The organism is Sphingomonas sp. LaA6.9 (assembly GCF_022601895.1).
GTDB lineage: Bacteria > Pseudomonadota > Alphaproteobacteria > Sphingomonadales > Sphingomonadaceae > Sphingobium_A.
In genome coordinates, this window is sequence record NZ_JAKVIO010000017.1 from 1 (window position 1) to 53,782 (window position 53,782).

Sequence of the window (53,782 nt, forward strand, 5' to 3'; positions counted from 1 at the left end):
GCGCAGGATCATCACGCGCCGGACGATCTCGGCTCGACTGTAAGGCGTGGTTCGGGCATTCTTGTGAATGTTCATCCGGTCGTTCCTTCAGACCTGAAGTGTCGCAACCTCAGTCTGATCCGGTCACGCCGGATGAACAACCTCCTGAAAGCTCACATCTAGGCCGGCGCCGTGTCGCCGCGGATGATCTCGACGATCATGTCGCCCGTGCGAAGCGCCTGCGCCTCGGCTTCCCAGAAGCCGAACGGGCGGTCGTCGCGGTAAAGGCGCACGGCAAGGCCTGTTTCGACCGCGGATAGCGGCTTGCCCACCTCGTCGGGCTCCACCGCGCGCTCGGCGAGCTTGACGCGGCCGTGCGTGCCCGCAAGATCCGCGAGATAATCGGCAAGGTGCGGCCCATGCGTCGACCCCGCGAGCAGCAACCCCGAGAAGCTGACGGGATTGATGACGGTGGTCGCGCCCGCCTGACGCGCGAGCACTTCATTGTCCTCGGCGCGGACGAGCACGCTGATCGGCACCTCGGCCGCCAGATGGCGGACGGTGAGCACGATCAGGATCGAGGTATCGTCGCGGCCTGCCGAGACGATGACCGATCGCGCGCGGCGGATCTGCACCTCTTCGAGCGTCTGGTCGCGCGTGGCATCGGCCTCCATCACCGCGCAGCCGACCGCTTCGGCGCGTTCAAGCGCGACGGGCGATGAATCGATCACGACGATTTCCTGCGGCCGCGTGCCACGCGCCACAAGCTCGTCGACGGCCTCCGACCCGCTGGTGCCGAAGCCGCAGACGACGATGTGATCGTGCAAATTCCTCTGGATCACTTTCATGCGCCACCTGTCCCATGTCCGCTTGAAGACGAAGTTATAGGCTGTGCCAAGGAAGATCAGCACGACGAAGATGCGGATCGGTGTCACGATCAGCGCGTCGAACAGTCGCGCGCGTTCGGTCACCGGCGCGATATCGCCATAGCCCGTGGTCGTGATCGAGATCGCGGTGAAGTAGAGGACGTCGATGAAGCTGATCTCACCGTCGTAATTGTCGCGGAGACCCTCGCGGTCGAACCAGTGGACGCTGACCGCGAAGGCGAGCAGGCCGAGAACAAAGGCCACCCGCCAGCCGATCGAAAGCCATACGGGCATTTGCGAGCGCCGCTGCAGCGTTTCGTAGCGCAGGTCGCGCCTCGACTTGCGCCTGGGCATCAGCGGTGTGCCGTCTGAACTGTCGCCATGCGGCAGAGGTTATCGCATTTTCCGTCCAAGTATAGCCACGCGCTCCCCGCACGGAGCGAGCGACCTTTCAGCGATAGGCTGCTTCAAGCACGTCGAGTGACGGGTCGTGCGTCAGGTCGAGTTGGAGCGGCGTGACCGTGATATATCCGTCTGCCACCGCCTCGACATCGGTGGTGTGCCCTGCTGTTTCCACGCTGCCGCCAAGGCCGAACCAGTAATAGGGAAAGCCGCGCGGATCGGTGCCATTGACGATCTTGAGCCGGCCATAGTCGCGAAAGCCCTGCCGGACGACCTTCACGCCCTTCACCGCCTCGGCAGCCATTGCGGGGAAGTTGATGTTGACGAGCGTGCGATGCGGCATGTCCCGGTCGAGCAGCGGGCGCAGGACCTTTTCACCCCAGCCCTCGGCCGCGTCGAAGGGCACCTGCTCGCCCATGCCGTCGCGCGCATAGACCTGGCTGAGTGCCACCGAGCGGACGCCGGCGAGCGCGCCCTCCATCGCGGCCGAGACGGTGCCCGAATAGGTGACGTCCTCGGCCAGATTGGCCCCGCGATTGACGCCCGAGAGCACGAGGTCGGGGCGAGGCCCCTCGATGATCTGGCCCAGCGCCATCAGCACCGCGTCGGTGGGCGTGCCGCTGACCGAGAAGCGGCGTTCGTCATGGCGGCGGATGCGCAAGGGACGCGTCAGCGTCAGCGAATGACCGGCCCCCGACTGCTCCTCCATCGGCGCGACGATCCAGATATCGTCCGAAAGCGTGCGCGCGATCTTCTCCAGCACCTTGAGACCGGTGGCATTGATACCGTCGTCATTGGTGAGGAGGATGCGCATCAGGCGGGCCTCAGTTCGGTCCTGCCGCCCATATAGGGAATCAGGATCTCGGGAATGCGGACCGATCCGTCGGCCTGCTGATAATTCTCGAGCACCGCGACGAGCGTGCGGCCGACAGCCAGCCCCGAGCCGTTGAGCGTATGGACGAAACGCGTGCCCTTGGACTCGCCCGCGGGGCGATAGCGCGCGGCCATGCGGCGCGCCTGGAAATCGCCGCAATTGGATATGCTGCTGATCTCGCGATAGGTGTTCTGGCCGGGCAGCCACACTTCGAGGTCGAAGGTCTTGCGCGCCGAAAAGCCCATGTCGCCGCTGCAGAGCAGCATCTTGCGATAGGGCAGGCCAAGCGCGCGCAGAACGCCCTCGGCGGCGGCACACATCTTCTCATGCTCGGCATCGGACTGCTCGGGCGTGGCGATCGTGACGAGCTCGACCTTTTCGAACTGGTGCTGGCGGATCATGCCACGCGTATCGCGGCCCGCCGCGCCCGCCTCGAGGCGGAAACAGGGCGTGAGCGCGGTGACGCGGATCGGCAGTGTAGCCTCGTCGAGGATCGACTCGCGGACGAGGTTGGTGAGGCTGACTTCGGCGGTCGGGATCAGCCAGCGGCCATCGAGCGTACCGAACTGATCGTCGCGGAACTTGGGAAGCTGGCCGGTGCCGAACATCGCCTCGTCGCGGACGAGCAGCGGCGGCGCGGTTTCGGCATAGCCTTCGCGCCCCTGATGATCGAGCATGAACTGGCCGAGCGCGCGGTTGAGCCGTGCGATCCCGCTCCTGAGCACCGCGAAGCGCGCGCCCGAGATTTTCGCGGCGCTCTCGAAATCGAGGCCCAGCGCGGGCGCGAAATCGGCATGTTCCTGCGGGGTGAAATCGAAAACGCGCGGTTCGCCCCAGCGTGCGATCTCGACATTCTGCGCCTCGTCCTCGCCCTCGGGCACATCGGCGGCGGGCAGGTTGGGGATGGCCGCGAGCAAGCCGTCGAGCTGTTCGCCGAGCGTGCGTTCCTCGGCCTCGAGCGCGGGCAGGCGTTCCTTGAGCACCGCGACCTCGGCCATCAGCGCCGCCGCCTCGTCGTCCTTCTTCTGTGCCTTGGCGGCGCCGATCGCCTTCGACGCCTCGTTGCGGCGCGCCTGCGCGACCTGCGCCTCGGTGGTCACCGCGCGGCGCTTTTCGTCGAGTGCGAGCAGTTCGGCCGAGCGCGGTTCGATCCCGCGGCGGGCAAGGGCTGCGTCAAAGGCGTGCGGGTCGTCCCGGATCAGGCGGATATCGTGCATGGCGCGGCTATGGCGGGCGGCGGCGCGCCATGCAAGAGCGCAACCGCGAGGCGATCCGTGCGTTCCACATTCGGTTTCACTTGTCAGTTTCATCGAAAAGGAGAGCGGTATGCGGATCGCGCATGATGGTCTTGTCGTCGTGGCGGACGGCAACAAGATGATGCTGTTCAAGAACAAGGGCAGCCCCACCGATCTTAATCTCGAGCTTGTGCAGCTGCGGGAACAGGACAATCCGCCCAATCGGGAACAGAAATCTGACGCGCCCGGGCGCGCCTTTTCCAGCATGGGCAATGGCCGCAGCGCCTATGAAGAAGCCGATTTTCACGCGATCGAGGAGGCGCGCTTCGCGGTCGAGACGGCTGAGCTTCTCCGCAAGGGCGCGCTCGACAACGAATTCGACTCGCTCTGGGTCGTCGCCCCTCCCGCGACGCTCGGTGCGCTGCGCAAACATTATCACAAGGAGGTCGAAAGCCGGCTCAAGGGCGAGATCGCAAAGAACCTGACCGGGCATCCCGTGCCGCAGATCGAGAAGATCCTGATCGAGGCCTGACGCCGGGCTGAAGACGAAAAAAAAGGGCGCCGCCCGGTCGCGTGAGGCGGCGCCCTTCAATGGGCCGAGTGTTGGATCAGCCGGCCGTTTTCGCGCTCCTGCGGCGCACGGCGAGTATGGCCGCGCCCGCGCCGAAGAGCAGAATTGCGGGTGGCGCCGGAACCTCGGTCCCGCTGGACGTGCCGTGCGAGGAACTGCCGCCATTGGAGCTGCTGCTCGTCGATGAGCTGGTGCTCGACGACGTGCTCGAACTCGTGCTGGTCGAGGAACTGGTGCTCGACGATGTGCTGGTGGACGAGGCGACATTGCCGCTGCTCGAGGTCGAGGTGGACACGTTGCCCGACGAGGAGGTGCTGGTCGACGACCCACCCGTAGACGTGCTCGTGCTCGACCCGCCGGTCGATGTGCTCGTCGATGAACCGCCGCTCGACGTGCTCGTGCTTGAACCACCCGATCCGCCGGAGGAGGTGCTGGTCGATCCGCCCGAACTGGTGGACGACACCACGATGCTGCCGCCGCCGCTGCTGCCTCCGAAGAACCCGCCTCCGAAGAAGCCGCCCCCGCCAAAACCGCTGCTTCCGCCGATCACGACGGGGGTGCCGCCGCTGCCGCCCTGAACGGTGGTGCTCGCTGGCAGCGCGACTGGAACCGGAGCGATCGGGATCTGCGGAAGCGCCTCCACGGCCGGCGCGGGTTTCACGCGCTGAACGGGCTTCATCGCGTAACGCGGGGCGCGGGCTACCGGCTTTGCCGCGGATTTTTTGACGCTTTTGACGCTCTTGACCACCGCCGGTCGTGGTCGTTCTGCGACATGCACCGCGCCACCGCCGATGATCGCACCGCCACACGCACAGGCGCACAGTTTTGCCAAAGCCATCCGTACCGACATGTTGCTCTCTTTTCCGTGCCCGGCTTGCTCAACCCGATTGGACAGGTGCAGGCCCTGGCTTCGATAGACGGATCAACGGGGCGCGTAACAAGTTGATTAACCTTCTTTTCTGTCGAACGTCATACCGAGTCGGGGGCAGATGGCGAGCAACATTGGTTAATGTCCCGATTGGGGGCGCTTTTGAGGCCAATGATTAACGAAACATGCAATTGATATGGTTAACGCCAAAGCGGCGGGCACGGAGGTAAGGGCAGGCGATTCGCCGCTTTGGGCGCCTTGATATTCATCAAACCGCAACCTGGTCCGGGGCATGGCGTTAGATCGAGAGGATATACGAATACTGCAGGGTGATTCTGCGGCTTGTGTGTCTGGGCGCGAGGCGGCTATAGGCGCGCCGGGGAGCTGCGCTTGTATGGGCAATCGTCCAACAGGCCAGTCGGTAAAGTTACGGAGACGGGCAAATGGCGACAGCGTTAACCAAGAACGAGGCGCAAGCCGATCCGGCCCTGCGCGCCCCGACGCTGGACTCCGATTATCGCCCCTCGGCAGACGAGCCGTTCATGAACGAACGCCAGCTCGAATATTTCAGGGCCAAGTTGCTCGCATGGAAGGAAAATATCCTTCGCGAGTCGCGTGACACGCTCAACCAGCTGCAGAATGATTCGCTGCGCGAACCCGATGTCACCGATCGCGCCTCGAGTGAGACCGACTGGTCGATCGAGCTGAGGACGCGCGACCGCCAGCGCAAGCTGATCTCGAAAATCGACGCGGCGCTGCGCCGAATCGGCGAGGGCGAATATGGCTATTGCGAGGTCACCGGCGAACCGATCTCGCTGGCGCGGCTCGAGGCGCGTCCGATCGCCACGATGACCGTCGAGGCGCAGGAGCGCCACGAGCGCCAGGAAAAGATCTCGCGCGACGAATAGGTTGCGCCGCCGGCCCGGTTTGCGTCACGCTATCGGCTTGATGCGCCACCGCTTTTAACGCTTTTCAAACCAATGCGGCGTTAAATCCGATGCAAGCAGCGCAGCCTCCGCTGACGCGCAGATCGGGGTCCGAAGTCGTGGAGCATATCGCCAATTTCAACGCTGCTGGCTTGGCTTCGCAGGGGCGGGAAGATGTGCGCGACAGTCTGTTTCTGGCCGGACTCGTGCTTCGCGGTGGCGGGGAAGAGCACAGGGTGCGTGTCCGCAATCTGTCGGCGGGCGGCATGATGGCGGAATGCGACGCCGACTTTTCCAAGGGCGATGCCGTGGAGGTGATCCTGCGCGGCGTGGGTCGCGTGACGGGCAAGGTCGCCTGGCGGACGGCCGACCGCATCGGCGTCGCCTTCGATCTCGAGATAGATCCTCTGGCCGCGCGCAGGCCGGTGGGGCAGGGCGCAGACCTCCCCGAATTCGTCAAACCCGCGGGCGATGCCCGCCGTCCCGGCTTGCGGAACCGCTGATCCGCTGATCCAGGCGCTGGCGGACGGTTTGGTCGGCTCCGGACCCTGATCGTTTCAGGCTGTATCGGCCTGAAGCGTGAATCAAAGTCAGCTGTTTGATAGAGCCTGAATGCACGGCATCGGCGGAAGCGCGAAGCGCTTCCACCGCAACCGATCAGGCGCTAGAGCTCAGCCAGCTCTTCCTTGATCTTGAGTTTCTGCTTCTTGAGTTGTGCCAGCATGGCCGAGTCGGGAGATGGACGGCGACTCTCTTCGGCGATCCGGTGCTCGAGACCGGCGTGTTTTGCTTCCAATGCCGAGAAATGTGCCTGTTCCATCCTTCTGTCTCCTTCTGGCTGGATGTTGCGACACAGGATTGAAACATGGATTTGCGTTGCTGTCTTCCCCTGATTCGCGCCAATCGGCGGGGCGCGTCCCATGTGCGACGATTCGTTGACCGGGAACGTGCGAACGACGAATGTGCACCCTTGGTAGCCGGTTCGCGCGTGGGAGAGGATGGATGAGTACCGACGAGGTCAAGGCAAGGCTGGAACTGCTGCGGATCGAGCATCGCGATCTCGACAGCGCGATCAGTTCGCTTGCCGACCTCTCGGCCGCCGATCAGCTCCAGCTCGCGCGGCTCAAGAAGCGGAAGCTGCGTTTGCGTGACGAGATCGCGGTGCTGGAAGACCAGCTCATACCCGACATCATCGCCTGAGCCACCGTCGCGTCAATTCGGGACAGCGACGCTGCCTTCGCGCGGCTAACCAGTTTTCTGCGTTCCGTCGCGCCTCCGATTATGCCAGTTTCAGGCCATGGACATGCAAAGGGCAGAATCACGTCTGACGCCGCGGCTTGTGGACGCCTTGTACGTCGAGGCGATGCTGCTGGCTGACGAAGCGCGCGCCTATTTCGACGAGCATGGCAAGGACGATCGCGAACTGCTCGCGCCCATGCTGCGCGTGGGCTTCTCATGTGAATCGCTCAAGGTCACGACGCGCCTGATGCACGTTATCGCATGGCTGCTCACGCGGCGCGCGGTCGAGGCGGGCGAACTGAACGAGGTGCAGGGGCGCCATCCGTCGCGCCGCCTGGGCCATGCCGTCGACAGCGACACTGCGCTGGTCGCCGAGCTGCCCGAGGATGCGCAGGGGCTCATCCGTTCAAGCATCGACCTCTACGACCGGGTGAAGCGTATCGACAGTGGCATGGAGCAGGGCGAAAGCCCCGCGCACAGCCTCATGCGACGCCTGCGGGCGTCGCTCTGACCTAGCGCGCTTTCGCGGCCAGTTCGGCCCTGGCGGCCTGATATTCGGCCAGCAGCCGGTCGACGCGATCCGCCACCGTCTCGACGGCGTGCACCGCGCCGATCCCCTGACCCGAGCCCCAGATGTCGCGCCACGCCTTCTTGTTCTGGTTGCCGCCCGAGCCAAAGTTCATCGTCGCGACGTCGCCCTCGGGCAAGTCGTCGGGATTGAGCCCGGCGGCCTCGATCGAGCCGCGCAGATAGTTGCCGTGAACGCCCGTGAAGAGGCTGGAATAGACGATATCGGCGGCGCGCCCCTCGACGATCCCCTGCTTGTAGGCGGGGTCGGCATTGGCTTCAGCGGTCGCGATGAAGGGCGAGCCGATATAGGCAAGATCGGCCCCCATCGCCTGTGCGGCCAGGATCGAACGCCCATGCGCGATCGCGCCCGAAAGCGCGACGGGGCCGTCGAACCATTGCCGGATTTCCTGCATCAGCGCGAAGGGTGACAGGCGTCCTGCATGTCCGCCAGCACCCGCGGCCACGGGAATCAGGCCATCGGCGCCCTTTTCGATCGCCTTGCGCGCAAAACGATCGTCAATGACGTCGTGGAGCGTGATGCCGCCCCAGCCGTGCACCGCCGTGTTGAGATCCTCGCGCGCACCCAGCGAGGTGATGATGATCGGCACCTGCCATTTGGCGCATGTGGCAAGATCCTGCTCAAGCCGGTCGTTCGACTTGTGCACGATCTGGTTGACCGCGAACGGCGCTGCGGGCCGATCGGGATTGTCGCGATTCCACGCGGCGAGCTCCTCGGTGATGCGATGCAGCCATTCGTCGAGCAGCGTTTGCGGCCGTGCATTGAGCGCAGGGAAGGAGCCCACGATCCCCGCCTTGCACTGCGCGATCACGAGATCGGGCCCGGAGATGATGAAAAGCGGCGACCCCATCACGGGCAGGCGCAGGCGATCGAAGAGGGGGGAAGGCAGGGTCATATGCGTTTCATACCGCAACTAAAGGCCCTGTCCAGCGCCCGGCTGTGCCGCTACGGCAATGTCGCTGGAGCATGGGCGGGCGTGACATATCGGCCGCGAATCGGAGGACCGTGACGCACGGCACGCCGGTCACGGGCGCGCCGGCAAGCCTTTGGCGGTCAGGCTTTCATGGACAAAGCCGATGAACTTCTCGCCATCACCTTCCATGTTCTTCGCATAAGGCGCCGTGATGTTGCGCTTCTGGATCTCGGCAAGCGGCAGGCCCGCGTCGATCCCGGCCTGGACCCTGGCCGCGACGTCGCGCAGCATCGCGCCATAGGCGGCAAGGCCTGAACGGTCGGTCACGGGGCCGTGTGCTGGCACGATGCGCGTCTTCGCATCGGTCATCGCGAGCACCTTGTCGACGGCTGCGATCACGCCTTGCACGCTGCCGCCGCTGCCGGTGTCGATGAAGGGAAACATGCCGTTGAAGAAGATGTCGCCCATGTGCACCGTATTGGCGTTCCTGAAGAACACCACCGCATCGCCGTCGGTGTGCGCGTTTGGCATGTGGATAGCCTGGATGGTCTCGCCATTGATACGCAGCGTGATATCCGCAGCGAAGGTGATCGCCGGGAGCGCGCCCTGCGGCGCTGCCGGGATACGCGCGTTATAGGCCTTCATGAACTGCTCGGCGCCCATTCGCGCGCGAACATTGTCGTGCGCCACCAGCGTCGCGCCATTGCGGGCGAAGTAAAGATTCCCGCCGCTGTGATCGACGTGCCAGTGCGTGTTGATGACATAGCGGATCGGCGCCGTCGCCGAAATCGCCTTGGCCGCGGTCTCTATGCTGCGCGCGGTATTCGGATACTGGTCGTCGACGAGGAGCACCCCGTCGGCGCCGATCGAGGCCAGCACGTTGCCGACATCGCCCACGAGCACGTGGGTGCCTTCACTCATGGGTTCGAACTTTGGCGCGACGGCGGGCGGTTGCGTCTGCGCGCTGGCGACAACCGCGGCATTGCAGATGATGAGGGCTGCGATTCTGACGATCACGGGCATTTTCCCCTTGTTGACCATGTCATCGTCGTAGCCGTGGCGCATCGCGGCGACCACAACTCTAGCATCACGTGGATGTGAAGGCGCGCGGCGCGGGTTCGATATCTGCGATGGGTGCGGGGACAGTCAGGTGCGCGCGTGTGTGCGCCTCACTGCGGCTCTTGCGTGATAGCGATCGGCCATGTCGAGATGCGCATTGCGCGCCAGTGGATGCGTTGCACGCTCGGCGGCGATCCGCTCCTCACGCTCGCGACGGAGGAAATAGTCGCGGTCCTCCGTGCTGGCCATCGTGCACCCCCCGGTTTGAAAGGTCGTTGCGATAGCGCAATCGCCAACAAGGCGCCGTGACATCCGTCAAATCGCCGGGAGCTTACGGCATCGTCGAGGCAGTAAGGGAAGGAGGCTTTGGTGGACGCACTAGGGCTCGAACCTAGGACCCGCTGATTAAGAGTCAGCTGCTCTACCAACTGAGCTATGCGTCCACACTGTGCCTAAAACCGGCGGCCGATTGGGCTGCGCGATCAAGAGGCGTGCCCCCTAGCAAGGGATTCGCGACCTTGCAAACGCTATTTCATCCAAAACTCGATCGGCGCTGTCCCGAACGCTCGATCGACATCATGATGCCGATGCAGATCATCACCGTCATCATCGCCGAGCCGCCAAAGGAGAAGAGCGGGAGCGGGATGCCGACGACGGGGGCGAGCCCCATCACCATCATCAGGTTGATCGCGACGTAGAAGAAGATCGTCGTCGCCAGCCCCGCCGCGGTCAGGCGCGCGAAGCGCGTCTGCGCGCGCTGGCCGACGCGCAGCCCCCAGCGCACGAGCATGATGAAGCCGATGATGATCGCAAGGCCGCCCACCAGCCCCCATTCCTCGGCCATGGTGGCGAAGATGAAATCGGTATGCCCCTCGGGCAGATAGTCGAGATGGCTCTGGCTGCCATTCAGGAACCCCTTGCCGAAGATGCCGCCCGAACCGATGGCGATCTTGGACTGGCTGATATGATAGCCCGCGCCCAGCGGATCGCTTTCGGGATCGAGGAAGATCAGCACGCGCTTCTGCTGATAATCGTGGAGCATGGAGAAGGCGATCGGAACCGCGGCCGCGAGCGCCAGCCCGCCGCCGATGAAGATCCACAGCGGAAGGCCCGCGAGGAACATGATCGTGATCCCGCCGGCTGCGATCATCAGCGAAGTGCCGAGATCGGGCTGAATCATCACCAGCACGAGCGGCACGCCGATCGCGAGCGCGGGCGGCCACATCGCCGACCAGCTACGGATCTGGCCGACCGGAAGCAGGTCGTAATAGCGTGCGAGCGCAAGCACGATCGCCAGCTTCATCATTTCGGACGGCTGGATACGAATGAAGCCCAGATCCAGCCAGCGCTGGCTGCCGCCGCCGACAAAGCCCAGCATCTCGACGAGGATCAGCAGGACCAATATGCCGATATAGAGCGGAAAGGCGGCCGCTTTCCAGAAACCCTCGGGCACGCGCGCGAGCACGAGCGCCATCACGAGGAACACGCAGAAGCGCAGCCCCTGGGAAAAGGCCCAGGGCTTCAGATGGCCGCCCGCAGCCGAATAGAGCACGACGAGGCCGAAGCCGGTGATACCGATCACCAGCAGCAGCAGCTTCCAGGGCAGTCGCGAGAGCGGCGCAGGGACAAGCGAATTGCCCATCATTCGGCCTCTCCGGCAGCCGCTGCCGTATTGGTCGGCTGCGGCGCGGCGGCGTTGCTTGCATTGGTGGCATTGCTGGCGTTGGCCACCGTCGCCTCGGCATGCGCTGCGGCGACCGCGGGATTTGCCTCGGCCTCACGCGCGGCCTTGTAGCGTGCCGCGTCGGCGGCCATGCGCGTGTTGATGTCGCCGCCCCATTCCTTTTCGAAGGCCTCGAGTTTGGCCATCGCCTTGGCGGGATCGAACAGGTAGAGCAGCGTGTCGCTCGCGACCGGCGCCGCCGCGCCCGAGCCCGACATGCCATGCTCGATCACGACGGCCGCGGCGTAGCGCGGATTGTCGACCGGGGCGAAGCATACGAACAGGCCGTGATCGCGGAATTTCCAGGGGATGCCCAGGCCGCGCCGCGCACCGCCCTTGAAGTTGCGGACCTGTGCCGTCCCCGTCTTTCCGCCCATGCGGATTCCTTCGAGCGGCAGCCGGCTCCGGCCCGCGGTGCCCGCGCCGTTGACGACCTCGTCCATCCCCGAACGGACATTGGCGATAAACTCGGGTGAAAAGGGAAGAGGGGCCGCGGGCTTCACCTCGCCTGCGGTCAGCCTTGGTATCAGCATCTTTCCCGACGCGACGCGCGACGCCATCACCGCGAGTTGCAGCGGGCTCACCTGCAGATAGCCTTGCCCGATCGATGTATTGAGCGTGTCCGACACGCTCCAGTTCTGCTTGTAGCGGCGCTGCTTCCAGGCGGGATCAGGCACCGTGCCATATTTCTGCGAAGGCATGGGCAGCGTATATTCGGTTCCCAGCCCCAGCAGATGCGCCACCTCGGAAATGGCCTCGATCCCGGCGCGCCGTCCCATGGTGTAGAAATAGGTGTTGCAGCTTTTCGCGATCGCGGTGTGCATGTTCATCGGGCCGTGCCGGCTGAGGCAGGCAAAGCGGCGATTGCCGAGCTGGTAGCCGCCGCCGCAGTAGACGATCTCTTTGGGATCGACGCCCGCCTGTTGCAGCGCGAGCGCGGTGATCGGCTTGAAGGTCGATCCGGGCGGATAGAGCCCCTGCAGCGTCTTGTTCATGAGCGGGACGCGCTCGTCCTCGGACAGCATGTTCCATTCGGCGTGGCTGATGCCGTCGGAAAAGCTGTTGGGGTCATATGCGGGCATCGACGCCATCGCGAGGACGTCGCCATTTTGGCAATCTATGACGACGCACGAGCCCGACTGGGTGCCGATGCGGCGTGCGGCATAGGCCTGAAGTCCCGCGTCGATGGTGAGCTTGACGGTGTTGCCCGGCGTATCCGGGCGCGTCGCGAGTTCGCGCACGAGCTTGCCGCGCGCGGTGACTTCGGTGCGCTTGGCGCCCGGCTGGCCGCGCATGCGCTCGTCGACCATCTTCTCGATGCCGTCCTTGCCCACCTTGAAGCCAGGGGTGATGAGCAGCGGATCCCTGGACTTTTCATAGTCCTTGGCCGAGGCCGCGCCGACATAGCCGACAAGGTGGCCGACCGCGGCGCCATCGGGATAGAAGCGCGAATAGCCGCGCGCGGGGGCAGCGCCCGGCAGATCGGGCAGCCGCACGCTGATCGCGGCATATTGGTCGTAGGTGAGGCCGGCGGCAACCTGCACGGGCTGGAAGCCCGCGGCCTTGTCGAGATCCTCGAGGATGCGGTCGCGCTGATCCTGATCGAGCGCAAGCAGGTTGCCGAGTGCGGTGACGACGCGTTCGGGATCGGTGACGCGGTCGGGGATCAGGTCGACGCGGAAATCGGTGCGGTTGATCGCGATCGGCCGGCCATAGCGGTCGACGATCCATCCGCGGCGCGGCGGAATCAGCGTCAGATTGACGCGGTTGCTCTCCGACATGAGCTCGTAACGCTCATTCTCCGCGATCGAGAGCCAGCCCATGCGCGTCGCAAGCAGCACGCCGACGCCCGCCTGAACACCGCCGAGGAAGAGCGTCCGCCGGGTAAAGGAAAGCGATTGCTGGGCTTCCGACAGGATCGGGCGCTGGCGGCGTTTCATCGACCTCGTTTCATCACGACAACCGCCAGCGGTCGAGCAGCGCGCAGAGGCGCACGACCGCCGGGAAAATCAACACGGACAGTACCATTTGCGGCACGATCTGCTGCACCGTTCCATTGCCTCCGGTGGCGTTGGCGGTCACCAGCCCACCAATGAGGCACAAGATAATCGCGGCGGCCGCGATCAGCCAGTCCTGCCAGTAATCGCGCCACACCATTCGCCGGTCCGCCAGGTCGATGCCCAGCAGCGCAAGCGTCCAGAGCAGCATTGCGCTGCCGATCGGCTGACCGCTGAACAGATCGTCGATCAGTCCCAGCGGAAGGCCGATCCACACCGGCCAGAGCTCGGGGCGCAGCAACCGCCAGGCGAGCAGCATCAGCAAACCGAAGGGGGGCAGCAGCGGCGTGGAGGCGATGATCGGCAGGATCACGGTGGCCGAGCCCAGCATGGTCGTGATCGCAGGCAGCGTCGTGCCGCGCAGGCGCGCGATCCTTTCCTCTCCGTCCGAACGGATACGTGCGCTCATTCGGCGGCTTCCTCCGGCGCGGCGACGGGGGCTTCGGCGACGACGGGCACAAAGACGGGCAGCACGACGGCGTAGTCGAGCTTGGCCGGATTGGCGAGCGGTCGCGCCATCGCACCGTCGCCCGAGGCCGTGATCGCGATCGCCACGGGAATCTTGGGCGGATAGACGCCGCCCGTGCCCGACGTGACGAACACGTCGCCGGGCTTGAACACGTTGCCCGTGGCGGTCAGCGCGCGAATGTCGATCGAACCGTCGCCATTGCCCGTGGCGATCGCGGGCAGACCGTCGGTCACCCGGATGACGGGCACGACATTGCCGGTATCGGTAATCAGCTGGACGCGCGCGGTGCCGCGCCCGGTCTCGATCACACGACCGACAAGGCCATCGGGACCGCGCACGGGTTGCCCCGAGGCGACGCCATTGACGCTGCCCGCGTTCAGCATCGCGAAGCGTCGCGAACTCGACGCCGAGGAACTGGTGAGCTGGGCCGCGACCACCGCGTTCTCGTCAGCTTCTACGATGCCAAGCAATCGCTTGAGCCGACGGTTCTCATAATCGGTGGCACGCGCCTCGATCAGCTTGCGGCGCGCGACCGCAAGTTCCTTGCGCAGAGCTGCATTCTTGGAGCCGGCGTCGAAATATTCGAGCACAGCCTCGCCGCTCGCGCCCGTCGCGCGCACGCTCGAGCGCAGCGCACTTGAAATCGGGCTGGTGATGTCGCTGATCAGCGTCCGGATCGCATTATGGCCCGTCGGGTCGACCCAGGCGGTGACGACAAGCAACAGGCCTAGCAATGCCCCCAGCACCGCGACAACATAGCCCGCGAACAGGCCATATTGCGCACGGCGGGAAAAGCCGGGGCGCCGATTTTTGGGCGGCGCCATAAGCGCTTATGCCCCGATCAGGCGGTGAGCAGCACGCCGCGGAAGATCGGATCTTCCAGCGCGCGGCCCGTCCCCAAGGCGACGCAGGTCAGCGGATCGTCAGCAACCGTGACGGGCAGCCCCGTCTCGTCGCGCAGCACTTCGTCGAGCCCGTGGAGCAGCGCGCCGCCGCCGGTGAGCACGATGCCCTGGTCGACAATGTCGGCGGCCAGTTCGGGTGCGGTGTTCTCGAGCGCGATGCGCACGCCCTCGACGATCGTGCCGACGGGCTCCGAGAGCGCCTCGGCGATCTGGCCCTGGTTGATCGTGATTTCCTTGGGCACGCCGTTGACGAGGTCGCGACCCTTGATGTGGATCGTCTTGCCGACGCCGTCGAGCGGCATCTTGGCGACGCCGACTTCCTGCTTGATGCGCTCGGCGGTCGCTTCGCCAATCAGCAGGTTGTGGTTGCGGCGGACATAGGAGACGATCGATTCGTCCATCTTGTCGCCGCCGACGCGGACCGAGGTGGTGTAGGCGAGGCCGCGCAGCGAGAGCACGGCCACCTCGGTGGTGCCGCCGCCGATGTCGACGACCATCGATCCGATCGGTTCGGTCACGGGCATGTCGGCGCCGATCGCGGCCGCCATCGGCTCCTCGATCAGCCATACCTGCGACGCGCCCGCATTCGATGCGGCGTCACGGATCGCGCGGCGTTCGACCGAGGTCGAGCCCGAAGGCACGCAGATCACGATTTCGGGGAAGCGCCAGGGCCGGCTCTTGCCGCCATGCACCTTGTGGATGAAGTGCTTGATCATCTGCTCGGCGACGTCGATGTCGGCGATCACGCCGTCGCGCAACGGGCGGATCGCCTCGATGCTGCCCGGGGTCTTGCCCATCATCAGCTTGGCGTCGTCGCCGACTGCCTTGACCTTTTTGACGCCGTTGAGCGTCTCGATCGCGACCACCGAGGGCTCGTTGAGCACGATGCCACGTCCGCGCAAATAGACGACTGTGTTTGCGGTCCCCAGATCGATCGCCATGTCATGGGACATGAACTTCAAGAATTTCAAATGGCGCGATAAGAACATGTATTGCCCCGTCCAGACTGCTTCAATTGGGCTCGCGGCCGAAGCCGGGCCGATAATAGGATCCGCTGCGGCGCCTTCAGATGTCTGCAAGCACCAAATTTTTAGTCAACGCCGGGTCGCGGGATGCCGTCGCTTGGGCTAGACGAAGCCCCATGTCAATACGCCGCCTCCCCGAGCATCTTGTCAACCGAATTGCCGCAGGCGAGGTCGTTGAAAGGCCAGCAAGCGCGCTGAAAGAACTGGTTGAGAACGCGATCGACGCGGGCGCGACGCGAATCGCGGTCAAGCTGACGGGCGGGGGGATCGACCTGATCGAGGTCGGCGACGACGGATGCGGCATGGATCGCGACGAAATGCAGCTCGCGCTGGAGCGCCATGCCACCTCCAAGCTGCCCGACGACGCGATCGATGCGGTCTCGACGCTCGGATTTCGCGGCGAGGCGCTGCCCTCGATCGCCAGCGTATCGCGATTCACGCTCGAAAGCCGCGTGCGCGGTGCCGATGGCTGGCAACGCGTCGTCGACAATGGCCGGCTCGAAAGCGAGGGACCTGCAGCGCTTCCACCCGGCACGCGGATCCGCGTCGAGCGCCTGTTCGAAAAGGTGCCCGCGCGCCGCAAGTTCCTGCGCAGCGCGCGCGCCGAATATGCCGCGTGCGTCGATGCGGTGCGCCGGCTTGCCATGGCGCGGCCCGATATCGCGTTTTCGCTCGAGCATGAGGGGCGGCGTGCGCTCGGCGTGCAGGGCGGCGAAAGCGGTCCCGATCGCGTCGCCGCGCTGACCGACCGGGCGCTGTCCGAAAACAGTGTTGGCATTGATTTCACGCGCGAGGGTGTGCGCCTCGGCGGTGTGGCAGGGCTGCCGACCTTTAATCGCGGTGTCGCCGATCACCAATATCTGTTCGTCAACGGGCGCCCTGTGAAGGATCGGTTGCTCGCCGGCGCGGTGCGCGGCGCCTATGCCGATGTGCTCGCGCGCGACCGGCACCCGGTAGTCGCGCTGTTCCTCGACGTTCCCGCCGACGCGGTCGACGTCAACGTCCATCCCGCCAAGACCGAGGTGCGCTTTCGCGACCCCGCGCTGATCCGCGGCATGATCGTGAGCGGTTTGCGCCGTGCGCTCGACGAGGCGGGGCATCGCAGCGTGCAGCGCCCCGATCCCTCGTCGCTCGGCAACTGGCAGAGCGAGCCGCTCGCGCCCGCGGCCGAACTCGCGCTCGGCGCGCTTGGCGATTACGCGGCCGCGCCATCGGTAGTTTCACCCCAGTCCACGGTCTGGGACCGCAGGCCCGGCTTCACGATGCCGCCGCCAATGGCGCGCGCCGAACCTGCTTATGCCGCTCCGCCCGAGACGGTCAGCTATCCGCTCGGCGTGGCGCGGGGGCAGGTTGCCAAGACCTATATCGTCGCCGAGGCCGAGGACGGTCTCGTCATTGTCGACCAGCACGCCGCCCATGAGCGTCTCGTACTCGAACGCATGCGCCGCGCGATGGACGGGGGCGGGGTGGCGCGCCAGGCGCTGCTGCTTCCCGAGGTCGTCGACCTTGACGAAAGCGCGTGCGACCGGCTCGAGGCGCGTACCACTGAACTCGTCGAATTCGGGCTCGAGCTCGAACGATTCGGCGCCACCGCGATGCTCGTGCGCGCAACCCCCGCAATGCTGGGCAATGGCGATGTGAAGGCGCTCGTCACCGATCTCGCCGACGAGCTTGCCGCCTATGACGAGGCGCTCTCGCTCAAGGAACGGCTCGACCATGTCGCCGCCACCATGGCGTGCCACGGCTCGGTCCGCGCGGGCCGCATACTCTCGGTCGCCGAAATGAACGCGCTGCTCCGCGAAATGGAGGTCACCCCGCATTCGGGCCAGTGCAACCATGGCCGCCCGACATGGGTGAAGCTCGCGCACGGCGATATCGAAAAGCTTTTCGGCCGTAAGTGAATGAGCCAGTTGATATTGTGAATCGTGCGCCCGCAGCCGTTGTGGAGGCGGATCGACGAGGATCTGGCGATAAGCTGGATCAGGCAGGCATCGGAACTTCCCGGAGAACATTCGCTCGCGGGCGGTTTACGGCCTGCTCTTCCGCTGCTGATCAATCAGGACCGCCTGTTGCCATGGGCTCGGCGCCTTGTCGGTGCGATGAATGCAGCCTGCCCAGCAGCAGGGCCGCTTCTTGCCCTCCAGCAGCTCTTCACGGGTTCGCTCAATGCGCCGCTGCCGCGTCTTTGGCTGTTTCGCGTCATCCACCCAGCAGATGAACTCGTTTCGACCGAGCGGCGTCAGGCTTTCCCACAGCATCAGGATTTTCGGGTCCGACCGCAAGGCAGCTTCAAGGTCTTCAGCTGCCTTATGGACAGTGCCATGCGAAAAAGTCTCCACCGCGAAATCTCCAAGCAATGCAACCCGCAAGCCGGGCTCGCTAACGCCGCATAGCATGACGCCTTCTGAACCTGGCCGCCAATCGAAATCATGTCTGCGTTGGGCTGGTGCGCTTCTGGCTTGGTAGCGGGACCCGTCCGCAATGCCGGCCAACGCGCCCTTTACCCCGCGTAGCGTCCGGCGGTCTGGCGGATCAGCGCGATCATGTTGGGGATGCCCTGCGTCCGGTTGGAGCTGAGCTGGTTTTTGAGATCGAAGGGCGCAAGCGCGTCCTCGATGTCCAGCGTCACCAGCTCCTCGGGTGTCCGATCCTGAACGATCTGCAGAATGAGCGCGATGATCCCCTTGGTGATCGCGGCGTTGCTGTCGGCGAGGAAATGGAGCCGCCCGTCTTCGGTGCGCGTCGGATAGACCCACACCGCCGCCGAGCATCCGCGCACCAGCGTCGCATCGGTCTTGAGCGCGTCCGGCATGTCCTCGAGCGCGCGGCCGAGGTCGATCAGCAGGCGATAGCGATCGTCTGCGTCGAGGAACTCGTATTCTTCCTGGATCTCGGTGATTGCGTTCACGACAGTCATGTCGTGCGCGCTAGCAGGGGCCGCAAGGGGTGGTCCAGCGGGATTTTTGCTCTCGTTGTCCGTCAATCTCCGCAAGGGCCGCGCATCCGGTTGAACCGTCATCCCGGACTTGATCCGGGATCCACGAACACGGAATTCGGGGGGCTATTCGTCGGTTCCGGTGTTCATGGATCCCGGATCAAGTCCGGGATGACGGCCAAGAGGGAAGGCCAGAAGCCGTCTCTCCCGCTCAAGGTGCAAGCGCCCCGCTCAAAGCTCGACGCCTGCGGCGATCGCCTCGAGCTTGCGGATGCGTTCCTTCAGGTCCGCGATTTCGATCCGCGAGCCCGCGGTGGTCGGCTGGGCTTCGAGCCGCGCGTGTTGAAGCTCGGCGCGCTTGAGGTCGAGCCATCCGCGCCATCCGCGCAGCGCCGCTGCGGTCATCATGGCGATCGCCGCGAGCGCGGAGAGCGCGATGGTCAGGTAAAGTGTCGGGTCGGTCATGATGATGTCCCCATTCTCTCCGGGCCGGCCCTCAGGCCTGGTCCCGTTGGCGCAGTTTCTCGATCTCCCGGTCGAGTGCGCTGGTGTTGTCGGTTGCGAGCCGTTCGAGCACCGCAACGCGTTCCTTCAATGCCTTCACTTCGTCGCGCAGCCGCTGCGTGTCGGGATCGTGAAGGACCATGTCATTGCCCTTCCAGTCCCTGCCCACCTTGTACCGGGCGCGCAGAATGCCGCCGATGGTGACGATGAAGACGATCGCCACGACCATCGAAAACGGGTTGTCGAACATCTATGGTCTCCCTGAACCGTCAAATTCTCAGTTGCTCTTGACGCGCAGCGTCTCGATTTCGCGCGTCAGCGTGTGTGCTTCGTCGGTCACGATCCGCTCGACATTCGCGAGCCGATCCTTGATCGATCCGATCTCGGCGCGAAGCTGCGCGTTTTCCTGCGTCAGCAGCTTGACGCGCTCGATCGCCTCGTCATTCTTCCTTGGGTAGAGCGCCTGACCCCATGCGCCGTCGAGCGGATATCCGTGCCGGATGCGCAGCCAGGTGGTGACCACCCATCCCGCGATGCCTAGAACACCCATGATCGCGCCGAAGACGATGAAGGGCTGAATAAATTGCTGGTCCATTGTTCGTTTCCTGAATTTTATTCTGGTTTCAGCGCAGGGCGTCGATTTCGCGCGCGGTGCGGTCGGCGGGATCGGTGGCGATCCGCTCGAGCACCGCGATGCGTTCCTCAAGGCGCGTGATCTGGCCCTTCAGATGTTCGTTCTCGCTCGAAAGCAGCTCGATTTTTCGATCAGCGTCGGGATCTTTTCGATCAACGGTGCCGCCCCATTCATTTTCGATCGGGTAGCCATGCTTGGCGCGGATCCATGTCGAGAGCAACCAGCCCCCCATGCAGATCGCGACGATGGCGATAACGAAACCCGTTCCCTGAAACATCATTTTCCTCCCTGTTGACAGCGGCTTGCTTAGCGCAGGCTGTCGATCTCGTCGGCCAGGCGGGTGTTGCGGCTCGTGTAATAGAGCTCGACGTCAGCGAGGCGGCGGTCGATGTCGCGGAACTTGGCGCGGACATCGCGGGTGGTGCGAGCGGGCGACTGGCGCACGCCTTGCCAGAATTTGGCATCCTCGGCGCTTTCGTAGAGCCCCAGCGGCTTGGGATTGGCGACCCAGGCCGCGACCCAATAGGCGATCAGCGTCCAGGGGAAGCCCCCGGCCAGCGTCAGCAGCACGGTCCCGATGCGGACCCAGGTGACGTCGACGCCGGTATAGTCGGCGATCCCCGAACACACGCCCAGCCACTTGGCGTTCTGCTTGTCGAGGTAGAATTTTGTGCGGCTCGCGGACATTGTCAGTCTCTCCCTGTGCGATGCGTTTTGGCGGTGGGGCGCCGGTCAGCGGCGCTGTTCCAGCCGGGTGATCGTGGTCGGGCCTTCGATGTCGCCCGATTTCCAGTTGGGGTTGTCGGCGGTGATGATCCGTTCGACGGTGTTCAGGCGCTCCTCGAGCCGCCGTGCGGTGTCGTGGAGCTCGTCGAGCAGGTTCTCGTCCTCGCGCGTGATGCTGGCGCCTTTCTTCCACTGGGTCACATAATGGAGGATGATCCAGGGCATTCCGATGAAGAGGATGCCGACGACCATGATGGGGACAAGCACGTCTTCCATCGGATCAGCCCTCCTGGCCGGCGGCCTTGGCCTTCAGCGCGGCAAGTTCGGCCTCGACCTTTTCGGACGAGCGCAGCTCGGCGATTTCTTCCTCGAGCGTCTTCTGCGGCGCGCCGAGCTGCAGCGCATCGGCGCGGCCCTCGGCCATGTCGACGCGGCGTTCGAGCAGGTCGAAGCGCGAGAACGCCTCTTCCACCTTCTGGCCGGCATAGGCCTCGCGCACCTTGGCGCGGTTGTGCGCGCTTTCCAGCCGCGCGACGATCGAGTTCTGGCGCGCGCGGGCTTCGCGCAGCTTGGCCTGGAGCTTGGAAATGTCCTCTTCCGATGCGCGCAGCGCATCGTCGAGCACCGCGATCTCGGTCTGGAGCTGCCCCGACATGTCGGCGGCCTTCTGCTTTTCCATCAGCGCGGCCTTGGCAAGGTCCTCGCGATCCTTGGAGAGCGCCAGCTCGGCCTTTTCGGTCCAGCTTTCCTGGAGCTTGTCGAGCTTGACGATGTGGCGACGCATTTCCTTCTGGTCGGCGATCGTGCGTGCGGCCGAAGCGCGAACCTCGACCAGCGTCTCTTCCATCTCCAGGATGATCATGCGGATCATCTTCGCCGGGTCTTCCGCCCTGTCGAGCAGGTCGGTGACGTTGGCGGCGATGATGTCGCGGGTGCGTGAGAAGATACCCATTTAGAAAACTCCTGAGATGAAATTCTTGGCTGATCCGAAGGGGTGCCGGGGCGGGGCAAGGGGTTCCCGCCCCGGCGGGGTTGTGTCGTCAGGCAAAGACCCGGACGACGGGGGTGGGCGCTTTGGCAGTGTCGGCCGCCTGGGCCGGACCGACCGCGCTCAGCACGCAGGTGGCGCTGAACAGGATGGTGCAGACGATGGCGGTCATGGTGCTGCCGAACTTGCTGTTGGTCATGCTGGTCATTGGTGGTCTCCCTGAAACTTGGCCTGAGTTGCTGTCATGCGTTGTCCCTTGCTTTGCATGGCGCGTGCCAGTTTTCGAAAAATGGCGGAATGCTGCGGATTTTCTTCATGCCGCATTCATGATTCAGAAAATTGCATTGCCAAAAGTTGGGAAATTTCACTAAGCATCGGGTATGGATCGCGACAGCTCATTTATCGGCCAGTCGATGGCCTTTCTCGACTCGGTCGAACGCGCCAGCCGCGCCGCCGCGCTCAACCGTCCGGTGCTCGTCATCGGCGAACGCGGCACCGGCAAGGAACTGGTCGCCGAGCGGCTCCATCGCCTGAGCCCGCGCTGGGATGGCCCGCTCATCATCATGAACTGCGCGGCGCTGACGGAAACGCTGATCGAAGCCGAGCTTTTCGGCCATGAACAGGGCGCCTTCACCGGTGCGACGCGCGCGCGCGCCGGCCGGTTCGAGGAGGCCGATGGCGGCACCTTGTTCCTGGACGAACTCGGCACGCTGTCTTCCGCAGCGCAGGAGCGGCTGCTGCGCGCGATCGAATATGGCGAAGTGACCCGGATCGGTTCGAGCCACCCCGTCCGTGTCGACGTCCGCATCGTCGCTGCGACCAACGAGCATCTGCCCGGGCTCGTGGCCGAAGGGCGCTTCCGCGCGGACCTTCTCGACCGGTTGAGCTTCGAGGTGCTGACATTGCCTCCGCTGCGCGCGCGTGAGGGCGATGTCCCCGTGCTCGCCGATCATTTCGGGCGGCGCATGGCCTCGGAACTGGACTGGCCGCACTGGCCGGGCTTTTCCGACGCGGCCGCGGCAATGCTGCTCGCGCACGACTGGCCGGGCAATGTCCGCGAATTGCGCAATGTCGTCGAGCGCGCGGTCTATCGTTGGGATGACCCCGAACGGCCGATCGACGTGATCACATTTGATCCTTTCGCCTCGCCCTGGCGGCCGGCGCCGACGATCAGGCATGACGTCGATGCGCCGCCGGCACGCGCCGCAGAGCCAACCCCGGCACCACGCGCGGAGCTGGGCGTCGTGAGCGACCTGAGGCAGGCGGTCGAAACGCATGAGCGCGAGATCCTCGAAGCGGCGCTCGCGCGCCACCGTTTCAACCAGCGCGCCACGGCCAAGGCGCTCAACCTGAGCTACGACCAGTTGCGCCATGCATTGAAGCGGCACGACCTCCTCTGAAATTCGCAGATTCGCGCGAACTGTGGTAGGTTTGACGCCATAACAGGAGAGGAGGACGTCATGCGTTTCGCATTGAGGTCGGCCATCCCGGCGATCATCGTCATCGCCTGCCTGGCTGCTCCCGCATCCGCTTCAAAACAGGTGATTGGCAGTGGCATGGCGCGCCAGTGCTATCTGGATGCGGAGAACCAGCGCGCCACGCGCTTCACGATCGCGGGTTGCACCGAGGCACTGACCGACGAAGCGCTCACGCCCGAGGATGTCGTCGCGAGCCATGTCAATCGCGGCATACTCTATATGCAGATCGGCGATTACGATGTCGCGATGCGCGATTTCGACGAAGCGCTGCAACTCGATCCCAACGAGCCCGAGGCTTATCTCAACAAGGCGCTGGCGCTGTTCCGGACCGAGGATCGCTGGCGGGACTCGCTGCCGCTGTTCGACATCGCCATCGAGAAGAAGACGCGCAAGCCCGAGGTCGCCTATTTCGCGCGCGGACTGGCGAATGAAATGGCGGGGAATATCCGTGAGGCTTACAACGATCTGAGGACGGCCGCGCAGATCGCGCCCAAATGGGAAGCACCGCCGCGCGAGCTTGCGCGCTATTCGGTACGGCCGAAAAGCGGCACCTGAAGGGCACCAAAAATTTGTTGTGATGCCCATATAAACTCGCGGGACCATTTTGCTGCCGATGCGTTAGGAGGGCGTGCTTTCAACCCCCCAAGAGGTGAATCATGCCCTTCAAACTGCCCGATCTTCCCTATGCGAAGAACGCGCTCGAGCCGCACATGTCGGCCGAGACCTTCGACTATCATCATGGCAAGCACCACAAGGCCTATGTCGACAAGGTCAATGGCTGGATCGACGAAAAGAAGCTGGCGGGACTGAGCCTGATCGAGGTGATCGAAAAGGCGAAGAAGGACGGCGACAAGGGCCTGTTCAACAACGCCGCGCAGATCTGGAACCACAGCTTCTTCTGGCAGTGCCTCAGCCCCGCGGGCGGCAAGCCGTCCGAGAAGCTGCAGGCGTTGATCGACGAGGCTTTCGGCTCGACCGATGCGCTTATCGCGAAGCTCAAGGACGAATCGGTCGGCCATTTCGGCTCGGGCTGGGGCTGGCTGGTGCTCAAGGGCGGCAAGCTCGCGGTCACCTCGCTCCACGACGCCGACACGCCGGTCGTCTATGACGACATCAAGCCGTTGCTGACCCTCGATGTGTGGGAGCACGCCTATTATGTCGACTATCGCAACGCGCGCCCCAATTATCTCGACGCGGTGCTCGCCAACCTGATCAACTGGGATTTCGTCGAGCAGAACCTCGACGGCAAGGGCGCTTCTCGCGCGGATCAGGCGCAGTAATCAAGATCCTCCCCGGTACGGGGAGGGGGACCATGCGAAGCATGGTGGAGGGGCTGGGCCGAAATCCGGTGGCAGCCCCTCCGTCGCGCTGAAGCGCGCCACCTCCCCGTACCGGGGAGGATTTAATACGTCACCCCTGCGGCGGTGCGCTTTCGGCGGCATCCTCGGCGCTGACGGTGAGGCCGTGTCGTATCATCATCGGCACGTTGGCGACCATGAACAGCATCGACAACACCGTGACGCCCCACACTTTGAGCGTGAGCCAGAGGTCGAAATCGAGTGTCAGGCGCATCGCCTCGTTAATCAGAGCCATCGCAGCGAAGAAGATCGCCCAGTTGCGCGAAAACTTCATCCAGCCCTCGTCGCTCAGCCCTTCCATCGCGGCCTGCATCAGGTTTTTCATTAGCGGCTTGCCTGTCAGAAGCCCGCCAAAGAGCAGCACCGAAAACATCGTGTAGATGATCGTCGGCTTGATCTGGATGAACTTCGGATCGTTGAAATAGATCGTCAGCGTGCCGAAGCCGAGGACGAGCGCCGCCGACAGCCAGAGCATCGGCGAAACCTTGCCGAGCTTCCACCTGGAAACCAGCACCGCAACGACGATCGCGGCCATGAACGCCACCGTGCCCGCGATCAGCCCGATGAACTTGAAGGTGAGGAAGAAGACGAGCAGCGGCCCGAAATCAAGTGCAAGGCCCAAACCGCCATGCTGTTGTTGCCCGGCTTTCGTCGTCATTCTCCGCTTCCTGCAATCGCGCGCGCCAGCTCCGCTGCTTCGAACGGTCGCAAGTCGTCTATGGTTTCGCCAACCCCGATCGCGTGGATCGGAAGGCCGAATTTCTCCGCCGCCGCGACGAGTACGCCGCCGCGCGCGGTGCCGTCGAGCTTGGTCATCACGAGCCCCGTGACGCCCGCGACTTCCTTGAACACCTCGATCTGCGACAGCGCGTTCTGCCCTGTGGTCGCGTCGAGCACGAGCACGACGTCGTGGGGCGATGCCGGGTTGATCCGGCCGAGCACGCGTCGGATCTTGGCGAGCTCGTCCATCAGCTCGCGCTTGTTCTGGAGGCGCCCCGCGGTGTCGACAATGAGGACGTCGGTGCCGATTTCGGTCGCCTGCCTGACCGCCTCATAGACGATGCCGGCGGCGTCGCCGCCCTCGGGGCCGCTCACGATCGGCACGCCGATGCGGTGCGCCCAGACCTTCAGCTGGCCGATCGCAGCGGCGCGGAAAGTGTCGCCGGCGGCGAGCATCACCGAATAATCCTGTTCCTGGAACAGGTGCGCGAGCTTGGCGATCGTCGTGGTCTTGCCCGATCCGTTGACGCCGATGACGAGGATCACCTGCGGGCGCGGAAATGCTTCGACCTCGAGTGGTTTGGCGACGGGGCCAAGCACCTTCTCGATCTCTTCGGCGACCAGCGCCTTCACGCCCGCTTCGTCTATGCCTTTGTCATAGCGGCCGTCGGCGAGCCGTTCGCGCACGCGCGCCGCCATGCCGGGGCCGAGGTCGGAGACGATCAGCGCCTCCTCGATGGCGTCGAGCGTCTCATCGTCGAGCGCGGATTTGGTGAAGAGGCCGGTGAGGTTCTCGCTCAGCCGGTCGGAGGTGCGCTTGAAGCCGCCGAACAGCTTCTTGTGCCAGGGCGTCTCGGTCATGCGGGCACGCCTGTCAGCGTCGTGCCGTCGAGGCCGGTGATTGCGATATCCATGATCTTCCCAGTGTCGTTCCGGCGGAAACGGGGGGCAAGCCGTACGCGTGCGAAATTCTCGGCATGGCCCGAAAGCCCGTCCAGTTCGATCAGCACCTTCTGTTTCGTTCCCGTCAGCGATTCGAGCCAGCGCCTTTGCCTCAGCGCCGCAGCCTCGCGCAAGCGTCGCGCGCGATCCTTGATCACGCTGCGCTCGAGTTGCGGCATCAGCGCTGCGGGCGTTCCGCGTCGGGGCGAATAGGGGAAGACATGGCCATAGACGACATCGCAATCGTCGATCAGTGCCAGCGTGTTCTCGAACATCGCCTCGGTTTCGGTCGGGAAGCCCGCGATGATGTCTGCGCCGATCACAAGGTCCTGCCGCGCGGCCTTGAGCTTTTGCACGATCGCCACCGATTGCGCGCGGCTGTGGCGGCGCTTCATGCGCTTCAGGATCATGTCATCGCCCGCCTGGAGCGAGAGATGGATGTGCGGCATGATCCGTGGTTCGTGCGCCAGCAGGTCGGACAGCCTGTCATCGATCTCGACCGAGTCGAGCGAGGACAGCCGCAGGCGGGGCAGGGCGGGGACGTGGCGAAGGATGCGTTCGACGAGCTGGCCAAGGCTGGGGCCGCCCGGCAGATCGGGGCCGTAGCTGGTCAGGTCGACGCCGGTGAGCACGACTTCGCGATAGCCTTCGTCGACCAGCGCCTTGATCCGCTCGACAACGGCGCCCGCGGGCACAGAGCGACTGTTGCCGCGGCCATAGGGGATCACGCAGAAGGTGCAGCGATGATCGCAGCCATTCTGCACCTCGACAAAGGCGCGCGCATGTTCGGCAAAGCCCGAGGCGAGCTGCGGCGCGGTCTGGCGGACCGCCATGATGTCCGACACCCTGACCTCTGCCGGCTCGCCATCCGGCGCAGCGAGAAAGCTTTCGGGCTGCATCTTCTCGACATTGCCGATCACGCGCGCCACTTCAGGCATCGCGGCAAAGCTTTCGGGCTCGATCTGCGCCGCGCAGCCCGTGACGATCACGCGTGCATCGGGGCGCGCGCGCTTGGCGCGGCGGATCGCCTGACGCGTCTGTCGCACTGCTTCGGCGGTGACCGCGCAACTGTTGACGATCACCAGATCGTCCCCCTCGGACACGATCGCGCGGATCGCCTCGCTCTCGGCGATGTTGAGCCGACAGCCGAGCGTGATCAGTTCGGGACCGCTCACCGCAACCAGTCCGCGTCGATCTCACCCGAATAGACGTGCGTGGCAGGGCCGGTCATGCGGATCGTTTCGCCGGGCCTCCAGTCGATGACCAGGTCGCCGCCCGGTAGCGTGACCGTCACCGGACCCTCCGCGCGGCCAAGCCGGATCGCCGCGACCGCGGTCGCGCAGGCGCCCGTGCCGCAGGCCTGAGTGAGCCCGACGCCGCGTTCCCAGACGCGCAACGAAATCGCATTGCGGCTCCGCACCGTCGCGACGTTGACGTTCACGCGCTCCGGAAAAAGCGGATCGGTCTCGATCACGGGGCCGATGACGTCGAGCGGAACTGCATGCGCGTCGGGGACGAAGAAGATCGCATGCGGATTGCCGACATTGACCGCGGTCGGGCGTTCCAGTCCGTCCCATCCGACGGGCATGTCGCGCGTGTCCATCGCATAGGCGAGGGGGATGGTCTCCCAGTTGAAGCGCGGCTGACCCATATCGATCGTCGCGCCCGTGCCGCTGGTCTTACCGTGCAATATGCCCGCAAGCGTCTCGATCGTCACATCTTCGCCGAGCAGGCGCGCGACACAGCGCGTGGCGTTGCCGCACGCGCCTACCTCGCCGCCATCGGCATTGAAGATGCGCATGCGCGCATTGGCGACGCGTGATGGCTCCATCAGGATGAGCTGGTCGCAGCCGACCCCGGTGCGCCGATCGGCGATCGCGCGCACCTGCGGCTCGGAGAGTGCGACCGACGTCTCACGCGCGTCGATCACGACGAAATCGTTGCCAAGCCCGTGCATCTTGTGAAAGCGTACGCCCATGGCCCGCGATCTAGGCATGAGCAGCGCCGAAGTCCACAGATGGACCCGCGAAATCCTCGATTTCTGGCTGGTCGAAACGCCTCCGGAGCGACGCTTTGTCAAGGACGCGGCGCTTGACCGGGAGATTATGGCGCGCTTTGGGGCCTTGCACACGCGCGTGAAGGCGGAAGGCGCAGCGGGCTGGCGCGACGATCGCGACACGCTCCTTGCCGCGATCATCCTGTTCGATCAGTTCTCGCGCAACATGTTTCGTGGACAGGCCGAGGCCTTCGCCACCGATGCGCTGGCGCGCGAACTGGCGCGGCTGGCCCTGTCGCGCGCATGGGACAGGACGATGACGCCCGAGGAGCGGCAATTTCTCTATCTGCCGTTCATGCATTCGGAAAACGATGCCGATCAGGCACTGTGCGTCAGGCTGTTCACTGCTTTGGGCGAGCCCGACGCGCTCGATTATGCGCGGCGCCATGCCGATCAGATCGCGCGCTTCGGTCGCTTCCCGCAGCGCAATGCCGCGCTTGGCCGTGAAAGCACGCCCCGTGAAATCGAATTGCTCAGCCGGCCTGGCGAAATGTTCTGACGCTGTCGCTCTTGCTCGTCCCGGTACGATGGCGTGCGGCCGGAAGCAGATTCTTGTCGGCAAGCAGTTTCCTGACCTGACCGACGGGCATCGGCTTGCCGAAGTGCCAGCCCTGTCCCTTGTGCACACCGAGCACGCGCAGCCGCTGCTCGATCTCGGCATCCTCGATCCCTTCGGCGGTCACAGGCAGGCCGAGGCTGTCGCCCAACCGCGTGATCGCGTTGACGATCGCGGCGCTTTCGGGGTTGTCGTTGATCGACGAGACGAAACTGCGATCGATCTTGATGCGGTCGAAGGGCAGCGCGCGCAGGTGCGCCAGTGAGCTGTAGCCCGTGCCGAAGTCGTCGAGCGCCAGCTTGATCCCCTGGTTCTTGAGGCTGCCGACGATCGACTGGGCGAGGACGAGGTTTTCGAACAGCGAGCTTTCGGTGATCTCCACCTCGAGCCGGTGCGCGGGATATCCGGTCTCGACGAGCAGCTTGACGAGCTTCTGCGCCAGCCAGGGATCCTTGAGTTGACCCGGCGAGATATTGACCGAAAGCGTCAGCGAGGGATCCCAGTCGCGGCCATGCTCCATCGCCTGACGGATGACCGACATCGACAGGTCGCCGATCATCCCGGTCTCTTCGGCAACGGGGACGAATTGCTCGGGCGAAACAAGGCCCTGGTTCGGGCTGTCCCAGCGCGCAAGCACCTCGAAGCCGTGGAGGCGGCCCGTCGTCAGGTCGATCTGCTGTTCGTAATAGGGAACGAACTCGCCCTTGGGGATGCCGCTCCTGAGGCCCGCTTCGATGGCGTTGCGCATCTGGAGCGCGCGCTCCATCGATGAATCGAACCAGCAATAGCGGTTACGCCCTGAGTTCTTCGCGGCGTACATCGCGATATCGGCGCGGCGCATCAGCGCCTCGATCGTGTCGCAATCGATCTCGGACCGCGCAATGCCTACCGACACGCTGATATGCGTGTGGATCCCGCCCGCGTCGAATGGCTGGGAAAGCCGCGAGACGATCTTCTGCGCGACACGATTGACCGTTTCGGGGCTCGACGGATCGAAGAGGAAGGCGCACGCAAACTCGTCGCCGCCAAGGCGCGCGGCAAGCGAGACCGGCGGCATGGCCTTTTCGATCTCGGCCGACACCGATTTGAGCAGCGCATCGCCCGCGGCATGGCCGTGCATGTCGTTGACGTTCTTGAAATTGTCGAGGTCGAGCATCAGCATCGCGACGCATTTCTGGCGGCGATCCGCGCGCGCCAGCATCGCTGCGCCCGTCTCGGCGAGCGAGCGCCGGTTGAGGAAGCCTGTCAGGGGATCCTTGGAGGCGAGTTCGCGGGCGCGTTCTTCGGCCGCGCTGCGTTCCTTCACCTCGCGCGACAGATCCGCATAGCGCCGCCAGCCGAACAGGATCAGCGCGATATTGAGCAGTAGTGCGACAACCAGCGTCTGGTCGGCGCCGCCTCCGACGCCCGAAATCGCCTTGACCGTATTTCCGACCACATTGCTGCCGGTCCCCACGAACAACAGGATCGCGGCAACGGTGACGCCGCCGGTGATGATGTCGCGTCTTGCGCTGACGACTGCGGAACCGCGCCTTCTTTTTGCGCCAGCCTCGTGCGCTTCGGCCATTGGTCCTGTCCCTATTTCCCCAGATGATTGAGCTAATGGCCAAAAAGCGTGTAGATCAGGTTAAGCCTTCGCGGCCCCTTGCGCCGTGCGCTCATTTCCACTATTTGCCCACCCAAATCGTTCCGACTAGGCACGAACCGCACGCGCCCAAGGGTGCCCGCCGACCGACGAGGTTTCGTCCGCCGGCGTGTTTTGCGTTTTGTCTTGAGGTCGGCACGGGAAAGGAAACCGGACGATGTTTGAATCCTTGAGCGAAAGGCTCGGCGGCGTATTCGACAAGCTTCGCGGGCGCGGCGCGCTCGGCGAGGCCGATGTGCGCGCGGCGATGCGCGAGGTTCGTATCGCGCTGCTCGAAGCCGATGTCGCGCTCCCCGTCGTCCGTGACTTTGTCGACAAGGTTACCGAACAGGCCGTCGGCCAGTCGGTCCTGAAGTCGGTCACGCCCGGTCAGCAGGTCGTCAAGATCGTCAATGACGCGCTTGTCGAGATGCTCGGCGCCGAAGCGGCCGAACTCGAGCTGGCGGTCACGCCGCCCGCGATCGTCATGATGGTCGGTCTGCAGGGCTCGGGTAAGACCACCACCACCGCCAAGCTCGCCAAGCGCCTCACCGAAAAGGATCGCAAGAAGGTCCTGATGGCGTCGCTCGACGTCAACCGTCCCGCTGCGCAGGAGCAGCTGGCGACGCTCGGCGAGCAGACCAGCGTCGCGACGCTGCCGATCGTGGCCGGGCAGCAGCCCGTCGACATCGCGCGCCGTGCGCTTCAGGCCGCGAAGCTCCAGGGCTTCGATGTGCTGATGCTCGATACCGCGGGTCGCCTCCACGTCGATCAGGCACTGATGGACGAGATGAAGGCGGTCGCGGACGTTGCGCAGCCGCAGGAAATCCTGCTCGTCGTCGACTCGCTCACCGGTCAGGACGCGGTCAACGTCGCGAAGAGCTTCTCCGAACAGGTGCCGCTGACCGGCGTCGTGCTGACCCGCATGGACGGCGATGCGCGCGGTGGTGCCGCGCTCTCGATGCGCGCGGTCACGGGCAAGCCGATCAAGTTTGCGGGCGTTGGTGAAAAGCTCGACGCGATCGAGCCCTTCCATCCCAGCCGCGTTGCCGGCCGCATCCTTGGCATGGGCGACGTCGTCAGCCTCGTCGAGCGCGCCGCCGAGACGATCCAGGCTGATGAGGCAGAGAAGCTCGCGGCCAAGATGGCCAAGGGCCAGTTCGACCTCAACGACCTGCGCGCACAGCTCGACCAGATGAAGCGCATGGGCGGTCTCGGCGCGCTCGCCTCGATGATGCCGGGCATCAAGAAGGTCCAGAACGCGATGGCCAATGGCCAGGTCGACGACAAGATCCTCGTCCGCCTCGACGCGATCATCGGCTCGATGACGCCCAAGGAGCGGACCAAGCCTGAACTGATGAACGCGAAGCGGAAAATCCGCGTCGCCAACGGCAGCGGGACGACGGTGCAGGAGGTCAACCGCCTCCTCAAGATGCACCAGGAAATGTCCACTGCGATGAAGAAGATCAAGAAGATGGGCGGCCTCAAGGGGCTCGGCGCCATGTTCGCCAAGGGCGGCCTCGGTGGAATGGGCGGCGGTCTCGGCGGGATGCTCGGCGGAGGTGGCGGCCAGCCGCCCGCGGGCCTGCCCGGAATGCCGGGGCAGGGCGGCATGCCCCAGCTTCCTCCCGGGTTCGACAAATTTTTGAAGAAGTGATCGTTAGAGTTTAGAAAGAAGGAAGAAATACAATGGCAGTTTCCATTCGCCTTTCGCGCGGCGGTTCCAAGAAGCGCCCCTATTACCGCATCGTCGTCGCCGACGCGCGCAGCCCGCGCGACGGCAGCTTCATCGAGAAGATCGGCACCTATAACCCGCTTCTCGCCAAGGACGACGCCAACCGCGTGACGCTCAACGGCGAGCGTGCGAAGCACTGGCTCTCGGTTGGCGCGCAGCCTACCGATCGCGTTGCCCGCTTCCTCGACGCTGCCGGTGTCAAGGAGCGCGCTGCACGCAACAACCCGAAAAAGGCCGAGCCTGGCGAGAAGGCCAAGGAGCGCGCTGAGGAGAAGGCCGAGAAGCTGAAGGCCGCCGAGGAAGCTGCTGCTGAGGCCGCTGCTGCGCCCGCGCCGGTTGAAGAGCCTGCGGCTGAAGAAGCCGTCGAAGTCGTTGCGGAAGCCGTCGAGGCCGCGACCGAAGAGCCGACCCCCGAGGCCGAAGCCGTTGTCGAAGCGGCTGCCGAGGAAGCTCCGGCAGCTGAAGAAGCTCCTGCGGCTGAAGAAGCGCCCGCCGAAGAGGCAGGCGAGGAAAAGGCCGAGGGCTGATCCTTGTCGACACGCCCCGTCACGCTTGCCGTCATCATCGGCGCGCACGGCGTGACGGGCGAGGTGCGCCTCAAGCTGTTCGCTGAAAATGTCGAGAGCCTGAAGGCGCACAAGCGCTTCAATGACGGAGCGCTGACGCTGAAGAGCGTGCGCGATGGCCCCAATGGCGCCATCGCCCGCTTCGCCGAGATCGCCGATCGCACCGCCGCCGAGAGGATGCGCGGCACCGAACTGACGGTCCCGCGCGAGGCCCTCCCGCCATTGGCCGAGGGCGAATATTATCATGCCGACCTGATCGGGCTCCCTGCTGTCTCGACTGATGGCGAAGCCCTGGGCACCGTCGTCGCGGTCGAGAATTTCGGCGCGGGCGACGTGATCGAGATCGAACGTCCCACGGGCAAGCGCTTCATGGTTCCGATGTTCGCTGTTCCTGAGTGGGGTGAGCGCGTCGTGATTGACGCTGCGTTTGTCGAATAGTATATACATCACGTATATACGGAGGCGCGCGTGAACAAGGAATACCGGGCCAAGGTCTTCAAGTCGGGCAATTCGCTCGCACTTCGCTTGCCCAAGGCGCTCGGCCTTGAAGAGGGTACCGAAATGGTGCTGCGCGAGGAGAAGGGAAAGTTCGAGTTCGAACCGGCGGTGGGGCCCAGGCGCAAGCTCGATATTAGCGGCTTTGCGGGTAAGGCGCCCTGGCTCAAGCCGCTTCCTCGGGAATTTCGTGAATTCGAGGAACGGCCGAGCGCGCTTGCCAAGCGGGCACGGCAGAATGACGCGTGATAAAATATCTGATCGACGCGGACGCGGCCATTTACGCGATGGCCGAGTCCCATTCGCCGTTGACCGCGCGCATGGAGCAGTGTGCGCCGGGGGACATCGCGATTTCGGCGATCAGTTTTGCGGAGATCGCGCTTGGAACGCACAATGGCAAGCCGCCTCTGTCAGGCATTCTCGATGCGTTTCTGGCGGCGATCCCCATGCTTCCCTTCGACGAGCCAGCGGCGCGGGAATATGCCAGACTGCCGTTCAGGCGCGCCCGTTTCGATCGTCTGCTGGCCGCACATGCGCTCAGCATCGGCGCGACGGTGATCACCAATAACGAAGATGATTTTGCCGATGTCCCCGGTCTGAAAATCGAAAATTGGTCGATATGACGGCGTTAGCGCTCGATCGACTGATCGAGACCACTACCGACTTCACGCGTGCGCGTCCTGGCTTGCGTGGCGCCTTCTGATGTGGCCGTTTGCTGGTGGTCATCTCATTGATCCTCCGCATGCGCGCGCCCATCTACGGCGTCTCGAACTTGGCCACATTGCAAAGGTGATCGAGCAAGGCCATTGGTCCGAACCATGACCTTCGCCGCCCAGATCCTCACCCTCTATCCCGAGATGTTTCCCGGACCGCTTGGCCAGTCGCTTGCGGGCCGCGCGCTGTCCGAGGGGCGCTGGTCGTGCGACACGATCCAGATCCGCGATTTCGCGACCGACAAGCACCGCTCGGTCGACGACACGCCCGCGGGCGGCGGCGCGGGCATGGTGCTCAAGCCCGATGTCGTGGCAGCCGCGGTCGATCACGCGATCACGCGCCAGCCCGATGCGCCGATTCTCGCCATGACGCCGCGCGGGCGACCGCTCACGCAGGAGCGTGTGCGTGAACTGGCTGCCGGCCCCGGAGTCACCATTCTCTGCGGCCGTTTCGAGGGATTTGACGAGCGTTTGTTCGAGGCGCGGCCGATAGAACCCGTCTCGATCGGCGATTATGTGCTGTCGGGCGGGGAGACCGCCGCGATCGTGCTGTTAGATGCTTGCATTCGCCTGCTTCCCGGCGTAATGGGCGCGGCTTCGAGCGGAGACGAGGAAAGCTTCGAAAGCGGCCTCCTCGAATATCCGCATTATACCCGGCCCGTAGAATGGGAAGGGCGCACGATCCCCGAAGTGTTGCGATCGGGGGATCATGCGAAGATCGCCGCCTGGCGGAAACAAAGGGCGGAGGAAGATACACGGCTAAGGCGGCCGGACCTTTGGGAGCGCCACAGTGGCGCTCGGGACCAGTCGCCCTCTGGTGCGCAGCGAAAGAAAAAGGACAGATGAGATGAACCTCATCCAGCAGATCGAAGCCGAGCAGATCGCCAAGTTCAACGAGGCGAAGAAGATCCCCGAATTCCGTCCCGGCGACACGCTGAAGGTCGGCGTGAAGGTCGTCGAAGGCGAGCGCACCCGCGTCCAGAACTATGAGGGCGTCTGCATCGCACGCTCGAACAAGGGCATGGGCTCGTCGTTCACCGTCCGCAAGATTTCGTTCGGCGAAGGCGTCGAGCGCGTTTTCCCGCTCTACTCGCCCAACATCGAGTCGATCGAGGTGGTCCGCAAGGGCGCCGTCCGTCGCGCCAAGCTCTATTATCTGCGCGGCCGTACCGGCAAGCGCGCGCGCATCGCGGAACGCCGCGAGGTTCGCGACACCGCGGCCTGATCGCCACGGCATAAAGGCTTTGAGACGGGCGTCGGTAGCGATAAGGCTGCCGGCGCCCGTTTCGTTTTTGCGCGATGGGAACCAATTGTGTCGCTCATCCTGAGGAGGGGCTGAGCCTGGCGAAGCCCCGTCTCGAAGGACCGACTCCAAAGCGTCCTTCGAGATGGTGAAGCAGGTCGCCGTGTCCCCCGGACACGGCTGCGAACGTCCGGGGGACGCTCGCACCTGTTCACTTCGGCAAGCTCAACGGCTCCTCAGGATGAGCGGAAGAGTGATATTTCAAAGGATTTGAGGATGCTGGGTAGATGGTTGCTGGCGGGCGTAGCTTTGGTTTCGATTCAGATGTCTCCCGCCATGGCTGAAACTGCCCCGCAGGAACTGACGCTCGAACGCATCTTCGCCAGCCCCGATCTCAACGGCCCGCGCCCGCGTGCGCTGAAGCTCTCGCCCGATGGCACACTGGTCACGCTCCTGAAGAACCGTGCCGAGGATCGCGATCGCTACGATCTCTGGGCGATCGACACGAAAACGGCGAAGGCCTCGATGCTCGTCGATTCCGCAAAGATCGGCAGCGGTGCCGAGCTTTCCGAGGAAGAAAAGATGCAGCGCGAGCGCGCGCGCATCGGCGGCACGCGCGGCATCGTCGCCTATGACTGGGCGCCCGACGGCAAGAGCCTGCTCGTGCCGCTCGACGGCGACCTGTTCCTCGCGACGCGTGACGGCAAGGTCCGCCGCCTCACCGAGACAAAGGCGGGCGAGCTCAATGCCACGATCAGCCCCAAGGGCGGCTTCGTCTCCTTCGTACGCGACCAGAACCTCTTCGCGCTCGATCTCAAAAGCGGCGCCGAGCGCGCGTTGACGCACGACGGCGGCGGCACGCTCAGCTGGGGCGTTTCCGAATTCGTCGCGCAGGAGGAAATGGACCGCACCAAGGGGTCGTGGTGGTCGCCCGACGATGCGCGCATTGCAGTCGCGCGCGTCGACGAAAGTGGCGTGATGGTCGTCAGCCGCGCCGCGATCGGCGCCGAGGGGACCAAGGTCTATGACCAGCGCTATCCGCGCGCGGGAACACCCAACGCGCGCGTCGATCTCTACGTCATGCGCGCCGACGGCTCGGAGCAGGTGAAGGTCGATCTGGGCAGCGACCCCGACCATTATCTCGCGCGCGTCGACTGGCTCCCCGATGGCAGCGCGCTCATCGTCCAGCGCGAGAACCGCGCGCAGACGCAGCTCGACCTGCTCAGGGTCGATCCCGTAACGGGCAAGGCGACCCCGCTTCACGCCGAAACCAGCAAGACCTGGATCAACCTCTCCAGTGATCTGCGCGCCCTGAAGGACGGCAGCCTGATCTGGACGTCCGAGCGCAGCGGCTTCTCGCACCTCTATCACTGGAAGGGCGGCCAATGGACGCAGCTCACCAGCGGCGACTGGGCGGTGAAGGAGGTGACGGGCGTCGATCAGGCGAAGGGGCGCATCTATTTCCTCGGCAACCGCGAAACCCCGGTCGAACAGCATCTCTACGCGGTCGACATCGCGAAGCCCGGGCAGGTCACGCGGCTGACCGAGGCCGGCTGGTGGAACAGCGCGGTGATGGACGGCGCCGCCACGCGCGCGATCATCACGCGTTCGAACCCGAGCCAGCCCGAACAGGTCTATCTGGCGGACGCGACGGGCAAGCGCCTCGCATGGATCGAGGAAAATGCGCTGAAGGGCACGCACCCCTATGCGCCGTTCGTCGCGGGGCATGTCGCGCCGAAGTTCGGCACGCTCAAGGCCGCCGATGGCAGCACGCTCCACTACAAGCTCCTGACGCCGAAGATCGAGCCGGGCAGGCGCTATCCGGTCTTCGTCCAGGTCTATGGCGGTCCCGGCGGCGGCCGTCAGGTGACCGCGGCATGGGGCGGCGGGCTCCACCAGTATCTCGTCGACAAGGGCTGGATCGTCTTCTCGGTCGACGGGCGCGGCACCCCCGATCGCGGCAAGGCGTTCGAGGATCAGATCCACAAGGCGATGGGCAGCGTCGAGGTGCAGGACCAGCTGACCGGCGTCGAATGGCTCAAGAGCCAGGATTTCGTCGATTCCGCCAAGATCGCGGTCTATGGCTGGTCCTATGGCGGCTATATGACGCTCAAGCTGCTCGAGGCGGCTCCGGGCACCTATGCCGCGGGCATTTCGGGTGCGCCCGTCACGCAATGGGCGCTGTACGACACGCATTATACCGAGCGCTATATGGGCAATCCCAAGACCGACGCCGCGGCCTATGCGAAATCGGACGCGCTGGGCGAAGCGACGAAGATCGCTGACCCGCTGCTACTGATCCACGGCATGGCCGACGACAATGTCGTCTTCGAGAACTCGACCGCGCTGATGGCGAAACTGCAACAGGCGGGCAAGCCGTTCGAGACGATGGTCTATCCCGGCCAGACGCACCGCGTCGCGGGCGACGGCGTCAGCGTCCATCTCTGGCGCACGATCGGCAATTTCCTCGATCGCGCGGTGCTGAAGAAGGTCGACTGAGGCAGAAGGCACCCCGGGCGAGTGCCGGGGTGCCTTTCCTCAATCAGTGATGCGGCTGCGAGGGCAGGCCGCTGCGGTCGATCACGCGTGTATAGAGGTGCCAGGTGGCATAGCCGAGGATCGGCAGCACTGCGGCCAGCCCGACAAAGATCGGGATCGCGCCGATCACCAGCATCGCGGCGACCATCAGGCCCCAGCGCATCATCGGCCCGAAATTCTCGCGCACCGCCGCGATCGAGGTCCGCATCGCGACGCCCGCATCGACGTCCTTGTCGACGAGCATCGGCAGCGCGATCACGCTGATCGCCATCGCGACGAGCGCGAAGCCCAGTCCGACCAGATTGCCGATGATCATCATCGCCCAGCCCTTGGGTGTCGTGAACAGCTGGTTGACGAAGGTGCCGATCGAGGTCGACGCCTCGCTGCCGAAGAACACGCCGTAAATGGCGGCGGCCGCGAAGACCCAGGCGATGAAGATGCCGATCAGGATCGCGGCGACACCCATTATGCCGTCGAGTGCCTCGCTCTTGCGCACGTCGAAGAAATGCCGCCAGCGCGACTCGAGCCCCGCCTCACGCCGGCGCGCCAGCTCGTAAAAGCCCGTGCAGGTCAGCGGCCCGAGCAGCGACAGGCCCGCAGCGATCGGAAAGAGCAGGGGAAGCATGTCGTTACCGAGCGCACCCACCGCGGCAACGATGCCGACCAGCGGATAGATCAACCCCGCAAAGAAGAGGTCGCCACGCTTTGCCGTGAAGTCGTTATAGCCTTCGCGCATCGCCCAGCGCAGGTCGTCGATGCCGATCTTTTTGATCGGAATATCGATGGGGGCTGCGGCTGATCCACTTGTGGCATGCGTGACGGCCATGTTCCATCTCCTTGGCTCTACGTCGAAATCGTCCCCGTTTCTGAGTCTCGTAACGGGCAACATAGCACAGCTTTTGATGCGCGTTGATGTTCTTTCCTTGCGCGGCCCCTGTCGAGGGTGGACAAATGCTGCAACCGCGCTATTTCCCCCACCCTCACCGAACTGGAGTGTATGTAATGGGCTACCGGGTTGTGGTTGCCGGTGCGACCGGCAATGTCGGACGTGAAGTGCTGAACATTCTGGCGGAACGGCAGTTCCCGCTGGACGATATTGCGGTCCTTGCTTCCGCGCGGAGCCAGGGTGACGAGATCGATTTCGGCGAGACCGGACGAAAACTCAAGGTCCAGAACATCGACAATTTCGATCCCAACGGCTGGGACATGGCGATCTTCGCGATCGGCTCGGATGCGACCAGGATCCACGCGCCGCGCTTTGCTGCTGCGGGTTGCACGGTGATCGACAATTCGTCGCTCTATCGCATGGACCCCGATGTGCCGCTGATCGTGCCCGAGGTGAACCCCGAGGCGATCGACGGCTATCGTGCCAAGAACATCATCGCGAACCCCAATTGCTCGACCGCGCAGATGGTCGTCGCGCTCAAGCCGCTGCACGACGCCGCGAAGATCAAGCGCGTCGTGGTCGCGACCTATCAGTCGGTCTCGGGCGCGGGCAAGGCGGGGATGGACGAGCTGTTCGAGCAGAGCCGCAACATCTTCGTCGGTGATCCCGCGACGCCGACGAAGTTCACCAAGCAGATCGCGTTCAACGTGATCCCGCACATCGACAGCTTCCTCGACGACGGTTCGACCAAGGAAGAGTGGAAGATGGTGGTCGAGACCAAGAAGATCCTCGATCCCAAGGTGAAGGTCACTGCGACCTGCGTGCGCGTGCCCGTCTTCGTCGGCCACTCGGAAGCGATCAATATCGAGTTCGAGAACGAAATCTCGGCCGCACAGGCGCAGAAGATCCTGCGCGAGGCGCCGGGCGTGATGCTCGTCGACAAGCGCGAGAATGGCGGATACGTGACCCCGGTCGAGTGCGTCGGCGATTATGCGACCTTCATCAGCCGCGTGCGCGAGGACTCGACCGTCGACAACGGCCTGTCGCTGTGGTGCGTTTCGGACAATCTGCGCAAGGGCGCTGCCCTCAACGCGGTGCAGATCGCCGAACTGCTCGGCCGCAGGCATCTGAAAAAGGCTGCCTGAGCCTCAAGCTCTGCAGTAAAGCTGAAGAAAAGGGGCTTTGCCGGATGATGGCGAAGCCCCTTTTTCTATTCGGAGTGGATCACCTCGAGCTTGCCCCTGGGCTTGCGCAGCAGCAGCACGAGCGGAATGATCGCGATCGTGAGGATCGCCATCACATGGAAATCGTCGAGATAGGCGATCATCATCGCCTGGCGCGTCACTTCTGCATTGGCCATCGCCATCACCGTATCGCCCAGGGGACCGAACTGGCCCGCCGCGCCCAGGTCGAGCGATGGGATGGTGGTGTCGGTCACATGCTGCGCAATATCGGCATGGCTGATCTGCGCATTGCGTGCGAGCAGCATCGTCACGATCGAGATGCCGGCCGACTGCCCGATGCTGCGCGTCAGGTTGAACAGGCTGGCGCCGTCGGTGCGATAGCGCTGGTCCAGCGTTGCGAAGGCAAGCGCGTTGAGCGGCATGAAGACGAGCCCCATGCCCAGTCCCTGAATGAACCCGCTGGTGATCACCGGCCAGAAATCCATCTCGAGCGACCATTGCGACATCCGCCACAGGGAGAAGCTGAAGATCGCGAAACCCGTCATGATCAGGATGCGCGTGTCGATCTTGCCGGTCAGCTGCCCCGCGATGATCATCGTGCACAGTACGCCGAGCCCGCGGGGCGCCATCATCAGCCCGGTGTCGACGACGGGGTAGCCGTAGAGCTGCTGCAGCAGCGGGGGCAACAGCGCCAGCGGGGCCATCGTAGCCACGCCGACGATCATCATGAAGCCCATCCCCGCGACGAGATTGCGATCGAGGAAGAGGTGGCGATCGAACAGCGGCTTCCTGGCAGTGGCGTGGTGTACGATCGCCATCCATAGCGCTGCGAGCGAGATGCAGCCTTCAAGGATGATTTCCCAGCTGTAGAACCAGTCTTCCTGCTGGCCGCGGTCGAGCATCAGCTGGAAGCTCGCGACCGCGATCGCGATCAGGGCGAAGCCCATGATGTCGAACCTGCGCGCCTGTTTCGGCCGCGAGGGGAGGAGCGCCCAAAGGATTCCGAAAGTCAGCGCGCCGATGGGCAGGTTGACGTAGAATACCCAGCGCCAGTTATAGCTTTCGGTCAGCCAGCCACCCAGCACGGGCCCCATGATCGGCCCGATCACCACCCCCATGCCCCAGATCGACATCGCCTTGGCCTGTCGCTCGGGCGGATTGATGTCGAGCATCGCGGTCTGGGAGAGCGGATTGATGAATGCTGCGGCGATGCCCTGCAGCACGCGGAAAATCACCATCTCCTCGAGGTTCATCGCGGTGCCGCAGAGCATCGAGGCTATGATGAACCCGCCCACCGCGAACAGGAACAGGTTGCGCGATCCGAAGCGCTCCGAAAGCCAGCCCGTCATCGGGATCGCGATCGCCGATGCGACGATATAGCTGGTGAGCACCCATGTGACGCTGTCGATGGTTGCGCCAAGGCTCGTCTGCATGTGCGGAAGCGCGACATTGGCGATCGTGGTGTCGAGAATCTGGATCACCATCGCGCCCATGATGCCGATGGTGAGTAGTCCGCGATGCTTGACGGGCAGCAGTGCCTGCCCGGCTTTGGGTTCAGTCACGGCCGGAGCGGGTATCGACGCTGACATCGGCGCTCAGCCCCGCGATCATCGGACGCGAAGGCGTGCCGTCGATCGCGATGCGGACGGGCACGCGCTGCGTCACCTTTACCCAGTTGCCGTTCGCGTTCTGCGCCGGCAGCACCGAGAATTCCGAGCCGGTGCCCGCGCCGATGCTGGCGACATGGCCCTTGATCTTCAGTCCCGGATAGGCGTCGAACGCGATCTCGGCGGGCTGGCCGACCGCCATATGGTCGAGATCGGTTTCCTTGTAATTGGCCTCGATCCACGCCCTGTCGCTGATGACGAGGCTCAGCGCGGGAACGCCGCTGGGCGCAATCGTGCCGACCTGCAGCCGGCTCGTCTGGCTGACGATGCCGTCGGCGGGCGCGCGGACGACGGTGCGCTCGAGATCGAGCGCGGCCTTGGCGCGCTGCGCCAGCGCTGCCTGGATCGCGGCGGGCGTGCCCGACGCGGCCGATCCGCTGCCGATCTGCGCGCGTGCGCGCGCCGCGTCGGCCTGTGCGGTCCCGAGCTTGGCCTTTGCCGCGGCGACCTGCTGGAGCGCGGCATCATAGCTCGCGCGCGTCGTGAAGCCGCGCTGCATCAGCGCCGCCTGACGGTCATAGCTGGCCTGCGCAAGCTGGATGTCGGCGCGCGCGCTTGCGATATCGGCGGCTGCTCCGCCCATGTCGGTCGACATGGTGCTGACCTGCACCCGCGCATTGGCGAGCGCGGCCTCGGCCTGCGCCAGAGCGATGCGATAGGGTTCGGGATCGATGACGAACAGCACGTCGCCAGCCTTGACGCGCTGGTTCTCGCGGACCTTCACGTCGACAAGCCGGCCCGAGACATCGGGGCTCACCGATACCACGTCCTGCTGGACATAGGCATTGTCGGTCGAGGCATAGCGTCCGCTGGTCAGCCACATATAGCCCGCACCCGCCGCGATCAGCAGCGGCACGGACAGCATGAGAGCGAGGCGCATCCAGCGCCGGCGCGGCTTGACGTCCTCGGGCGTGGCGGCGGCTGCCGCGTCCTCGAAAACCAGGGGTTCGCCGGAATCAGCCATTGGCCCGGGCTCCGTCATTCTCGTTGTTCTTGCGGGAAAGATTGCTGCGGATGCGTTCGAGCATCGCCATGAACTGCGCCTTCTCGTCTTCTTCGAAGCCTTCGAGTGCCTCGTCGATCAGTCCCGCGGCGAGTTCCTTCAGCTGCGAGAGCAGGGGATGCGCCCGATCGGTCAGGTAGAGCTGCCATGCGCGCCGATCATTGGGGTCGGCCCGCCGCTCGACGAGGCCCGCCTCCTGCAACCGGTCCACCATGCGGCAGAGCGTGATCGGTTCGACCTCCAGGAATTCGGCAAGGCCGCCCTGATTGATCCCCGCATTGCGGGCAAGCGCCGTGAGCACGCGCCATTGCGGGCCGGTCACGCCGATCGAGCGCGCGCGACCATCGAAATTGCGTCGCATCAGGCGCGACGCATCGGCGATCAGAAATCCCATGGATTCGGTCATGTCGCGCACATAATAACGATGCTTATAATATGCAAGACGATTGCCTTGATAATAGCCGCGATGTGCGTGCATCTCATGCAAGATGTTGAAACGATTGATTCTCGATTGGCGCGCGCTCAGCGCAGGACAAATGCGCGCGCTTCTGGCGCTTGCCGTCATGCTTGTGCTGGCCCAGGTCGGGCAGCCTTATCCCTCGACCGCCTGGTTGCACCATGTGCCGACCGCTCTGCTGCTGCTGGCGGCACCCACTTTGATCAGGCGATGGCCGCTGTCCGATGGTGCGGTGATCGGTCTCGTGCTGTTCTTCGCGCTGCATACGCTTGGCGGGCGCTACACATATTCGAACATTCCCTACGACCATTGGGCGGAGGCGCTCACGGGACACAGTCTCAGCGGCGCTTTTGGCTGGAGCCGCAATCATTATGACAGGCTGGTCCATTGCGCCTTCGGCGCGTTGTTCTATGCTCCGGTTCGTGAGGCCGCTTTGCGATACGCCGGATGCTCCGCGCGCCTCGCCATGCTGTTTGCCGTTGGCTTCGTACTCTCGATCGGCGCACTCTATGAGATCCTCGAGGGCATGCTGACGCTGATGGCCGATCCCGCGGTCGCGGACGACTATAATGGCCAGCAGGGCGATATATGGGACGCGCAGAAGGACATGGCGCTCGCCTTTTCCGGCGCTATTCTCGCGGCGTTGCTGACGCGGTTCAGCGAAAGGAGGCGTTATGCTCGAGGTCGATCTGTTCTGGTCGTTCCGCAGCCCCTATAGCTATCTGGCCACGCCGCGCTATGTCGCGCTGGTCCGGCGCTTCGACCTCACCATCCGCTTCCGCCCGGTCTATCCGCTCGCGATCCGCCAGCCCGATTTCTTCACGCGCAACCACCCCAACTGGCTCAGATACACGCTGACCGACGTGCGCCGCCTCGCCGAGCATCTGGGCATTCCCATCGCACCGCCCGATCCCGACCCGATCGTCCAGGACATGGCGACACGCCGGATCGCGGACGAGCAGCCCTATATCTACCGCCTCACGCGACTGGGACAGGCCGCCGCGCGGCGCGGCAAGGGGCTGGCCTTTGCCGATGCGGTCTCGCGGCTGATCTGGGGCGGCACGAAGAACTGGCACGCGCGCGATCATCTCGCGACCTCTGCCGAATGGGCCGGGCTCGAACTCGACGAACTTGAAGGCGAGGTGCTGGCCGAACCCGAGGCGCTCGACGCCGAGATCGCCGCCAATCAGGAAGCGCTCGAAAGGGCGGGGCATTGGGGCGTGCCGACGCTCGTCTTCAACGGCGAGCCGTTTTTCGGGCAGGACCGGATCGACCTCGCGCTGTGGCGGATGGAGGCCGCGGGGCTGAAGGAGCGGGTATGAGCGAGAAATCGGGGTGAGCTGCCGTTTCGCACCCTCGTCACCCCGGGCTTGACCCGGGGTCCCGCTTTTCTCATCCATCGGTGATGGAGCGCGCGAGACAAGGTGGCTGGGTGTATATCATGGCCGACCGCTATCGCACGCTGCGGCTGGCGCCCCTTGCGACATCAGTAGCTGCGGCGGCTGTGGCGGTTTGCTGGTTGCCGACAAACAAGGCGTAAGCCGACGCCGAAAGGGGCGGATATGGCTGCGGGTTCGTCATGAGGGGGTGGCGTTATGGGTTCAACATTTACAAATAGAATTGTTGTATTATCCCTGTTTTCTTTATTTTCAGGCGTTTTTCTGCCAGTATTTTGTTTTTACTTAAATGCCAAGCCCGTGGTGAATTTGGTGTGGGGAAATGTATACGCATTTGGGCCGATATTTATAAACTACATTTCCGTGCATTTTTTTGAAATAAATACGACATTATTGCCAATTTTACTTATCTATCCTTTATTAGTGATGTTTTTTATTATTCAAGTATCGCTGTATTTATCGGAAAAAAATTATGTAGGTGACAAAGTTATATTGTCAGCTCTTTGTTTAACTTTCTTGATAATCTCTCCGTCAAATTTTGCCGTAGAAAATGATCTTGTAATTTCCCCCGTTTATTTCGGAATGTAGTATATTTTGCAATTGGAACGAAGGTGGAGGCGAGAGTTTCATCACTCGCGCTTAATTGGTTGCTGCCATCCCGGCCTGGATGAACAAGCGCCCAGTTTCACCAAGGCTGTCAGGGCAACGGAATGCCGGCGTGTCCGGAAATGCCGCTTTCGGGCAAAACTGCCGATGATCGGACACCGCTGATCGAGGCGGCCGAGTGACCCGGAAGGCGGGGCAGCGCTCCACACGCCTGTGAACCCCGATCTATGATCAGCCCGCGCCGACCGCCGCCCCCTGCGGGCCAGCATCGCGCAATATGTCGGAGACGCGTTCGCGTAGCCTGCCCTCGGCGGTTTCGGCATAGGGAACCGCGTCTTCCAGCGACATTTCGGTATACATCACCCTGCGTTCCGCGCTGACCGGCGGGGTCGCCTCATGCAGCGTGCAGGAAAGATGGACCGTGAGGTCGCCGGGCTCGGTCGGCACGCTGATCCGCGGCAGATAGGGCGCGGTCTTTGCGATCTCGACGGGCATGGCGACGCGGTGCGAGCCCGCGATGACGCGCAGGCATCCGTTCTCCTCGCTCGTCGGCGTCAATGCGATGCCGATCGTGCGGCGCGCGCAGCTATAGGCGTGACGCCCCAGATGACAATCGCGGTGAAAGGTGACGTCCGATGGGCCGGCGACCACGCCGACCGGCTTGAACAGCGCCTCGATGATCCGCCCCTCCACGGGGGCGACCCTCAATCTGTCGTCCCCTGCAATGAGGAGGCGCAACTGCGTCCATGTTTCGCTCGACAGGATGCGCGAGGTCGTCGGCGAGTGTTCGACAAATTCCTGCAATCGCACGCAGCGGCGCGAACCATCACCCAGCCCAGCCCACCAGGATTTGCCGTCGCCTTCGTGATAATGGGGCAGGGCGCGATCCATCTCGGCGGAGATTTCCGCCATGTCGGCGGGATCGAGCCAGCCGCGCAGATGCAGATAGCCCGCCTCGGCCAGAAAATGGATGATGTCCTGCGGATCGTCCGTGGGCGTGAAGCAGCGGTTGAAGTCAAGCGGCGCGCCGTGCCGGTCGGCAAAGGTCAGGCCATTGGCCGCGACCGGCCAGCCCTCCAGCAGCGCGTGCGAAATCGCATCCCAGCACGACACGTCGCGCACGCTGCCATTGCTGAAGGTCAGCGCGCGCGCGGTCATCATTCCGTTGATCGACAGCAGGTTCTGCGCCCAGTCCGAGAACTGGCCGGCGGACATGATCAGATGCAGCGCGTTCGGCGCCGCGCCCTGATATGCGCGTACCGTGCTGTCATCGCGCGCGATGGTCCAGCTTATGCTCTCGACCTCGATCGAAAGCGGCGGCGCCTTCAGCGCCGCGATCGCATCCGCCACGATCCCGCCATGCCGCGTAGCCAGTGCCGGAAAGTCGACCGCGAAAAATGTCGCGGGGTCGATGCTGCGCTGTTCGGTTTCGCTGCGCGTTCGGCGGTCCAGAGTATAGGGCATGATCCTCTCCTTATGTCCCGATCGCGTTGGCCGCTGGAGCCGTGTCGCCGGCGGAAGGCAGCAGCAGCGTCATCACCGCGTCCCATTCGGCGAGCAGGTCGAAGCCACCGTTCTCGCGCAGCCATTGCTGGGCAAGGCCATCGAGAAGCGCGAGAACCTGCCGCGCCGTTGCGCGCGGGTTGGGCGCATGACCGGTGAGCATCGCGGCGAATTCGTCGAGCACCATGGCCTCGCGCCGCCGGAAATAGGCATGTGCGGGGTGCTCGGCGTCCAGCGCCTCGGACTGGAGCACCGTGAACAGCCGCATGATCTCGGGCTCGGCCACCGATCGCGCCATGATCGCGCGCAGCAATTGCAGGACGGCCGCGCGCACATAGATGCCCGTTCCTTCGGCTTCCTCGGCGCACAGGTCGACGTCCGCGGAAACGATTTGGGCATAGCGCCGGTCGCGCTCCTCGAGGACTGCGACCAGAAGCTGTTCCTTCGATCCGAAATGATAGAGCAACCCGCCGTTGGTCAGCCCGCACGCCTGCGCGACCTGCTGGACGGTAAAGCCGTGATAGCCGCGCTGGCCGATGATCCGGATGGCTTCGTCCAGAATGTGCCGGCGGCGCGCTTCGGCATCGTCGCGCTTCTGCTTCACTGTCATGGGTCTGCGCGTCCTGCATAATGACTGACCAGTTAGTCAGTATTCTGTTTTCGCGGCGCAGGCAAGCGTTGGTGGCGGCGCTACGATGGATGGAGCGCACGGGGGCTTGGGGAATGCGTGGATATCGGGACGACGCGGAGCGTCGTCCCGATCGTCCGGAGTGGGCGGGGGATCCTAGCTGGCGGGCTCCAGCGAGAGCGCGAGCGTCTGCGTCGTAACCGCCTGCACCTGGTCCCCAACCTTGATGCGCTCCAGCTGCTTCGGGTCCATGACGGTCATGTCCACGGTCCGCGTCGCGCCACGCAGGGTCACGATGCCTGTCGCCTTGTCCACCTTGATGACATCCCCCGTCAGCACGACTTTCGAGGTTGCCTGCTTGCCGGAATCGCTGGCCTCCTCGCGGCGACCGACGGGCTGCTTCCCTTTCTTCAGCAACGTGACTTCGATCGATTCCTGATAGTCGGCGACCACCTTGTCGCCGACCTTGACGCTTGCGAGATTCCTGACCTCGGGGCCCGCGGTCAGGCTCACGGTCTCGCCGTCGGGCGCAAGCAGCGAGACCTCGCGGGTGCTCTGGTTGATGCTGGTGACCGTCGCCTCGCGCCGCAGCTTCGAATAATACTGGACCTTGCCCGGGCTCACTTCGACCTTGCTGTCATCGGTATTCGCTGTCTGCGCAACGGCGCCCGTGGCCAGCAGTGCCAGTACGGCAGCGACCGAGAAAAAAACTGGCTTCATGAACAGGGCCTCCCGTCGAGAATCTGCGATAACGCCCGGAAGCGGACCATTGCCATTGAGCCGCTCAAACGGCGGACGGACTGGCGCGATGCGCGGGCGCCAGCAACGCTAGTGGGCGAGGCGTATGGCGGACATCGGCATTAACCCTTGGTAGCGGCCGGATTTCCCCCGAGAGGCCGCTGGTGCGGTTTCCGAAGGCTGTCCTACATCGCGCGCGCCTGCCATTGTCGCCGCGAACGCGACTCGCGCGCGAAAATCAGGGATCCGAAGCAGATGGCGTTTTGTGAGAAGTTTGTGAATCTAAGTGAAGTTAGCGGCAGCCGCGGCCGGGGGGCGTTCGCCCGTGACTGAGCTGAAAACCGCACATTTCAACAGCTTCGACGACACAGAACTCGCGTGGCATGAAATGGGGGAGGGGCGGCCGCTCGTCCTCATCCATGGCTATTTCTCCAACGCGATGACCAATTGGGTGCGCTACGGGCATGCAAAGCTGCTCGCGGATGCCGGTTTCCGGGTCATCATGCCCGATCTGCGCGCGCATGGCGAAAGCGCGAAGCCCCACGACCTCGCGGCCTATCCGCGCGACGTGCTGGCGCAGGATGGCTTTGCGCTGATCGCGCATCTCGGGCTCACCGACTATGATCTTGCGGGCTATTCGCTTGGCGGCCGCACGAGCGTGCGGATGCTGGCGCAGGGCGCGGCCCCGCGCCGGGCCGTGCTGTCTGGGATGGGGCTCGATGGCATCCTCGATACCCAGGGGCGTGGCACCTATTTCCGCCACGTCCTGACCAATCTCGGCAGTTTCGAGCGCGGTTCTTCGGAATGGCTCACCGAGGCATTTCTGAAGACGACCAAGGGCGATCCCGTCGCGCTGCTCCATATTCTCGAGACCTTCGTCGATACGACGCGCGAGGAACTGGCGGCGATCGATCGGCCCGTGCTCGTCGTGACGGGCGTCGATGACGACGATAACGGATCGGGCGAGGCGCTGGCCGGGGCGATCCCCGGTGCCGCCTTCCGCGCGATCCCGGGCAATCACATGAGTGCGGTCACCAGGGCCGAACTGGGCCAGGCGATTCTGGACTTCCTCAAGTCTTGACCCGTCACCGGGCGCGGTACAGTTTGCGCCGCATAGCAATCAGGGAATCCAAAGGGGTCACCATAGAGATGAAGTCGATGATTTCAGCGATCGCGCTGGCTGCCATGCTCGCCAGCGCGCCGCCGGCGCACGCCCAGAAAAAGGGACAGGAACCCGTCAAAGCCTTGACCGCCGCAGATGCCGATGCGTTCGTGCTCGCGGCTGAAAAGGAACTTTTCGACTATACGGTGGAAGCAAGTCGTATCCAGTGGATCAACAACACCTACATCACCGAAGATACCGATGCGCTGGCCGCCCAGAGCGGTGCCGAAGGCACCGAAAAGGCGGTGCGTCTCGCGCTCGAAGCCGCGAAGTTCGAGAAGGTTTCCGGCGTTTCGCCCGATACCAGGCGCAAACTCAACATCCTTCGCAGCGGGATTGTTCTGCCCGCGCCGACGACGCCCGGCGCTGCGACCGAACTGAGCGAGATCGCGACACGGCTCAACTCCACCTACGGCAAGGGCCGGGGTACGCTCGACGGCAAGGAAATCAGCGGCTCCGACATAGAAGCCGCGATGGGCGAGGTCCGCGACCCCGCGAAACTCAAGGAGATGTGGGTAAGCTGGCACGACAATGTCGGCGGTCCGATGCGCCAGGATTATGCGCGCATGGTGTCCATCTCCAACAAGGGCGCGGCGGAGCTCGGCTACAAGGATGTCGGCGCGATGTGGCGCTCGGCCTATGACATGCCCGCCGACGAGTTCGCGAAGCTGACCGACCGGCTCTGGGGGCAGGTCAAGCCGCTCTACGATGAACTCCACTGCTATACGCGAGCCAAGCTGAACGAGAAATATGGCGACGCCGTCCAGTCGAAGGCCGGCCCGATCCGCGCCGACCTTCTCGGCAATATGTGGGCGCAGGAATGGGGCAATATCTACGATATCGTTGCGCCCAAGGGCGTTGGCGACGTCGGCTACGACATCGGTGAATTGCTGAAAGCGCATGGCGACGATCCGGTGAAGATGGTCAGGATCGGAGAGGGCTTCTACAGCTCGCTCGGCTTTTCGCCGCTGCCGGACACGTTCTGGAAGCGCTCGCAGATCGTCAAACCCGCCGATCGAGAGGTCGTCTGCCATGCCTCGGCATGGGATATCGACAACAAGGACGATCTGCGCATCAAGATGTGCACCAAGGTGAATTCGGACGACTTCGTCACGATCCATCACGAGCTCGGGCACAACTACTATCAGCGCGCTTACAACAAGCAGCCGTTCCTCTATCTCAACGGCGCCAATGACGGGTTCCACGAGGCGATCGGCGATTTCGTCGCGCTCTCGATCACGCCCGATTATCTGGTGAATATCGGTCTGCTCGATCAGTCGAAGGTGCCTTCGGAGGACAAGGACCTCGGCCTGCTGCTCCGTCAGGCGATGGACAAGGTGGCGTTTCTTCCGTTCAGCCTCCTCGTGGACAAATGGCGCTGGGGCGTGTTCAGCGGCGCGATCCCTGCCAAATATTACAACAAGGCCTGGACCGACCTCAGGCTCCAATATCAGGGCATCACGCCCCCGGTGGAGCGCAGCGAGGCCAATTTCGATCCCGGAGCGAAATACCACATCCCTGGTAACACGCCCTATACGCGCTACTTCCTCGCGCGGATCCTGCAGTTCCAGTTCTACAAGGCTGCATGCGAGCAGTCGGGCTGGAAGGGGCCGCTCCACCGCTGTTCCTTCTATGGCAACAAGGAGGTCGGCGCGAAGCTGGACGCGATGCTCGAAATGGGGGCGTCGAAGCCCTGGCCCGATGCGCTTCAGGCATTCACCGGAAGCCGCGAAATCGACGGATCGGCGATGCTGGCCTATTTCCAGCCGCTCATGGGCTGGCTCAAGGAGCAGAACAAGGGCAAGCAATGCGGCTGGTGAGGGCGTCCTGATGACCGTTCGGGGGGACGGTCAACGCCGGAGACGGGCGTGGTAAGCACCGCGCTCGTTGTCCTGTTCGTGCTTGCGACGACCAGCGCAATACTTTGTTGTGCGCTGACACTTGCCTGGCTTCATTTCGGGCGGCAGCGCCACGCGCTGACATGGGCGCTGGCCTATGGTGGCGGGACGCTGCAATGGGCGTTGAACGCGGTCACGCTGGTGTTGCTGCCGGGCCATCCGGCGATGATCTTGCTCGGCGCGCTGCTGATACTGACGAATAGCTCGCTCATCGCCATCGGCAGTCGCCAGCGCGCAGGCTTGCGGCCCTATGTGGGCAGATTCGCGAGCGGCGTGGCGATCACAGGCGCCGCGATCGCGGTCGTCATGCTGGTGTTCCAGCATTTCGGCATGCGTATCGCAATCACCAATCTCTACATCGCATCCATGACCGTGATCGCGATCATGGCGGTGCTGCCGCAAAAGCACCGGGCGCGACCGCCAGAGATCGCATTCATGGTCATGCTTGCGATTTTCGGCATGTATCAGCTGGCTTTGGCCGCGCTCGGCATCACCATAGGAGCCGAGGCCGATCCCGCGGGCATTGACCGCTTCCGCGCGTTTCTTGTCCTCGGGTTGCCGCCCATCCATATCGGCACCGGTATCGCCACATTGTTCCTGCTCGCCGGTGATCTGGCCGACGGCGTGCGTGCGCTGGTCACGCGTGACCCGCTCACCGGCAACCTTAATCGCCGGGGGATCGAGCAGGCGGCCGTCGGCGCCATCGCCAATGCGCGACGTCACGGCCGTCCGCTCACTGTCGTGATGAGCGACATCGATCGGTTCAAGAGGATCAACGATCGCTTCGGTCACGCAGCGGGTGATCGGGCGCTGATCGCCTTTGCCGACCATGTTCACGCCTCGGTCCGCGAGGAGGATTTGTTCGGCCGCATGGGCGGCGACGAATTCTGCCTGTTGCTGATCGACATAACGCCCGCCGACGCTGCCGCCGCGATCGAGCGTACGCGCCAGGAACTGCAGCAACTGGAGATTTCCGGTCTCCCGGGCTGCAGCATTACCGCGAGCTTCGGGATTGCCGCGTTCGATCCCGGCGATGTCGGCTTTGGCGATATGCTCCACCGCGCCGACATCGCGTTGCTCGAGGCCAAGATGGAGGGGCGGGACCGGCTCGTCGTTGCGCCGACGCCCAAGCCGAGGATCAGCGGAACGGAGGTTCGTTGAACGCCCGGAGCTTGCGGCTGTGGAGCTTGCTGCCCTCGCGGCGCAACTCGTTGCACGCCTCGATGCCGATCCGCATATGCTCGCTGATGGCGCGTTCATAGAAGCGGTTGGCCTGTCCCGGCAGCTTCAGCTCGCCATGCAGCGGCTTGTCCGACACGCATAGCAGCGTGCCGTAGGGGACACGGAAGCGATATCCCTGACCCGCGATCGTGGCGGATTCCATGTCGATCCCCACCGCGCGCGACTGGGAGAAGCGCAACGCCGATTTCGAGTAGCGCAATTCCCAGTTGCGGTCGTCGGTGGTCACGATCGTGCCCGTACGCAAGCGCCGCTTCAGCGTGTCTGCATCCTCGCCCGAGATCGTCTCGGCCGCGCGCGCCAGCGCCTGCTGGACTTCGGCAATCGGAGGGATCGGAATTTCCGGCGGCAGCATGTCGTCGAGCACATGATCGTCGCGCAGATAAGCGTGCGCGAGGACATAGTCGCCGATCCGCTGGCTGGGACGCAGGCCCCCGCAATGCCCGATCATCAGCCACGCCTCGGGGCGCACGACCGCGAGATGATCGGTGATCGTCTTGGCGTTGGACGGGCCCACGCCGATGTTGACGACGCTGATCCCCATCCGCCCAGGCGCCATCAGGTGATAGGCGGGCATCTGATGCTTGCGCCATGCACTGTCCGCGACGACGCGCTCGGGATCGGCTGTCTCGGGCGTCACCATCACGCCGCCCGCGCCTGACAGCGCGGTATAGGGCGTGTCGGGGCCGAGCTGGGTGCAGGCCCATTGCACGAACTCGTCGACATAGCGGTGATAGTTGGTGAACAGGATGAAGCGCTGGACATGCTCGGCCGGCGTGCCGGTGTAATGGCGCAACCGTGCGAGGGAGAAGTCGGTTCTCAGGGCATCGAACAGCGCGAGCGGACGTGCCGCTTCGGGCGTATCGGTCCACACGCCATCAGCAATCTCGTCGCCGATATGCGCGAGTTCTGTGGCGGGGAACCAACGCCCCAGGTCTATTGCGCTGACGTCGTCGAGCGAAAGGCCGTGCCCGGCTTCGAGCACATAGGGGAAGGGAATCTCCTGCGCGCCGGGAACCGCCTCCACCTCGACATCATAATCCTCGATCAGCAATTCTAGCTGTTCGACCAGATAGTCGGCAAAAAATGCGGGGCGTGTGACGCTGATCTTGTATTCGCCCGGCGTCACCAGCCGTCCGAACGAACGCGGAGGCACCGGACTGTCAGACGTACCCTTGTAGCGCACGCGTATTTCCGGATAGGCGAACGCGCCATGGCTCCGGGTGCCGGGATGCGGACGTTCGCCCGAACGGACAAAAGCGGTCAGCGCGCTGCGGAGACGGTCAACCGACGCGTTATAGAGCGCGTCGAGTTCGGCGACGATGGATTCTGCCTTGGTCATCCAAAGCAACTATCCGACCGTTTGTTACGCTGGCAAGTCCATTCGGCGTTTCGTGCGCTCGGCCCCGCTTATTCGAGGGGCAGCGCCTCGGGCAAAATTTCCGCTTCGATCATGGCGTCGCCGTTGCTCTCCCCGTGATTGCGGCGCGCGGCCATACGGGTTGCGCCATAGGCTGTCGCTGCCACGGTCGCTACGACGCCCGCGCCGATCGCGGCTGCGGCCCAAGGATGTTCCTGCGCGGCATGAATCGCGTTGTCGAGATAGGCGCGACCCTTTTCGCGCGCCTGTTCGAGGGTCGGGCGCGGCTGGATGCCCTCTTCAAAGCTAACCACATGCTCTGGCGTGCTGATGACCATGATCCGTCTCCCGTCTTCAAGGCTTCGATTGCCCAACGGGACAGAGCGGTATTCGTTCCAACGCGCGACGGGGCGGCGCGTCCCGGCGCCACCCCGCCGGACCGTCAGAGCTGGCCCAGCATATGCTCGGCCGAGCTCACCTTGTATTCGCCCGGCGCCTCGACGTTCAGTTCTTCGACGACACCGTCGTTGACGATCATCGAAA

Annotated in this window: 62 protein-coding genes and 1 tRNA gene (1 of these 63 cut by a window edge); 25 read left to right on the forward strand and 38 right to left on the reverse strand. The window is 64.1% G+C overall.

What is annotated here, in order from left to right:
• Positions 1-158: 158 nt before the first annotated feature.
• From MKI88_RS10340 to serS, 3 genes are all read right to left on the reverse strand, one after another.
• Positions 159-1,199 carry a TrkA family potassium uptake protein gene (locus MKI88_RS10340; protein WP_241631300.1) on the reverse strand — a complete coding sequence of 347 codons (1,041 nt, stop codon included), beginning with the start codon at positions 1,197-1,199 and terminating at the stop codon, positions 159-161.
• Positions 1,200-1,296: 97 nt separating this feature from the next.
• Positions 1,297-2,061, reverse strand: coding sequence for a 5'/3'-nucleotidase SurE (surE, locus tag MKI88_RS10345; protein ID WP_241631301.1), 765 nt, complete (start codon positions 2,059-2,061; stop codon positions 1,297-1,299).
• Positions 2,061-3,338 carry a serine--tRNA ligase gene (gene serS / locus MKI88_RS10350; RefSeq protein ID WP_241631302.1) on the reverse strand — a complete coding sequence of 426 codons (1,278 nt, stop codon included), beginning with the start codon at positions 3,336-3,338 and terminating at the stop codon, positions 2,061-2,063. The genes surE and serS overlap by 1 nt, the downstream gene beginning before the upstream one ends.
• A 109-nt stretch (positions 3,339-3,447) precedes the next feature.
• Here serS and MKI88_RS10355 point away from each other — a divergent pair, with 109 nt between their 5' ends.
• From MKI88_RS10355 to MKI88_RS10370, 4 genes are all read left to right on the forward strand, one after another.
• Positions 3,448-3,888 (forward strand): host attachment family protein, encoded by a 441-nt coding sequence (locus MKI88_RS10355; protein ID WP_241631303.1) that lies wholly within the window; start codon positions 3,448-3,450, stop codon positions 3,886-3,888.
• Between the two features lie 59 nt (positions 3,889-3,947).
• On the forward strand, positions 3,948-4,505 hold the full coding sequence (locus MKI88_RS10360) for a hypothetical protein (RefSeq protein ID WP_241631304.1): 558 nt from the start codon (positions 3,948-3,950) through the stop codon (positions 4,503-4,505).
• A 733-nt stretch (positions 4,506-5,238) separates the two neighbouring features.
• Positions 5,239-5,703, forward strand: coding sequence for an RNA polymerase-binding protein DksA (gene dksA / locus MKI88_RS10365; RefSeq protein ID WP_241631305.1), 465 nt, complete (start codon positions 5,239-5,241; stop codon positions 5,701-5,703).
• A gap of 89 nt (positions 5,704-5,792) precedes the next feature.
• Positions 5,793-6,224 (forward strand): PilZ domain-containing protein, encoded by a 432-nt coding sequence (locus MKI88_RS10370; RefSeq protein ID WP_241631306.1) that lies wholly within the window; start codon positions 5,793-5,795, stop codon positions 6,222-6,224.
• A gap of 161 nt (positions 6,225-6,385) precedes the next feature.
• Here MKI88_RS10370 and MKI88_RS10375 read toward each other — a convergent pair whose 3' ends face one another.
• A complete protein-coding gene (locus MKI88_RS10375; protein ID WP_241631307.1) occupies positions 6,386-6,541 on the reverse strand; it encodes a DUF465 domain-containing protein in 156 nt (51 codons plus the stop codon).
• A gap of 182 nt (positions 6,542-6,723) precedes the next feature.
• Here MKI88_RS10375 and MKI88_RS10380 point away from each other — a divergent pair, with 182 nt between their 5' ends.
• Together MKI88_RS10380 and MKI88_RS10385 are read left to right on the forward strand one after the other, a co-directional pair.
• Positions 6,724-6,921 carry a YdcH family protein gene (locus MKI88_RS10380; RefSeq protein ID WP_241631308.1) on the forward strand — a complete coding sequence of 66 codons (198 nt, stop codon included), beginning with the start codon at positions 6,724-6,726 and terminating at the stop codon, positions 6,919-6,921.
• Positions 6,922-7,024: 103 nt separating this feature from the next.
• A complete protein-coding gene (locus MKI88_RS10385; protein WP_407073336.1) occupies positions 7,025-7,471 on the forward strand; it encodes a DUF1465 family protein in 447 nt (148 codons plus the stop codon).
• 1 nt (position 7,472) lies between these two features.
• Here the strand turns inward: MKI88_RS10385 and MKI88_RS10390 are convergent, their stop codons facing one another.
• The 9 genes from MKI88_RS10390 to MKI88_RS10430 all read right to left on the reverse strand — a co-directional run bounded on the left by MKI88_RS10390 (position 7,473) and on the right by MKI88_RS10430 (position 15,664).
• Positions 7,473-8,444 (reverse strand): nitronate monooxygenase family protein, encoded by a 972-nt coding sequence (locus MKI88_RS10390; protein ID WP_241631310.1) that lies wholly within the window; start codon positions 8,442-8,444, stop codon positions 7,473-7,475.
• 129 nt (positions 8,445-8,573) lie between these two features.
• The gene (locus tag MKI88_RS10395) at positions 8,574-9,539 is read right to left on the reverse strand and encodes an MBL fold metallo-hydrolase (RefSeq protein ID WP_241631311.1); all 966 of its coding nucleotides are present in this window, start codon (positions 9,537-9,539) and stop codon (positions 8,574-8,576) included.
• 69 nt (positions 9,540-9,608) lie between these two features.
• Positions 9,609-9,770, reverse strand: coding sequence for a hypothetical protein (locus MKI88_RS10400; RefSeq protein ID WP_241631312.1), 162 nt, complete (start codon positions 9,768-9,770; stop codon positions 9,609-9,611).
• 118 nt (positions 9,771-9,888) lie between these two features.
• Positions 9,889-9,964: transfer RNA gene (locus MKI88_RS10405), tRNA-Lys, on the reverse strand.
• A gap of 89 nt (positions 9,965-10,053) precedes the next feature.
• Positions 10,054-11,166 (reverse strand): rod shape-determining protein RodA, encoded by a 1,113-nt coding sequence (gene rodA, locus MKI88_RS10410; RefSeq protein ID WP_241631313.1) that lies wholly within the window; start codon positions 11,164-11,166, stop codon positions 10,054-10,056.
• Entirely contained in the window at positions 11,163-13,184 is a 2,022-nt protein-coding gene (mrdA, locus tag MKI88_RS10415) for a penicillin-binding protein 2 (protein WP_241631314.1), read from the reverse strand. Before mrdA ends, rodA begins: the two co-directional genes overlap by 4 nt.
• A 13-nt stretch (positions 13,185-13,197) precedes the next feature.
• Positions 13,198-13,710: a rod shape-determining protein MreD gene (gene mreD / locus MKI88_RS10420; RefSeq protein WP_241631315.1), complete on the reverse strand. Its 513-nt coding sequence runs from the start codon at positions 13,708-13,710 to the stop codon at positions 13,198-13,200.
• A complete protein-coding gene (mreC, locus tag MKI88_RS10425) occupies positions 13,707-14,594 on the reverse strand; it encodes a rod shape-determining protein MreC (RefSeq protein WP_241631316.1) in 888 nt (295 codons plus the stop codon). Before mreC ends, mreD begins: the two co-directional genes overlap by 4 nt.
• Positions 14,595-14,611: 17 nt before the next feature.
• Complete coding sequence (locus tag MKI88_RS10430) at positions 14,612-15,664, reverse strand: rod shape-determining protein (protein WP_281063732.1); 1,053 nt, start codon at positions 15,662-15,664, stop codon at positions 14,612-14,614.
• A 152-nt stretch (positions 15,665-15,816) separates the two neighbouring features.
• Here MKI88_RS10430 and mutL point away from each other — a divergent pair, with 152 nt between their 5' ends.
• Positions 15,817-17,601: a DNA mismatch repair endonuclease MutL gene (gene mutL, locus MKI88_RS10435; protein WP_241631318.1), complete on the forward strand. Its 1,785-nt coding sequence runs from the start codon at positions 15,817-15,819 to the stop codon at positions 17,599-17,601.
• Positions 17,602-17,727: 126 nt separating this feature from the next.
• On the opposite strand, the gene MKI88_RS10440 is transcribed toward mutL, so the two are convergent.
• From MKI88_RS10440 to MKI88_RS10485, 10 genes are all read right to left on the reverse strand, one after another.
• Positions 17,728-18,069, reverse strand: coding sequence for a YdeI/OmpD-associated family protein (locus tag MKI88_RS10440; protein ID WP_241631319.1), 342 nt, complete (start codon positions 18,067-18,069; stop codon positions 17,728-17,730).
• Between the two features lie 131 nt (positions 18,070-18,200).
• Positions 18,201-18,617, reverse strand: a complete 417-nt coding sequence (locus tag MKI88_RS10445; protein WP_241631320.1) for a SufE family protein — start codon at positions 18,615-18,617, stop codon at positions 18,201-18,203.
• 249 nt (positions 18,618-18,866) lie between these two features.
• Complete coding sequence (locus MKI88_RS10450) at positions 18,867-19,100, reverse strand: hypothetical protein (RefSeq protein ID WP_241631321.1); 234 nt, start codon at positions 19,098-19,100, stop codon at positions 18,867-18,869.
• 31 nt (positions 19,101-19,131) lie between these two features.
• Complete coding sequence (locus MKI88_RS10455; protein WP_241631322.1) at positions 19,132-19,389, reverse strand: hypothetical protein; 258 nt, start codon at positions 19,387-19,389, stop codon at positions 19,132-19,134.
• A gap of 27 nt (positions 19,390-19,416) precedes the next feature.
• On the reverse strand, positions 19,417-19,734 hold the full coding sequence (locus tag MKI88_RS10460) for a hypothetical protein (RefSeq protein WP_241631323.1): 318 nt from the start codon (positions 19,732-19,734) through the stop codon (positions 19,417-19,419).
• 28 nt (positions 19,735-19,762) lie between these two features.
• Positions 19,763-20,053 carry a hypothetical protein gene (locus MKI88_RS10465; protein ID WP_241631324.1) on the reverse strand — a complete coding sequence of 97 codons (291 nt, stop codon included), beginning with the start codon at positions 20,051-20,053 and terminating at the stop codon, positions 19,763-19,765.
• Between the two features lie 26 nt (positions 20,054-20,079).
• Complete coding sequence (gene pspC, locus MKI88_RS10470; protein WP_241631325.1) at positions 20,080-20,460, reverse strand: envelope stress response membrane protein PspC; 381 nt, start codon at positions 20,458-20,460, stop codon at positions 20,080-20,082.
• Positions 20,461-20,505: 45 nt separating this feature from the next.
• Positions 20,506-20,775, reverse strand: coding sequence for an envelope stress response membrane protein PspB (gene pspB, locus MKI88_RS10475; RefSeq protein WP_241631326.1), 270 nt, complete (start codon positions 20,773-20,775; stop codon positions 20,506-20,508).
• A 4-nt stretch (positions 20,776-20,779) separates the two neighbouring features.
• Positions 20,780-21,451 (reverse strand): phage shock protein PspA, encoded by a 672-nt coding sequence (gene pspA / locus MKI88_RS10480; RefSeq protein ID WP_241631327.1) that lies wholly within the window; start codon positions 21,449-21,451, stop codon positions 20,780-20,782.
• Between the two features lie 88 nt (positions 21,452-21,539).
• Complete coding sequence (locus MKI88_RS10485) at positions 21,540-21,695, reverse strand: hypothetical protein (protein ID WP_241631328.1); 156 nt, start codon at positions 21,693-21,695, stop codon at positions 21,540-21,542.
• Positions 21,696-21,867: 172 nt separating this feature from the next.
• Here MKI88_RS10485 and pspF point away from each other — a divergent pair, with 172 nt between their 5' ends.
• From pspF to MKI88_RS10500, 3 genes are all read left to right on the forward strand, one after another.
• A complete protein-coding gene (gene pspF, locus MKI88_RS10490) occupies positions 21,868-22,887 on the forward strand; it encodes a phage shock protein operon transcriptional activator (protein ID WP_241631329.1) in 1,020 nt (339 codons plus the stop codon).
• A 60-nt stretch (positions 22,888-22,947) separates the two neighbouring features.
• Complete coding sequence (locus MKI88_RS10495) at positions 22,948-23,520, forward strand: tetratricopeptide repeat protein (RefSeq protein WP_241631330.1); 573 nt, start codon at positions 22,948-22,950, stop codon at positions 23,518-23,520.
• A gap of 101 nt (positions 23,521-23,621) precedes the next feature.
• Complete coding sequence (locus MKI88_RS10500; RefSeq protein WP_241631331.1) at positions 23,622-24,245, forward strand: superoxide dismutase; 624 nt, start codon at positions 23,622-23,624, stop codon at positions 24,243-24,245.
• 130 nt (positions 24,246-24,375) lie between these two features.
• Here MKI88_RS10500 and ispZ read toward each other — a convergent pair whose 3' ends face one another.
• From ispZ to dapF, 4 genes are read right to left on the reverse strand one after another with little or no spacing between them, the layout of a single operon-like run.
• The gene (gene ispZ / locus MKI88_RS10505; protein WP_241631332.1) at positions 24,376-24,981 is read right to left on the reverse strand and encodes a septation protein IspZ; all 606 of its coding nucleotides are present in this window, start codon (positions 24,979-24,981) and stop codon (positions 24,376-24,378) included.
• Positions 24,978-25,904, reverse strand: a complete 927-nt coding sequence (gene ftsY, locus MKI88_RS10510) for a signal recognition particle-docking protein FtsY (protein ID WP_241631333.1) — start codon at positions 25,902-25,904, stop codon at positions 24,978-24,980. Before ftsY ends, ispZ begins: the two co-directional genes overlap by 4 nt.
• The gene (gene mtaB / locus MKI88_RS10515) at positions 25,901-27,160 is read right to left on the reverse strand and encodes a tRNA (N(6)-L-threonylcarbamoyladenosine(37)-C(2))-methylthiotransferase MtaB (RefSeq protein WP_241631334.1); all 1,260 of its coding nucleotides are present in this window, start codon (positions 27,158-27,160) and stop codon (positions 25,901-25,903) included. The genes ftsY and mtaB overlap by 4 nt, the downstream gene beginning before the upstream one ends.
• Entirely contained in the window at positions 27,157-27,963 is an 807-nt protein-coding gene (gene dapF, locus MKI88_RS10520; RefSeq protein WP_241631335.1) for a diaminopimelate epimerase, read from the reverse strand. Before dapF ends, mtaB begins: the two co-directional genes overlap by 4 nt.
• Here dapF and MKI88_RS10525 point away from each other — a divergent pair.
• Positions 27,962-28,540, forward strand: coding sequence for a DUF924 family protein (locus MKI88_RS10525; protein WP_241631336.1), 579 nt, complete (start codon positions 27,962-27,964; stop codon positions 28,538-28,540). The genes dapF and MKI88_RS10525 overlap by 2 nt on opposite strands.
• On the opposite strand, the gene MKI88_RS10530 is transcribed toward MKI88_RS10525, so the two are convergent.
• Complete coding sequence (locus MKI88_RS10530; RefSeq protein ID WP_241631337.1) at positions 28,515-30,164, reverse strand: bifunctional diguanylate cyclase/phosphodiesterase; 1,650 nt, start codon at positions 30,162-30,164, stop codon at positions 28,515-28,517. The two genes, MKI88_RS10525 and MKI88_RS10530, sit on opposite strands and share 26 nt — an antisense overlap.
• Positions 30,165-30,399: 235 nt before the next feature.
• Here MKI88_RS10530 and ffh point away from each other — a divergent pair, with 235 nt between their 5' ends.
• The 8 genes from ffh (at position 30,400) to MKI88_RS10570 (ending at position 37,472) form a co-directional block, all read left to right on the forward strand.
• Entirely contained in the window at positions 30,400-31,878 is a 1,479-nt protein-coding gene (gene ffh / locus MKI88_RS10535) for a signal recognition particle protein (RefSeq protein WP_241631338.1), read from the forward strand.
• A 32-nt stretch (positions 31,879-31,910) separates the two neighbouring features.
• A complete protein-coding gene (gene rpsP / locus MKI88_RS10540; RefSeq protein ID WP_241631339.1) occupies positions 31,911-32,483 on the forward strand; it encodes a 30S ribosomal protein S16 in 573 nt (190 codons plus the stop codon).
• 3 nt (positions 32,484-32,486) lie between these two features.
• The gene (gene rimM / locus MKI88_RS10545; protein ID WP_241631340.1) at positions 32,487-32,960 is read left to right on the forward strand and encodes a ribosome maturation factor RimM; all 474 of its coding nucleotides are present in this window, start codon (positions 32,487-32,489) and stop codon (positions 32,958-32,960) included.
• A gap of 30 nt (positions 32,961-32,990) precedes the next feature.
• On the forward strand, positions 32,991-33,266 hold the full coding sequence (locus MKI88_RS10550; RefSeq protein WP_241631341.1) for an AbrB/MazE/SpoVT family DNA-binding domain-containing protein: 276 nt from the start codon (positions 32,991-32,993) through the stop codon (positions 33,264-33,266).
• Positions 33,263-33,640, forward strand: coding sequence for a type II toxin-antitoxin system VapC family toxin (locus tag MKI88_RS10555; protein ID WP_241631342.1), 378 nt, complete (start codon positions 33,263-33,265; stop codon positions 33,638-33,640). The genes MKI88_RS10550 and MKI88_RS10555 overlap by 4 nt, the downstream gene beginning before the upstream one ends.
• Positions 33,641-33,835: 195 nt before the next feature.
• Entirely contained in the window at positions 33,836-34,576 is a 741-nt protein-coding gene (trmD, locus tag MKI88_RS10560) for a tRNA (guanosine(37)-N1)-methyltransferase TrmD (protein WP_241631343.1), read from the forward strand.
• A gap of 1 nt (position 34,577) precedes the next feature.
• Complete coding sequence (gene rplS, locus MKI88_RS10565) at positions 34,578-34,955, forward strand: 50S ribosomal protein L19 (protein WP_241631344.1); 378 nt, start codon at positions 34,578-34,580, stop codon at positions 34,953-34,955.
• A gap of 294 nt (positions 34,956-35,249) precedes the next feature.
• Entirely contained in the window at positions 35,250-37,472 is a 2,223-nt protein-coding gene (locus tag MKI88_RS10570; RefSeq protein WP_407073337.1) for a S9 family peptidase, read from the forward strand.
• 43 nt (positions 37,473-37,515) lie between these two features.
• Here MKI88_RS10570 and MKI88_RS10575 read toward each other — a convergent pair whose 3' ends face one another.
• The gene (locus MKI88_RS10575) at positions 37,516-38,337 is read right to left on the reverse strand and encodes a DUF2189 domain-containing protein (protein ID WP_241631346.1); all 822 of its coding nucleotides are present in this window, start codon (positions 38,335-38,337) and stop codon (positions 37,516-37,518) included.
• A 176-nt stretch (positions 38,338-38,513) separates the two neighbouring features.
• On the opposite strand from MKI88_RS10575, the gene MKI88_RS10580 reads away from it, so the two are divergent.
• The gene (locus tag MKI88_RS10580; protein WP_241631347.1) at positions 38,514-39,542 is read left to right on the forward strand and encodes an aspartate-semialdehyde dehydrogenase; all 1,029 of its coding nucleotides are present in this window, start codon (positions 38,514-38,516) and stop codon (positions 39,540-39,542) included.
• 65 nt (positions 39,543-39,607) lie between these two features.
• Here the strand turns inward: MKI88_RS10580 and MKI88_RS10585 are convergent, their stop codons facing one another.
• The 3 genes from MKI88_RS10585 to MKI88_RS10595 are packed head-to-tail and all read right to left on the reverse strand — an operon-like array spanning position 39,608 to position 42,657.
• The gene (locus MKI88_RS10585; RefSeq protein ID WP_348636255.1) at positions 39,608-41,143 is read right to left on the reverse strand and encodes a DHA2 family efflux MFS transporter permease subunit; all 1,536 of its coding nucleotides are present in this window, start codon (positions 41,141-41,143) and stop codon (positions 39,608-39,610) included.
• Entirely contained in the window at positions 41,136-42,212 is a 1,077-nt protein-coding gene (locus MKI88_RS10590) for an HlyD family secretion protein (protein WP_241631348.1), read from the reverse strand. Before MKI88_RS10590 ends, MKI88_RS10585 begins: the two co-directional genes overlap by 8 nt.
• Entirely contained in the window at positions 42,205-42,657 is a 453-nt protein-coding gene (locus MKI88_RS10595) for a MarR family winged helix-turn-helix transcriptional regulator (protein ID WP_241631349.1), read from the reverse strand. The genes MKI88_RS10590 and MKI88_RS10595 overlap by 8 nt, the downstream gene beginning before the upstream one ends.
• Positions 42,658-42,787: 130 nt before the next feature.
• On the opposite strand from MKI88_RS10595, the gene MKI88_RS10600 reads away from it, so the two are divergent.
• The gene (locus MKI88_RS10600; protein WP_241631350.1) at positions 42,788-43,426 is read left to right on the forward strand and encodes a DUF2238 domain-containing protein; all 639 of its coding nucleotides are present in this window, start codon (positions 42,788-42,790) and stop codon (positions 43,424-43,426) included.
• The gene (locus tag MKI88_RS10605) at positions 43,383-44,030 is read left to right on the forward strand and encodes a 2-hydroxychromene-2-carboxylate isomerase (protein ID WP_241631351.1); all 648 of its coding nucleotides are present in this window, start codon (positions 43,383-43,385) and stop codon (positions 44,028-44,030) included. The genes MKI88_RS10600 and MKI88_RS10605 overlap by 44 nt, the downstream gene beginning before the upstream one ends.
• 912 nt (positions 44,031-44,942) lie before the next feature.
• Here the strand turns inward: MKI88_RS10605 and MKI88_RS10610 are convergent.
• The 3 genes from MKI88_RS10610 to MKI88_RS10620 all read right to left on the reverse strand — a co-directional run bounded on the left by MKI88_RS10610 (position 44,943) and on the right by MKI88_RS10620 (position 47,562).
• A complete protein-coding gene (locus MKI88_RS10610; protein ID WP_241631352.1) occupies positions 44,943-46,175 on the reverse strand; it encodes a phytanoyl-CoA dioxygenase family protein in 1,233 nt (410 codons plus the stop codon).
• 10 nt (positions 46,176-46,185) lie between these two features.
• Positions 46,186-46,824 (reverse strand): TetR/AcrR family transcriptional regulator, encoded by a 639-nt coding sequence (locus tag MKI88_RS10615; protein WP_241631353.1) that lies wholly within the window; start codon positions 46,822-46,824, stop codon positions 46,186-46,188.
• A gap of 174 nt (positions 46,825-46,998) precedes the next feature.
• Positions 46,999-47,562: a copper-binding protein gene (locus tag MKI88_RS10620; protein WP_241631354.1), complete on the reverse strand. Its 564-nt coding sequence runs from the start codon at positions 47,560-47,562 to the stop codon at positions 46,999-47,001.
• 343 nt (positions 47,563-47,905) lie between these two features.
• On the opposite strand from MKI88_RS10620, the gene MKI88_RS10625 reads away from it, so the two are divergent.
• From MKI88_RS10625 to MKI88_RS10635, 3 genes are all read left to right on the forward strand, one after another.
• Positions 47,906-48,661: an alpha/beta fold hydrolase gene (locus MKI88_RS10625; protein WP_407073338.1), complete on the forward strand. Its 756-nt coding sequence runs from the start codon at positions 47,906-47,908 to the stop codon at positions 48,659-48,661.
• A gap of 68 nt (positions 48,662-48,729) precedes the next feature.
• Positions 48,730-50,562, forward strand: coding sequence for a M2 family metallopeptidase (locus MKI88_RS10630; RefSeq protein WP_241631355.1), 1,833 nt, complete (start codon positions 48,730-48,732; stop codon positions 50,560-50,562).
• A gap of 48 nt (positions 50,563-50,610) precedes the next feature.
• Positions 50,611-51,801, forward strand: coding sequence for a diguanylate cyclase (locus MKI88_RS10635; RefSeq protein ID WP_241631356.1), 1,191 nt, complete (start codon positions 50,611-50,613; stop codon positions 51,799-51,801).
• Here MKI88_RS10635 and MKI88_RS10640 read toward each other — a convergent pair.
• The 3 genes from MKI88_RS10640 to MKI88_RS10650 all read right to left on the reverse strand — a co-directional run.
• The gene (locus tag MKI88_RS10640; RefSeq protein WP_241631357.1) at positions 51,779-53,221 is read right to left on the reverse strand and encodes an AMP nucleosidase; all 1,443 of its coding nucleotides are present in this window, start codon (positions 53,219-53,221) and stop codon (positions 51,779-51,781) included. The genes MKI88_RS10635 and MKI88_RS10640 overlap by 23 nt on opposite strands.
• 68 nt (positions 53,222-53,289) lie before the next feature.
• Positions 53,290-53,577 (reverse strand): hypothetical protein, encoded by a 288-nt coding sequence (locus tag MKI88_RS10645; protein WP_241631358.1) that lies wholly within the window; start codon positions 53,575-53,577, stop codon positions 53,290-53,292.
• Positions 53,578-53,681: 104 nt separating this feature from the next.
• On the reverse strand, positions 53,682-53,782 hold the 3' end of the coding sequence (locus tag MKI88_RS10650; protein WP_241631359.1) for a peroxiredoxin. Its footprint extends 382 nt past the window's final position; the window shows 101 of its 483 coding nt (coding positions 383-483); its start codon lies beyond the right edge, outside the window; its stop codon occupies positions 53,682-53,684.

Coding starts and splice junctions, on each gene's coding strand:
- MKI88_RS10430 (WP_281063732.1), bottom strand. CDS start 15,664: ATGTTCTTATCGCGCCATTTGAAATTCTTGAAGTTCATGTCCCATGAC.
- MKI88_RS10485 (WP_241631328.1), bottom strand. CDS start 21,695: ATGACCAGCATGACCAACAGCAAGTTCGGCAGCACCATGACCGCCATC.
- MKI88_RS10575 (WP_241631346.1), bottom strand. CDS start 38,337: ATGGCCGTCACGCATGCCACAAGTGGATCAGCCGCAGCCCCCATCGAT.
- rpsP (WP_241631339.1), top strand. CDS start 31,911: ATGGCAGTTTCCATTCGCCTTTCGCGCGGCGGTTCCAAGAAGCGCCCC.
- MKI88_RS10570 (WP_407073337.1), top strand. CDS start 35,250: ATGCTGGGTAGATGGTTGCTGGCGGGCGTAGCTTTGGTTTCGATTCAG.
- MKI88_RS10640 (WP_241631357.1), bottom strand. CDS start 53,221: ATGACCAAGGCAGAATCCATCGTCGCCGAACTCGACGCGCTCTATAAC.
- trmD (WP_241631343.1), top strand. CDS start 33,836: ATGACCTTCGCCGCCCAGATCCTCACCCTCTATCCCGAGATGTTTCCC.
- MKI88_RS10355 (WP_241631303.1), top strand. CDS start 3,448: ATGCGGATCGCGCATGATGGTCTTGTCGTCGTGGCGGACGGCAACAAG.
- MKI88_RS10385 (WP_407073336.1), top strand. CDS start 7,025: ATGCAAAGGGCAGAATCACGTCTGACGCCGCGGCTTGTGGACGCCTTG.
- MKI88_RS10375 (WP_241631307.1), bottom strand. CDS start 6,541: ATGGAACAGGCACATTTCTCGGCATTGGAAGCAAAACACGCCGGTCTC.
- rplS (WP_241631344.1), top strand. CDS start 34,578: ATGAACCTCATCCAGCAGATCGAAGCCGAGCAGATCGCCAAGTTCAAC.
- ffh (WP_241631338.1), top strand. CDS start 30,400: ATGTTTGAATCCTTGAGCGAAAGGCTCGGCGGCGTATTCGACAAGCTT.
- MKI88_RS10445 (WP_241631320.1), bottom strand. CDS start 18,617: ATGACTGTCGTGAACGCAATCACCGAGATCCAGGAAGAATACGAGTTC.
- pspF (WP_241631329.1), top strand. CDS start 21,868: ATGGATCGCGACAGCTCATTTATCGGCCAGTCGATGGCCTTTCTCGAC.
- MKI88_RS10370 (WP_241631306.1), top strand. CDS start 5,793: ATGCAAGCAGCGCAGCCTCCGCTGACGCGCAGATCGGGGTCCGAAGTC.
- MKI88_RS10530 (WP_241631337.1), bottom strand. CDS start 30,164: ATGGCCGAAGCGCACGAGGCTGGCGCAAAAAGAAGGCGCGGTTCCGCA.
- MKI88_RS10500 (WP_241631331.1), top strand. CDS start 23,622: ATGCCCTTCAAACTGCCCGATCTTCCCTATGCGAAGAACGCGCTCGAG.
- MKI88_RS10620 (WP_241631354.1), bottom strand. CDS start 47,562: ATGAAGCCAGTTTTTTTCTCGGTCGCTGCCGTACTGGCACTGCTGGCC.
- MKI88_RS10340 (WP_241631300.1), bottom strand. CDS start 1,199: ATGCCCAGGCGCAAGTCGAGGCGCGACCTGCGCTACGAAACGCTGCAG.
- MKI88_RS10360 (WP_241631304.1), top strand. CDS start 3,948: ATGGGCCGAGTGTTGGATCAGCCGGCCGTTTTCGCGCTCCTGCGGCGC.
- MKI88_RS10630 (WP_241631355.1), top strand. CDS start 48,730: ATGAAGTCGATGATTTCAGCGATCGCGCTGGCTGCCATGCTCGCCAGC.
- MKI88_RS10615 (WP_241631353.1), bottom strand. CDS start 46,824: ATGACAGTGAAGCAGAAGCGCGACGATGCCGAAGCGCGCCGCCGGCAC.
- MKI88_RS10400 (WP_241631312.1), bottom strand. CDS start 9,770: ATGGCCAGCACGGAGGACCGCGACTATTTCCTCCGTCGCGAGCGTGAG.
- rodA (WP_241631313.1), bottom strand. CDS start 11,166: ATGATGGGCAATTCGCTTGTCCCTGCGCCGCTCTCGCGACTGCCCTGG.
- MKI88_RS10380 (WP_241631308.1), top strand. CDS start 6,724: ATGAGTACCGACGAGGTCAAGGCAAGGCTGGAACTGCTGCGGATCGAG.
- MKI88_RS10590 (WP_241631348.1), bottom strand. CDS start 42,212: ATGGCTGATTCCGGCGAACCCCTGGTTTTCGAGGACGCGGCAGCCGCC.
- mutL (WP_241631318.1), top strand. CDS start 15,817: ATGTCAATACGCCGCCTCCCCGAGCATCTTGTCAACCGAATTGCCGCA.
- mrdA (WP_241631314.1), bottom strand. CDS start 13,184: ATGAAACGCCGCCAGCGCCCGATCCTGTCGGAAGCCCAGCAATCGCTT.
- MKI88_RS10605 (WP_241631351.1), top strand. CDS start 43,383: ATGCTCGAGGTCGATCTGTTCTGGTCGTTCCGCAGCCCCTATAGCTAT.
- MKI88_RS10600 (WP_241631350.1), top strand. CDS start 42,788: ATGCGCGCGCTTCTGGCGCTTGCCGTCATGCTTGTGCTGGCCCAGGTC.
- MKI88_RS10595 (WP_241631349.1), bottom strand. CDS start 42,657: ATGACCGAATCCATGGGATTTCTGATCGCCGATGCGTCGCGCCTGATG.
- MKI88_RS10455 (WP_241631322.1), bottom strand. CDS start 19,389: ATGTTCGACAACCCGTTTTCGATGGTCGTGGCGATCGTCTTCATCGTC.
- MKI88_RS10580 (WP_241631347.1), top strand. CDS start 38,514: ATGGGCTACCGGGTTGTGGTTGCCGGTGCGACCGGCAATGTCGGACGT.
- ftsY (WP_241631333.1), bottom strand. CDS start 25,904: ATGACCGAGACGCCCTGGCACAAGAAGCTGTTCGGCGGCTTCAAGCGC.
- mreD (WP_241631315.1), bottom strand. CDS start 13,710: ATGAGCGCACGTATCCGTTCGGACGGAGAGGAAAGGATCGCGCGCCTG.
- mreC (WP_241631316.1), bottom strand. CDS start 14,594: ATGGCGCCGCCCAAAAATCGGCGCCCCGGCTTTTCCCGCCGTGCGCAA.
- MKI88_RS10610 (WP_241631352.1), bottom strand. CDS start 46,175: ATGCCCTATACTCTGGACCGCCGAACGCGCAGCGAAACCGAACAGCGC.
- MKI88_RS10495 (WP_241631330.1), top strand. CDS start 22,948: ATGCGTTTCGCATTGAGGTCGGCCATCCCGGCGATCATCGTCATCGCC.
- serS (WP_241631302.1), bottom strand. CDS start 3,338: ATGCACGATATCCGCCTGATCCGGGACGACCCGCACGCCTTTGACGCA.
- MKI88_RS10465 (WP_241631324.1), bottom strand. CDS start 20,053: ATGATGTTTCAGGGAACGGGTTTCGTTATCGCCATCGTCGCGATCTGC.
- ispZ (WP_241631332.1), bottom strand. CDS start 24,981: ATGACGACGAAAGCCGGGCAACAACAGCATGGCGGTTTGGGCCTTGCA.
- pspA (WP_241631327.1), bottom strand. CDS start 21,451: ATGGGTATCTTCTCACGCACCCGCGACATCATCGCCGCCAACGTCACC.
- MKI88_RS10645 (WP_241631358.1), bottom strand. CDS start 53,577: ATGGTCATCAGCACGCCAGAGCATGTGGTTAGCTTTGAAGAGGGCATC.
- dapF (WP_241631335.1), bottom strand. CDS start 27,963: ATGGGCGTACGCTTTCACAAGATGCACGGGCTTGGCAACGATTTCGTC.
- MKI88_RS10525 (WP_241631336.1), top strand. CDS start 27,962: ATGGCCCGCGATCTAGGCATGAGCAGCGCCGAAGTCCACAGATGGACC.
- surE (WP_241631301.1), bottom strand. CDS start 2,061: ATGCGCATCCTCCTCACCAATGACGACGGTATCAATGCCACCGGTCTC.
- MKI88_RS10390 (WP_241631310.1), bottom strand. CDS start 8,444: ATGACCCTGCCTTCCCCCCTCTTCGATCGCCTGCGCCTGCCCGTGATG.
- pspB (WP_241631326.1), bottom strand. CDS start 20,775: ATGGAAGACGTGCTTGTCCCCATCATGGTCGTCGGCATCCTCTTCATC.
- pspC (WP_241631325.1), bottom strand. CDS start 20,460: ATGTCCGCGAGCCGCACAAAATTCTACCTCGACAAGCAGAACGCCAAG.
- MKI88_RS10460 (WP_241631323.1), bottom strand. CDS start 19,734: ATGGACCAGCAATTTATTCAGCCCTTCATCGTCTTCGGCGCGATCATG.
- MKI88_RS10450 (WP_241631321.1), bottom strand. CDS start 19,100: ATGACCGACCCGACACTTTACCTGACCATCGCGCTCTCCGCGCTCGCG.
- dksA (WP_241631305.1), top strand. CDS start 5,239: ATGGCGACAGCGTTAACCAAGAACGAGGCGCAAGCCGATCCGGCCCTG.